This window comes from Chloracidobacterium validum, from assembly GCF_018304825.1.
Classification (GTDB): Bacteria; Acidobacteriota; Blastocatellia; order Chloracidobacteriales; family Chloracidobacteriaceae; genus Chloracidobacterium; species Chloracidobacterium validum.
On sequence record NZ_CP072648.1, the window covers coordinates 684217 to 741887 of the forward strand.

Consider the following 57671-nt stretch of genomic DNA (forward strand, 5'->3'; position numbering starts at 1 on the left):
GGTTCAAAAATGACGGTCTCCCGCTTCGTCGCCGGGTCGTAGTAGATCAGCAGCCGGTCTTCGGCGTAGTTGAACGGTGCTTCATCACGTGTCACCACACCTGCCGCATTCGCTTGATAAGCGGTGAGACCATACCCTAACCAAAGTCCACCGATGCCAATGACCACAATGGCCAGGATTCGCCAAACAAACGAGAGATTGCTCATGATTTCGTTCCGACTGAAGACCACCGCGCAATTTGATAAAGCCCAATCCCCAGAAGAAGGAAGACGGCCACGGCCCACAGGTCGGCGAACGCGCCACGTTCGATTGCCGGCCAATGCTCGGCGATGTTGAGCTTGGCCAGCGCGTCTCCGGCAACGACGGTCAAGGCAGCCAAAAGGAGTCCACCAATCGAGCCGCCGGCAATCAACCCGGAGCTGAACAAGACACCACTCCCGGCTTCCGCCTCGGCCTCTGAGGCTGCGCCACCGGTTCGGCGGTCAACCAACCAACGGATGAATCCCCCGGCAAAAATCGCGGCGGAGGTTGAAAATGGCAAATACAGCCCGACGGCAAAGGGCAACGCCGCCACCCCGCACAACTCCATCGTGATTGAAATGAACATTCCTAAAAGGACCAAGCCCCACGGCAGCTTTTGGGTCAAGATACCGTCAATGATGAGCTTCATCAGACTGGCCTTTGGAGCCGAATAGGGCAGGTCGCGTTTGTCAAGCCGGTAGTGGGCTTGGCCGGCGCCGTCCACGAGGTACGAGACAACCAGCCCGTCAGGTTGGGTGACCTTCACAACTTGGTAGGGCTGATCGTCAAGCCCGCGCAACGTTTCACCGGTCGCTGCCCCCGCGACAGGCCCCTGGGTCTCGACGAGCTTTTGCGTCTCGACGCCGCCGACGCCGGGATCAATCACGAACCGTATCTGTCCGGCGTCGTTGATCAGGTAACGCCCCGGCAACAGCCCAGCAATCGGTTCGGTGACGTTGTGAACCCGATAGGTCTGGCCAGCCAGCGTGATCGTTCGATTTTCCGTCGTGGATGCCGTGTAGCCCGGCGCTTCCTTGGGGAAGTAGATGGTGTTGGAATCGTTGAGAAACGATAGGACCCAACCAATCGCCAGCGCCGATGTCGTGACCCCGATGACGAGTCCGATTTGCTGTCGTTGGGGTGTTGCTCCCACCAGGAAACCGGTTTTCAGGTCCTGTGAGGTTGCTCCGCCAATCGCGGCCGCGATGCACACCACCGCGCCGACCGACAACGCCACGACCCGCGCCTCGATGCCAACCTTGCCGATGACGAGAAAAATCAGGCACGTGAGCAAAATCGTGGCGACGGTCATGCCCGAAATCGGGTTGGACGACGAACCAATTTCACCGGTGATGCGCGATGACACCGTAACGAAGAAAAAACCAAACGCAATGATCATCCCCGCTGCCAGCACGCTAAACCCCAGTTCGGCCGCCGTGAAGTAAATGACGGCGCTGAGGATGATCCATAGCAGCCCAGCGCCACCCAGCACGAGGTTCATCGGCAAGTCGCGTTCGGTTCGCGCAACGGTCGTCTCTCCGGCTGCCTTGAAGCCTCCGACGCCAGCGCGGAAGGCTGCCAAAATCATCGGCAGTGAACGGATCAAGCTGATGACACCACCAGTCGCTACGGCCCCGGCCCCGATGTAAAGCACAAAGTTGGTCCGCACCTCGCTTGGCGTCATGCCGTTGATGAGCTTGGTCGCCGGAAACAGGGGTTCGGTGAGTCCGCTGCCAAAAAAGACAATCGTGGGGATGATGACCAAGTACGACATGGCCCCGCCGGCCAGCATGATCCCGGCCACGCGCGGCCCGATGATATAACCCACCCCCATCAATTCCGGGGAAACTTCGGCGCTGACGGTCGCGCCCGGCAGTACCTTGCCCAGCGCTTTTTCGGGGTACTCTTTCCACAGGTGCAGCCCCGACATCAGGAACTTGTACAGCAACGCCAGCCCAAAGCCACCAAAGACGAGCTTGGCCTGGCTGCCGCCTTTTTCACCCACAATGAGCACTTCGGCGCAGGCCGTGCCCTCCGGGTACGTCAACTTGCCGTGTTCCTTGACGATGAGCGCCCGTCGCAACGGAATCATCAGGAGCACGCCGAGCCAGCCGCCAGTGAGTGCCGTGAGCGTGGTGCGCGACAGATCGAGCGAGTAGCCCATCAGAAGCAGCGCCGGCACGGTAAAGACAACACCCGCCGCGACCGATTCCCCGGCCGAGCCAACTGTTTGCGTCATGTTGTTTTCAAGAATGGAACTTTTGCCCAGCGCCCGGAAAATCGTGATAGATAGCACGGCAATTGGAATCGAAGCCGAAACTGTCAGTCCGACCTTGAGCGCCAGATAAACTGACGAAGCCCCAAAGATGATACCTAGGATGACACCAACCAGCACACTGCGAAGCGTAAATTCCGGCAGGATGGCTTCACTGGTGACGAAGGGTTTGAAGGTTGTCTCCGTCGTCGTGTTTGTTGACACATCGAGTCGCGCTGCCATGAGCGAATGGTTGCTCCCTTTGGGATGATTAAGTCTTCTTGCGCTGAAACGCTTCACCCGGCAGCCAGTCGGGCATCGCTGGGTCGTCAGCGATGGTGGCCACAATCAGTAAAGCAAACTGGGCGTGTTGAGCTGCGCCCTGAAAGTCCCAGTCATCTTGAATGACATCCGTCGGTTGGTGATAGTCGCGCCGCACATACGTGTCGAACCGCTGTTTACCCCAGCCTTCGGGCTTGCCTTCAACCTCGACGCCAAAGTTGAGCGAAAGGCAGGGCACGCCGGCCTTGGCAAAGCAAAAGTGATCCGAACGGAAAAAAGACCCGTTTTGCGGGAAGGGATCGGGCTTCATCACCAAGCCTTCGAGTTTGGCCAAGGCGTCAATCGTTTTGCCCAGCGTCGAGCGTTCGGCTCCAAGCGGGACGAAATCGCGCGTGCGCCCAAAGACGTTGACTTCATCGAGGTTGATATTGGCGGCGGTCTTTTCGAGCGGAATGAGCGGACGTTCGCAGTAATACTGTGCTCCGAGCAAGCCTTGCTCTTCGGCGGTGACGGCCAGAAACAACACCGACCGCCGTGGACGCCACGGCGATTTGGCCAGCGCTTCCGCCATGGCCAGCAGCGCCGCGACGCCCGAAGCGTTATCCAACGCGCCGTGATAAATGAGCTTTTGTCCGGTCGGGGCGTCTTCCTTGACGCCAAAGTGGTCGTAGTGGGCTGTGACCACGACGCATTCATCGCGGAGCTGGGGATCGCGTCCCGGTAACCAGCCGACGACATTGGGGGATTCGAGCGTGGAAACCTCGCTTTTCAGGTCGAGCGAAAGCGTGACATCGAGCGATACCGGACGAAAATCACGCCGCTCGGCTTGTTCGATGAGCATCGCCAGGTTCTTGCCGGTGAGTTTGGCGACGCGAACCGCCGCGTCGTCGGTAATCCACGATTTGAGCGCCACGACTGGTGGTGAATTGGCATCCCGAACCAACTCTGACCGCACCCCGGTGTTTGAGCTTTGCACCACCTGCCACGGATAGGTCGCGCTTTCGGTGGTGTGAATGAGCAGCACCCCCCGCGCGCCCTGGCGGGCCGCCTCCTCGTACTTGTACGTCCACCGCCCATAGTAGGTCAGCGTCCGCCCCTGAAAAATGTTTGGGTTGCGCAGTCCGGGATCGTTGACGAGCAGCATGACGATTTTGCCGCGCACATCCACGTCCTTGTAGTCATTCCAATCATATTCCGGCGCGACAATGCCATAACCGGCAAAGATCACCGGAACATCGTCGAGTTTGACTTCCGGGACGCACTCGCCGGATTGCGCCGTGAATTCCGAACCGTAGGCCAACTGGACGGCTTGTCCCTGGTTGGTCCGTAACGTCATCACGGTCGGTTGGGCGCGCAAGTTCGTGATCGGGACGTTTTGAAAATACGAGCCGTGACGTGGTTCCAGCCCGTAGGCTTGAAATTGGGTAGCAATGTACTTGGCCGCCAGCAGTCCACCACGCGCGCCGGGTGCGCGTCCCTCGAACAGGTCATCGGAAAGGAGTTCGGTATGGGCGCGAAGGGCAGCCGGTTGAATCCGGGCGAGCGCGGCCCGTAGCTCATCCGAGACCGCGACTTGTGGGTTGGCAGCCTGTGCGCCAATCTGGATGACCAACCAGAGCAGCCACCAGCCCACAACGCCCAAACGAAGCGTTCTCATCACTGCGTTGACCTCATAGAAACCAAAAGCTTTGTGCGATTTGACGAATGGTACTGTGTGGCGTCATTCTCATCGCGCCACCGTTGGATTTCAACCGCGAAAAACACGCGCTACACTAAAAAGCCCTATCGTTTGGCACTTATTCTTATTTGTTATGGGATTGCGCTGGTTTTTCTGGAGACGCGATGCAGCCTGGTGATGCCCTTGGACCCTATACGCTGGTTCGCTTGCTGGGGCGTGGCGCATTTGGTCAGGTCTGGCTCGCGGAGCGGCGGACGGCGCTGGCCGTGACCCGGGTTGCCCTCAAGACGCCGCTCACGGATGACGTCGATCTTGATGCCATTCGCAAAGAGGCCGCCGTGTGGGCCCAGGCCAGTGGGCATCCGAACGTGCTGCCCATCATCGAGGCTGACATCTACGATGGGCGGGTGGTCATCGTGAGCGAATATGCCCCGGATGGCTCGCTGGTGGATTGGTTGGCGCGCAAGGGCGGCGTTGTGACGCTACCCGAAGCTGCCCGCATGCTGGATGGTATTTTGGCGGGGTTGGAGCACCTCCATGCCCGCCAGATCGTGCACCGTGACCTCAAGCCGGCCAATGTGCTGTTGCAAGGTGAAACCCCACGCCTGGCCGATTTTGGCATCGCCCGCGTCATTCGCGTGACTTCGCACACCGGACTCATTGCCGGTACGCCATCATACATGCCACCCGAAGCTTTTGATGGCGTGCGAACCGAGTCGGGCGACCTCTGGGCCGCCGGCGTGCTTTTCCAACAACTCCTCACCGGGGGACTCCCCTTTCCACAAACCGACTTGACGGCATTGATGGCGGCGATTGTCGCCCGCGAACCGGTCCCGCTGCCACCGGCGTTCCCGTCAGCCGTACACCGTTTTCTGGCAACTGCCCTGTGTAAAGACCCTCGCCAGCGATTTGCCTCAGCGACCATCATGCGCCAGGCGCTGGCCCGGCTGACCACGCACCCAGCGTCGGTTGCGCCGCCGGAACGGGTTGCGCCGGCGACTGTGCTGCACCGCCCGGCCACGGATGGCCAAGCTGTGGTTTCCACGTCCGCGCCGACGGCACTTCAGCCGCCGGCGAGCGTCCCTCCCGTTGGCATGGCGTTCGCGCCAACGGCGGATACCCTGCCATTGCCGCCAGCCCAAGCCGTTGATCACCCGCCATCTGAAGCGCGGGGCACCGGTGGTTGGTGGTGGGTCGCGGCTGGTATCGCCGTGACCCTGGTGCTTGGCGCGACGTTGTTTTTGGCGCTGCTCATCTATTTTCAAGGCGCGGCATCACGGCCCCCGTCCACCGGGACATCGCCGGTCGCTCCGGTCGGCAAGCCATCCGACCCGCCACTGCCGCAATCGCCGCCCGCATCTTCTGAGGTGCCGGATGCCCCGTCAGACCTGCCGGTGTCGCGCGCGCCCGGTTCAGAGGGCATCTACGTGATTGGTTTTTCAGCGAAAACGCCGGGAGCGGCCGAAGCCAAGCGAGCTGACTATGCCAAGGCCGGCCTTCAGCCCTTTGTCGTGAAGACAGATGAATGGACAAACTTTGAGCCGGGTTTTTACATCGTGGCCCTGGGGATTTACGGCACTGAGGCCGAAGCCCAGTCCGCGGTCGCTGTCATTCGTCAAAAAGGCATCAGCGTCTATACCAAGGCGTCGGGCCCGCCGCGCCAACCAGAAGATGGAACCGCCACGCCTGAAGACCTGCCCGGTGATTTTCCTGAAGCTTCCCTTCGTGACCTCACCACCGAGGACTTGGCTGACCTGACCCTCGATGAGTTGCGTCTGATGCGGAGCGAAATCCTGGCCCGCCATGGCTATCGCTTTGCCGAACCTGAACTTGCCGAGCATTTCCAGGCGCAGCCATGGTACCGTCCCACAAGCGATGATGTGGATGCCAAGCTGACGCCGGTTGAACGCCGCAACATCGAGCGTATTCGGCGCGCCGAAAAAAATGCCGAACGCGCCCCGCAGGACTAAGCAAGCCGGACTGAAGGAAACGACAGCGTGGCTGGCTTATTGAGCTACGCGGCACAACCGGCTATCGTCAGATGCCCCACCTGCGCAAGGCTGGTTATGTGGCGAGCGGCGTCCGTCCTGCGTATGGCCTGCACCAACTGCTGTTGAGCGAGGTGTTCTTGCCGTGGATAAAGAAATCACTGCTCTTGAAAAAGCACTTGAACGCATCTGGGAGATTGCCCGTGGATTCGGACTTGATCCGTTTCCTGTGAACTTTGAGATCGTTCCGGCAACGGTGATGTATGAAATTGGCTCCTATGCACTGCCGGGGCGTTTCTCCCACTGGACGTTCGGCAAGGCCTATCACCGGATGAAAACCATGTATGACTTTGGGCTGTCGCGCATTTACGAAGTCGTCATCAATACCAATCCGGCCTATGGGTTCTTGCTCGAAACCAACTCGCCGTTGCAGAACAAGTTGGTTATGGCGCATGTGCTCGGTCACGTGGATTTCTTCAAAAACAACGCCTACTTTGCCCACACCAACCGCCGGATGGTGGATGAAGTCAACCTGCATGCCGCGCGTATCGAGGAATACGAGTTCAAGTATGGGCGCAAGACCGTCGAGGCGTTTCTCGATGCGGTGCTCTCGATAGAGGAGCACATTGACCCGAACTTTCTCATCCGCAAGGAGCGTGACTTGCCGCCGCCGGAGAAGAAGGCGAAAACCGGCAAAGAAAATCCGTTTGAAGACATTTTGCGGCTGGGTGAGCCGTCGTCGAGCGCATCGGCTGAATCACCGAAACGTCAGCCTGGTGATCCGGTGTACCCGGAAAAGGACTTGGTGTGGTTCATTGCGACCTACTCGCCAACGCTCGAAGCCTGGCAGCGCGACGTGATGACGATGATTCACGCTGAAATGCTCTACTTCGTACCCCAGATGCAGACCAAAATCATGAACGAGGGCTGGGCGAGTTACTGGCACTCGCGCATCATGCGTGAACTGTGTGACGGGACGGACGAGTTCGTTGAATTTGCCGAACTGCACGCTTCGGTTGTCTCGCCGCACAAAGGGCAACTCAATCCATACTATCTGGGCTACAAAATCTTTGAAGACATTGAGCAGCGCTGGGATCACCCAACGGCGGAAGAACGCGAAATCTATGGGCGCACTGGCGGACAGGGGCGCGAAAAAATTTTTGAAGTCCGGGAAGTGGATAACGATGTGTCCTTCCTGCGCAACTATCTAACCGAGGCGCTGGTCGAGGAACTGGACCTTTATGTTTATGAGCTTGTGGACGACGAAGAGTGGACCATCACCGAAAAGCGTTGGGAGCGCGTCCGAAACCAGCTTGTGACCAACATGACCAACTTTGGCTTTCCCTACATCGAGGTGACGGATGGCGATTACAACCGCAACCGCGAGTTGTATCTGACCCATCGCTTTGACGGCGCGGAGCTGGATTTGAAGTACGCGCGCAAGGTGCTGGAATACGTTTACAGCCTGTGGGGACGGCCGGTACACCTTGAAACGCGCGCGGATAATGAATCGCTCGTCCTGCACTATGATGGAAGCAGCCACAGTGAAGACTAGGGCGCGACCGGTGCCCGCGCGCGGCAAAGCCACGTCCACAGGCAGGAATGCCTATGTTACTTTTGCCCGATGCCCACGCGCGGCACAAACCACGACTTCAGGTTACGTATCAGGAGGACAACACCGTGCGCGGTGAATACCAGACGCTTCGCATGCTTGCCCTGGAAGGCAAGATTACCGAGGAAATGATCGCTGTTGCCGAGGATGAGCGGCTCGACCCGGAATATATCCGGCAGGGGCTGGCGGACGGCACGATGGTGATTCCAAAAAACATCCGCCACAACTTTCGTCCAATCGGCATCGGCAAGGGACTGCGCACCAAGGTCAATGCCAACATTGGGGCGTCGGGCTATCACCAGTTGGTTGAGGAAGAACTCATCAAGCTCCATACCGCAGTGCAGTATGGGGCAGATAGCGTCATGGACCTTTCAACCGGCACGGACCTGGACCTCATCCGTGAGACACTCATTCAAGAAAGCCCGCTCATGCTCGGCACCGTGCCAATCTATCAGGTTGCCTCGGAGGGTTCGATTCTGAAGATGGACCCGGAAGCGCTCTTTGCCGTCATTGAAAAGCAAGCCCAGCAGGGCGTGGACTATATGACCGTCCACTGCGGGGTGACGAAGGAGACGGTCAAGAAATTACGCAACCACCAACGTATCGAAGGCATTGTCAGTCGGGGCGGCGCGCTGTTGGCGGCGTACATCGAGGCGACCGGCAATGAAAATCCGCTTTACGAACAGTTTGACCGTTTGTGCGACATCTTTGCGCGGTATGATGTGACGTTTTCGCTGGGCGACGGCCTGCGTCCTGGCGCGACGGGCGATGCCAGCGACCGCGGCCAGTTAGCCGAACTGCTTGTGCTGGGCGAACTCGTCGCCCGCGCCCGTGAAAAGGGTTGTCAGGTGATGGTGGAGGGGCCTGGACACGTCCCACTCGATCAGATCGTGGCCAACGTTCAGCTCCAGAAGCGGGTCTGTGACGGCGCGCCGTTTTACGTGCTTGGCCCGCTGACCTGTGATGTCGCGCCAGGCTATGACCATATTACGGGCGCAATTGGCGGAGCGATTGCCGCCGGTGCCGGGACGGACATGCTGTGCTACGTGACGCCGGCCGAACACCTGCGGCTGCCGGATCGTCAGGATGTCATCGAAGGCGTCATCGCCACCCGCATTGCCGCCCACTCTGGCGACTTGGTGAAGGGCGTCAAAGGCGCAAAGGCCTGGAACGACCAGATGTCGCGTTACCGGAAGCAGCTCGATTGGGATGGCATGTTCCGCTTGGCGATGGACCCGGAAAAAGCGCGCCGCTACAAGGAAGAATCGGAAGCCGCCAACGCCAAGGTCTGCTCGATGTGCGGTAGCTTGTGCTCAATCAACATAGACAACGCGGCTATCGAGAAATTTTCCAGGGAAAAACCGGACACATCAGAGAAGGTTCTCGCGGCGCGTCCGGCGGTTGCGGCCGTTGCCGGAGACTGAATTGTGGAGCGAGACGGCAGGCTTGGTTTCGGAGGAACAAGCGAGTGGTAGCGCTTCCCAGTCAAGCCTGGACCGGCTCGTTTTCAAGTTTGTTTTTGGAGAAAAGGCGCTTGACAGGCAGTGACTTGCCGCCTACTCTGAGCGTTCCCCGACGACGGGTGCGGTCACGGGCGGTTAGCTCAGTGGTAGAGCATCGGTCTTACAAACCGGGGGTCACTGGTTCGAGCCCAGTACCGCCCACCACGTCGTATCGCGGACAGGCGCGTAAGACGTGAGCGTTTGGGGAGTTATGGTTTGCGGAGTTGTAGCTCAGTTGGTTAGAGCGCCGGCCTGTCACGTCGGAGGTCGCGGGTTCGAGCCCCGTCAGCTCCGCCACATGTTTTCAGGGGAAAAGCCGTTCTTCAGTTCGGGAGAGCGGCTTTTTCGCTTCTAACTGTTTGATCAGGCTGTTCCATGCCGCTCAGTCACGTTGACGAAGCTGGTCGTCTTGCGATGGTGGATGTCAGCGCCAAGCCGCCGACTGACCGAACCGCTACGGCTTCGGGAATCGTCCATATGCAGCCAGCCACCATTGCTGCCATCCGCGCCCGGACGACACCAAAAGGTGATCCCCTCGAGACGGCCCGCTTGGCTGGCATTCTGGCCGCCAAGCAGACCGACCGGCTGATTCCGCTCTGTCATACCCTGCCACTCGCGCACGTCAACGTTGAGCTGGCGCTTGAGACTGACCACATCGCCATCACGGCCACCGCGCGCGCTCACGCCAGCACTGGGGTCGAAATGGAGGCGCTGACGGCGGTCAGTGTCGCCGCGCTGACGCTCTTTGACATGTGCAAGGCGGTTGACCGTACGATGCGGATTACAGACATTCAAGTGCAGTCGAAAACCGGTGGAAAATCAGATTGGAACGCACCGCCCAACGAGGCCTGAGCCATGCCGGTCAAAAAGCGTAACCTGGCCAATCCACACTTGCCCCAGCTCGAAGCGGCCCTTGCCAACGTTTATGGCTGGGCCGCGAATATGTCGTTGCGGACGGCGCTGCAAGCGGTTGTCACCGATAAGTCGCGGCGCTTGCTGTTCGATGAGATGACCTACTGCCGCGTCGCGGCACAGTCGCCGGGTGAGCTGCACTCCGTTGCCGAAGAAATCGCGCTTGGCGAAACCAGCTTTTTCCGCGAACCTGAGCAGTTTCGTGCGCTGTGGCGAATGGCGCTTCCCGATCTCATTGAAAAACGCGCTGGCGTGAAGCGCCTGCGGCTGTGGAGTGCCGGTTGCTCGACTGGGGAAGAGCCGTTCTCACTTGCCATGATCTTGGAAGACTTGTTAGGCGACGCGGCCGACTGGCGGATTGAAATTCTGGCCGTGGACTTGCGTAGCAAGGCGCTTCTACAAGCCAGCCAGGGACGGTATCATCCGCTCCAGATGCGCAATCTCGATCCGACCTTGCGTGAACGGTTTTTCCACGGTGTTTACGCGCCAGACGCTCCGCCCGGTGAGCTTGACCGGCGGCTGCGGCGCAACATTCGCCTCCGCCACGCCAATCTCTACGATCCGCACCTGTGGCAACATCTACCGGGTCCGTTTGATGTCATTGTGTGCAGCAATGTGCTCACACACATGCACTACACCGCGATTCAGCAGACGACGGCCCGGATTCAGCAGGCGCTCTTGCCCGGCGGCTATTTGCTTGTGGGGAGTACCGAGGCCGGACTGGTCAGCCAACCGCGCCTCCGGGCTGTACAAACCTTGCCGAGCGGATTTTTCCAGCGTTGCGCATAAGGGGCGGGTAGCGCATCGCCCCGTGATCGCGCTACAAACGTTGGGCATGATGAATCGTCGGCATTTTTTGTACTTATGCTGTTTAGCGTCAGGACTCTGGCTTGACGCGCCCGCGCAGCGTCGTCGCCCCAGCACGCCGCCCGTGCTGGGGCGGGCCAACTCGGCGCAACGGGCCTTTGCGCGGCTACTCCAGCTTGAAGACCAGCGATATTACCAGGAGGAAGCGTTCATAGACTTTCTTGGTTCCGCCAACGCGCGGGTGCGGCGGCGGGCCTGCTTGGCGCTGGGGCGGATTGGCGATAGCCAAGCCTATCGCCTGTTGCTGGAGCGGCTCTACGATGATGGCAACGCTCGTGTGCGGAGCGCCGCTGCCTTTGCCCTGGGTGAACTCGAAATCACCGAACCGCTGGAAGACCTGCGACGCACGCTCCTGCGCGAAGCTGAAGTGCGGCCGGTGCGGGGACGCTGCGCCGAAGCGTTGGGTAAAATTGTTGCCGCCAATGCCAAAACACTCGATGCCGACACCGTCCAGAACATGCTCGCCGCCGTGCTGGCGGCTCTTCCGCAACCGACCGAAGCCATCCCGGCTGACAGCGAACTGGAAACGTTCACGGGGCTGTGCCTGACGGCCGTAATGCGGATGCGCCAGGCGACCAGCCTGCCAACGCTCGTCAAGCAGTTGGCGTCGCCAAATGCGGCCATTCGCTTCCACGCGGCAAATGCGCTGGCACGGCTAAGCGATTTGCCTGAAGCTCAGCCGGCGCTCACCGGTGTGAGTGAGAAGCTGTTGCTTCACTTTCAAGCCGAGGAAACATCGGTTGTCCAGGCCGCGCTGGCGCGAACGCTGGGCCTGTTGGGAGACGCTGAAGCCACCCGCGCCTTGCTGAACCAATTGGTTTCGGAAGACGCTACCGTTCGGATTGCCGTTATCCGGGGGCTGGCCGCCACGCGCGTTCCAGAGGAAGTCATCCCCCCGCTTGTGAAGCAGTTGGAAGCCGACCTGTCCGCTTATGTCGCCGTTGCCGAGCCTGACCGTCCGACGTGGTCAGGTCTCCCCCAGCTACTTACCTTAGCGGAAACGCTTGGCCGCTTGAAGGCGACGGCCGCTCAGTCGCAACTGGAGCGTTTGCGGACGTTGCCAACTGGGCGACTGGGCGCAAACCCGGAGGTTGAAGTCGCGCTGGCCCGGCTTGGCGCCGACGCCTTCTTCGGATCCGATGTGGAGTTCCCTTTGCTCCCGCCAGGTGATGATTGGCGCGCGCAGGCAAACTACTTTGCCGGTTTATCGGTTCTACCCTTAGATGAGCCACGCCGTCGCCATATCCTGGAGCAGTTTTTGGCGCAGGGTGATTTGGACGGCCGGGCACGGACGGCATTACTGGCAGCCGTGCCGAAAACGGTTGCGTGGGTTGCCGTTTGGGAAGCCGAGTTACGGCATCCAGATGTCATGGTGAGGTCGGCGGCCGCGACGGCGTTGAGCGCCTTGCCAGCCAAGGACACAACCCGTCAGGCGCTGATTGCCGCCTATGCCGCTGCCAAGGATGACCCACAGAATGACGCTAAGCTGGCCGTGTTGGGCGCGTTGGCCCAGGACACCCACCCGGCTGCCCAGGATTGCCTAGAAGCCGCATTGCGTGATGCCGACTGGCTCGTACGCAAGCAGGTTGGTGAGGCACTGATTCGTCGGCTCACCTCTGCATCGGACGAAGAAGCCTATCAGTCGCAAGTGGAGGCGATTCGTCGCCGAATCGGGATTTGCCGCGTGAACCGCGCCGAGGCGTTTTACGGCCGGCTCATCCGCCAGTACGCGCGCCATCCCCGCGCCATCGTCACGACAACCAAAGGCGATCTGACGCTAGAGCTGTTTTCCGAAGACGCTCCGCTGACGGTTGAAAACTTCATCACGCTTGCCGAGCGTGGTTTTTTCAATGGGCTGACATTTCATCGGGTTGTGCCAAATTTTGTTGTCCAAGGTGGCGATCCACGAGGTGATGGCGATGGCGGACCAGGCTATCAAATCCGCTGTGAGATCAACGAACGTCCATACCTTCGAGGTAGCGTTGGCATGGCCCTTTCGGGGAAGGACACCGGGGGCAGCCAGTGGTTTATCTGCCACCTCCCACAGCCACACTTGGACGGTGGCTATACCTGCTTCGCCCAAGTGGTTGAGGGCTTGGAGACACTTGACCGGCTTGTGCGTCAGGATCGGATCCTGGAAATCCGCGTTGTGTAGCGAGCACACCCATCCAGAAGCCACGATGCACGGGCTAGCCGAGGAGAACCGCCCTGGCTGGCGGGTGCAGGCGCTGGAATAGAACTCAACGTGAAGCGGTGTGTGGAGCCGACTGCCGGACTTGAACCGGCGACCTACTGATTACGAATCAGTCGCTCTACCGACTGAGCTAAGTCGGCCCATTCGAGATGACAAGCAACGATGGTAGCACGCTTGTCAAGTCACTGATGACAGACTCATGAGCCTTGGTCAATCGGGCGGGCGTTGCACAGTGGGTTTTTGGCCTTTACACTGCACTACCGCAGGGCTAGCGAAACCTGGGCCACGGAGGGCAACGGCATGGAGACGAAGCCAACCATTGAAACGGTATTGGAACGGATGGCTGAACAGACGGCGATACTACAAGCCCTAGCAGCGGAAGTCGCCGGACTGAAGACGGAAGTTGCCGGACTGAAGACGGAAGTCGCCGGACTGAAGACTTGGGTTCAGGAACTTGATACCCGTGCTCGGCGGATCGAAAACCGCGTCAACGTCCTTGGCCAAGACGTGCTTGACGTGCGCGCTTACCTCCAGCGGATCGACATGAGGCTCGACACTGAAGTCGCCAGCATCAAAGTTGCCGGGTAGCCACACCAGGCATCACTTTCTGGCGCGGACCCGACGCACTTCCTCCGGCGTTGGGGGATCGATATTCCACGTCGCCAGAACCTTTCCGTTGCGCAGCAACACCAGCCGGGGCGTATCGCCATCCGCGAGCAGGCGCTTGAAGTCGTCCTTGGAAATTTCACCTAACTCAAACTTGGCGCTAAACCGCTGGACAAAAAACTTGCGGCGCCAATCTTCATTCGAGCAAAGCGCCACGAAGGTTGGAAAATCCTTCAGTCCGACATAGGCATTGAGCTTAGGAACGCTCTCCTGGCAGTGGGTACACTCGGTGTCGATCAGGGCCACGAGCCGCTCGCCGGCTGCCACACTGATCGTCGTTCCAGAGACTTTGACACTCGACCAGTTGTCTCCGCCCAGCGGAAAACCAAACGCCAGCGGCGTCAACAACCCAACCGCTGCGCATAACGCAACGACCACCCCGCGCCAGCGGGTTCGCTCGGCGTGGGGTGGTGTATTCGACCGCCAGACAAGCCATCCGGCGACCAGCGTTACAGTCAACATCACCATATCCTCCACGATGGCTTCCTTGGGGCTGCGTTTGAACTGCGACCCAAAGCAGCCACAATCTTCAACTGGAATCCCGGCCACGACGACCCAACCCAAAGCTCCGAGAAATACCAGCGTTAGCAACCCGGCCCCAATCAGCGCCCACCGCAGACGATAGCCAATGATGAGCGCACCGCCGAGTGTGCACTCCACCACGAGCAGTCCCCAGGCCGTTACCGTTTGAAGCCGTCCACTGGGTACGAGTTGGAAGCTGGCAACTTGCCGCGCGAAGTCAAAGGGCTCAAGTGCCTTGGTGACACCAGCAAAAAGCCAGACAACGCCAAGCAGCACAGCTAGGAACCAGCCGACATAGGCGCGGCGGGGCAGCGTCGTGGCGGTAGCCAGCGGCGATTGGGTAGTTGGGTGAGTTTGTTCGTCAGTCATGAGCGAATTTGAAAGCGATGGCCAGGTTGTGCGCGGTCGCCAGTTGGGTTGTTGGTCGTGCGCGGCGGTATGACACGCTTAACCACAAAGGTGTGGGTCGGCTTGTCACCGGGGAGCGGCAACTGCGTTTGATCGCAGGGAAACAAGGTCGGGTTGGCATAGAACCAGTCAGCGGCCTTGTAGTTGGCAATGCTGTGGGGATCGATCAGTTGTGGGTCAAACTGAAACAACCGCGCCAGCTTGATCACGAATGAAGCCAGCCCTTCGCGGAAATCCCACTGTCCGATGCAAATTTTCCCGTCTGGCCACACGTGGGGATGAAAGATTGGTGTCATGCCATGCATCATCACTGTCGGTTTCTCAAAGGGGTGATTCGGTGACAGGAGGATCCGAATCTGGTGCTCGTCGCGGGTTGTGTTGGGTCCGATATAGCTGCGTACCCGAAAAGTCACAATGTAATCCGTCGCCGGAAAATCATTGTTTTGCCAATGAACGTATTCACCCCGAATGGTGCGCATCTCCTCGTAGTCGGCCGCAAGTCGGGCGCGACGAACATCATCAGGCGTCGCCATGAGAACCGTCATCCCCCATTCCCCTGGAATCCTAGCATTAGTAAAGTAAGGCTGATTGTAGCCCGGACTGGGTCAATCAAAAAATCAATAGCGACGACCCCCCAGTCTGCGCTGCGTGCATTATGGAAAGTCCCATCGTTTTTCAAGGTTCAGAAAAAGCGCAACGTATCCAAGCGATGTTTGCTGGTATTGCGCCGACATACGACCAGCTCAATCACTGGCTATCACTCAACATTGATAAACGCTGGCGACGCGCGGCCGTTCAAGAAGTTGCCGATGCCTTGGCTCGTCCTGGCGCACAAGCTCTCGATGTATGTTGTGGCACAGCCGACTTGGCTATCGAGCTTGGTCGGCTCGTGCCAACCGTTGGGGTGGACTTCTGCCAACCCATGCTCAAGCGTGGGATGGAAAAAGTCCGCCAGAGTGGTCATCCGGTGACGTTGCTGGCAGGTGATGCGCTGGCACTCCCCTTTGCCGATGCAAGTTTTGACGCCGTTACGGTTGCTTTTGGCATCCGTAACGTCGTGGACTTAGACGGTGCGCTAGCCGAAATGCACCGTGTTCTGAAGCCAGGTGGCAAGGTGGCTATTCTAGAGTTCTCCCACCCGGTTGTTCCGGGCCTCAAACAGTTGTTCGGATTGTACTTCACCCAGATTTTGCCACGCATTGGCAATGCCATCTCAGGGTCGGGCTATGCGTACTCATACTTGCCGGAGTCGGTGCAGCACTTTCCAAGTCAGTCCGCGCTGGCTGCGCATATGAGACAGGCTGGCTTTGAGAATGTACGGTGGCGCAATTTGTCCGGTGGGATTGCGGCGTTGCACACTGGGCTGAAACCAGTGGTTGCCTGTTCGTAGGCCTGTTCGTAGTCCGACCTGGTTGCCACGTTGCGTCAAATCCATTGTCTTTGCCGGTGTCCCTCTTGGTGAGAGATTGAGTTGCTACAGCCGATGAGATGCACGTAGGTTGGGGATACAGGGTCAACCAACATTCGGATTCCCCAGGCGGCAGCGGTGAAAAACGCAGTCAATCAAATACTCAACTTTGCTCTGTATAGCCTTTTCTGCCTGATGGTCGGAACAGGCTGTATTTTAGAGTTTCGGCTACCTCCGCGGAGTGGAGGTCGGCAGGTTTTGGGCTTGAGCCGCCATGAGTGGTCAGATATCCATGCCTGGATTTCATTTGGTTTTATACTCCTAATCATTGTTCACCTGATTGTTCATAGAGTGTGGTTGGTAAAAATTGCCTCGTCTAATCAGACCTGGCGCTTATGGGTGGGTTTATCCTTTGGTCTGTTCATGATTTTGTTTCTTTTGCTCTATCCAGTGACGGGTTCACCGTAAGGATACTAGGTGGCGCTCACCTGGGCATTATCTGTCTTTTGATCGTTGGGTTGAAAAGGTTGGTTATTTGCCATCTGTTCACCTAGCATACTTGTGCGCGGCAATTGCCAGTGCTGGCGGATGGCTTGCTCCCCAGCCGGGACGTGGATTGTAACGTTGCGGAAATCAGCTGAAATTCAGTGAGCCTGGGAGATGATGGATGGCAGCTTTACAAAAACCGATTTCGGGTGACTACACCATCGAGGAATATCTGGCACTCGAAGCGGCTTCCGACCGGCGGCATGAATTCTGGTACGGCGAAATTTTCGCCCTGTCAGGCGGTACCCGCGCCCACGCGCGTATCGGAACCAATGTCGTGGGCGAGTGCTATCGCCAGCTTCTGGACAAGGAATATCGCCCGATTTCGGAAAACGGGGCGGTCAAGAACACGCTCGCGCCGCGGCCCGACTGGCCATTGTTTGTTTATCCTGATGCGACAGTGGTGTGCGACGAGCCAGTGTATGAGTCGATCAAGGGCATTGATGTACTGGTCAACCCGACGCTGGTCGTCGAGGTGATTTCACCGACCAGCGCGGTTCGGGACATAGGCGACAAATTCACCATCTACACGTCAAATCCCGCGATTCGGCATTACCTTTTGATTGAAAGCGAGACGGTTCGGGTAACGCACTGGTTTCGTAACGACTCTGGAACGTAGTCAAAGAAGTTCAGGCTGACCAGGACGACGTCATCCAGATTGAGCGTCCGCCGCTGGCACTTTCGCTTCGCCGGTGGTATGCCTGAAGGTTTTTCCTTTGTTGGGTGACTTTGTATGCGTCAAACCATGGATCAAGTCGTTGAAGCGGACTGAGGCTTGCCCCCGACCCAAGGCGCACCTGCCACGCCCTCACGGGCGTGGCGAAAAGCTTCGTCCTGGCGCGCGGAGAATGTCAGTTCTTCTATCCATGTATCCAGGAGCCTTATTCAGACACGCTTGAGAAAAACCTAGCGGAGCTAAACGTCTCTGGTCGGTTAATGCCGGAAATGGCGCATGCCGGTTAGCACCAATGCCATGCCGTGCTCGTCAGCGGCTGCAATAACCTCCTCGTCCCGAATCGAACCGCCTGGCTGAATCACAGCCCGAACCCCATGCCGCGCCGCTTCATCCAACCCATCCCGGAAGGGAAAAAACGCATCGGATGCAACGACTGCCCCGGCCAGTGGTAATGTGGCTTTCAGGGCGCCCAGTTTGACGGCATCTACCCGGCTCATCTGGCCTGCCCCAACCCCGATGAGTTGGCCCTGCCGGGCGTACACAATCGCGTTTGACTTGACGTGCTTGCAGACTGTCCAAGCAAATGTCAGATCACGCCACTCATCCTCTGAAGGCGACCGCCGGGTGACAACCCGCATCTCGGCTGGCGACGCCAGCCGAGTATCCGCCGATTGCAGCAGGAATCCCCCGGAGATCGTTCGCAGGTTGATGCCGTCTCCCTTGTGCGCGGCCACCACCAGCAATCGCAAGTTCTTCTTGGCGGCAAGTACCTTTTGCGCCGCATCGTCAAAGCCAGGCGCAATGACGACTTCCAAGAAAATTTCTGAAAGCTCCGTTGCCGTCCCCGCGTCAACGGGCTGATTGAAGGCCACGATACCACCAAAGGCGGCTGTCGGATCGGTTGCCCGCGCCAAGCGAAACGCCTCGAGCGGAACCGCCGCCAATCCCACGCCACACGGGTTGGTGTGCTTGACAATGACGCATGCCGCAGCTTCTCGAAACTCACAGGCAAGCCCCCACGCTGCGTCGGCGTCAAGCAGATTGTTGAACGAAAGCTCTTTGCCTTGTAGCTGGCGGGCCGCTGCCACGCCATCGGTCGCGCCTTCGTCCGTAACGTACAAAGCTGCCGCCTGGTGCGGATTTTCACCGTACCGCAGCGGCTGTCGGCGCGTCAGCGTCAGGGAAAGACGTGGGGGGAATGGTTCACTTGGCTGGGTGACGATGCGCCCAGTGGTTTGTTCAAAGTCCGTGCGGTTGGCGAAAAAGTCAGCAATCATGGCGTCGTAGCGCGCCGTATGCGCAAAGGCCTTGCAAGCCAGGCGGTAACGGGTGTCAGCCGTGATCCCGCCGGCGTTGTTGAGTTCAGCCAGGATCAAGTCGTAATCTGCCGGGTCCGTGACCACGGCGACGTGCTGAAAGTTTTTAGCCGCTGCGCGAATGAGGGATGGCCCGCCAATGTCGATGTTTTCAATGGCCTCCTCGATGGTCACGTCCGGGCGGGCAATGGCGTCGGCGAACGGGTAAAGATTCACCACGACCAGATCAAAACAGTCGAGGTCGTGCAGGGCGAGTTGTTGTAGGTGTTCCGGCAGGTCACGCCGCGCCAAAATGCCAGCATGAATGCGTGGGTGGAGGGTTTTGACCCGCCCATCGAGCATTTCCGGGAATCCTGTCACCGAAGCGACATCGCGGACAGCAAGTCCAGCGGCGGTCAATGCCTGTGCCGTACCGCCGGTTGAAACGAGTTCAACTTGGTGGGACTGAAGCACACGGGCAAAATCAATGAGTCCAGTTTTATTGGAAACGCTCAACAAAGCGCGGGAAAGCGAAGTCGTCGTCATAGAAGTTCAAATGTCAGGCTCGTCACAGGTGGGGACTGGCATCGCCAGGGACGTCGCCAGAGATAATCACCAGGAACGGAAGCAAAGCTTCTGACTGGGAAGGGGAGATACGATAGCAAAATCCGCCCCCTCTTGTCTTTCGCCTAGTATTCGACATAAAAGCTTGACATCCGCCACCAAGGACTGGCTTGCGCATGTTCATTTCAATTGTCGAACTCCACGACAGCATCCCGCTCTGGTTTTGGGCCATTTGGTTTTTTATTTTGGGGAGCTGCATCGGGAGCTTTCTCAATGTCGTAATTTACCGCCTGCCACGCGGTGGTTCAGTCAACACCCCGGCACGCTCCTATTGTCCGAGCTGCAACACAACGATTGCGTGGTATGACAACCTTCCGCTGGTTAGCTTCCTGGCGCTGGGAGGGCGGTGTCGGTCCTGTGGTGTGCGGATTTCCTGGCAGTACCCGTTGGTTGAGTTAGCAACCGGACTGCTGTTTGTGGGGGCGCTGCTTTATTTCGGACTAACGTTGCAATGTGTGCTCAACTGCGCTTTTGGGGCAGCGCTCGTGGCATTGATTGTGACCGACTTCAACGAGCAGATTCTCCCAGACGCCATTACCTTGCCCGGCACCGCACTGGCCATAGCTGCCCGGATGGTTGACCACAATTTGGTTGGCCTCCCCTGGATGAACTTATTTTTTGAAGGACTGGTTGGGCGTCCGCTCCCAATGACCGGACTGACCGGCTCACTGATCAACGTCACGCTCGGGATGGCAATTGGTGCAGGTACCCTGTGGGTGCTGGGCGTCGGTTATTTCCGATTGCGGGCATTTCCCATTCGTACCTTAGAAGATTTGACAGATTTTCTTAAGAGGCGCTGTGTGGTCGGCACGCTGGCCCGGTTGAAAGTGCGACGGGCAAATGGGAAACGCGGCGCTGTGTATATTCTTGGGGGCGACTTCAGCACGCTCTCCCCAGAAGAACTGGCCGAGGCCGAATTTGCCTCGTCGGATACCGGCTCACCCGAACTGAGCATGACAGCGCTCGATGGCGTTCAGGTTGAGGTCGGCGAGCGGGGGGTTCGGATTACCAGCCTGCCCGATGACCTAGAAAGCACCGTTGATGGTCGCCTCGAAGCCGGTGATACCATCGTGTCTGGCAACCTGGAAGGCATGGGATTGGGCGACGTAAAAATGATGCTGTTTGTCGGCGCTTTTCTGGGCGGTGGCATGACCTTCTTTGTGCTCCTTGTGGCTTCACTCATGGGCGTTCTCGTGGCCCTGCCGCGCCTGGTGGCGCGCGGACAAGCCGCGCTTCAATATGCCATGCCCTTTGGTGTTATGCTGGGCATCGCTTCCCTAGTGGCGCTCTTTTTCGGAGAAAAAGGGCTGACGGCCTACCTTGATTTTATTTCCAGTTTGATCAGCTAGCTTGGCTCACCGCTATGATTGATGCACCAACCCTTCAGGCTGCCATTGCTGATTCGCACCAGTGCTTAGCTACGGCTTTCCGCGAACGCTTTCCCGAATGGACGTTGCCGCCCCTAGACCTGCCATCCGCGCCACCACGGCGTCAGTGGCAAGTTGTCAACGACTATTGGCTATCCCGCAAGCAAGGGGTTCTGGCGCTCAAGCTCAAAGAACTCGGCACGCTGCCGCCCGAACTGCGTCCAGTCCGGGGCGCTGCGCTCAACGCCTTCAAAGCGGAAGTTGATACTGCGCTGACCGGCCTCGAACAGCAGCTTCAGGCGTATGAGGCGGCCGAAACGATCCGCCGTGAGGCAGTGGATGTCACGTTGCCAGGGTTGGCGCGGCGGCCGGGACGGGCCCATCCACTAACCCAGATTCGGGAGCGTATCGAGGACATTTTTGTGGCTATGGGCTATGCCGTCGAGGATGGCCCAGAAGTGGATACTGTTTTTTACAACTTTGATGCGCTCAACATTCCGCCGGACCATCCGGCGCGTGAGATGACCGATACGTTCTACATCAACGAGGAGCTGGCCCTTCGGTCGCAAACCTCAAATGTCCAAATTCACGCCATGCAGCGCCGCCGACCGCCGCTGCGCGTGATTGCGCCAGGGCGTGTCTTTCGGCGCGATGAGCCGGATGCAACCCATAATCCAATGTTTTTTCAGGTTGAAGGTCTGAATGTCGGTCGTGGTATCACCATGGCGGACCTCAAAGGCACGCTCCAAGTATTTTTGACCAAGCTCTTTGAGCGTCCGGTGACACTGCGCTTTCGTCCCAGTTATTTTCCCTTTGTCGAGCCGGGCGCGGAAACCGATTTTCAGTGCATTTTCTGTGGCGGGACAGGCTGTCGGGTATGCAAGCATACCGGATGGATTGAGTTAGGTGGTTCGGGGATGGTTCATCCCAATGTCCTACGGGCATGCCAGATTGACCCGGCCGAATTTTCCGGTTTTGCCTTTGGCTTTGGCATAGACCGGATGGCCGCACTGCTTTACGGCATTGATGACATCCGGCTGTATTTTGAAAACGACCTGCGGTTTTTGAGTCAGTTTTAGTATCAAGTCAGGCGCTTGGCGCGGGGAGTCAAACGATGTTGCTGCGTGTGTTCGCATTCCTTGCGCTGTTTGCAAGTGTCGGTTTCGCTGCCCAAGCGCAAGTTGTTGACCGGGCCGCGCTGCGGGACTGGCAGGGACGTTACCCACACCACGAAGTCAAAGGTCCCCGCGGACGAAAGCAAACAGTGAGCTTTTTCAAGCTGCCAGCCGTTCGCGGCCCGCTCGCTGATTTGCTTGGGCCGCCCTTTCTCGATGGCGTTGAGGAAGGTGACTACCTTGAAGAAAAAATTGAGCTAATAGGCGACTACTTGGTGATTCGGCTCTACCCTAACTTGCGCCGGATCGAGGACGAACGGAATCTCATCATTATTGTTCCGCTTGGCAATCCAGGCTTGCACGCTGTGTACTATCAGCAAGAACCGACCCCTGATGGACAGCTCAGTATCCAGACCGATTGGAAGCATAGCGCTGGTACATCGCTGGACGACCTGCCAAAGTCGCTCAAGGTCGCGCTGGCAACCATGATGGGTTTTCCCTGAGCACGGTCTGTCAGCTATCTTTCTGCCCACTTGCCTTGAGACGTTCGGCCAGATAGGCCTGAATTTCATCCAGTGGCAGGTCCTTCAACACCTTGAGCCGTTCCTCGACGGGCAGTCCCTTGAGCCGTTCCTCGACGGGCAGCCCCTTGAGGCGTTCCTCGACGGGCAGCCCCTTGAGGCGTTCCTCGACGGGCAGTCCCTTGAGCCGTTCCTCGACAGGCAGCCCCTTGAGCCGTTCCTCGACGGGCAGTCCCTTGAGCCGTTCCTCGGCCGGAATATCTTCCAACAATCCTTCGTCCAGAATGCCTTTCAAAAGCAAATGTCGTGGGAGCTTCCGAATAAACTCCGGCATCGTTTCCTCTACGAAGTCTTCAATGGTGTATGGCATCGCCAAGCCCTCCAGTCGGTAGTAAGCAAACAACCGGTCAAGAACCGAACTTGTATCTGCGCGTTTCGGCTGAAAATTCCACGCCGCCTGGCGCACCTTGGCCTCAACGCCGCTAAATATCCCCCACAGCCGATTGGCGGGTGTGTCCCGAATCTCACTCAGCACGATGACCCGCATCCCCAACGTTCCTAAGCTGATATGGTAAACACCCGGACGGTCGGCATCAATCCGCTGGAGTTTCACTTGATGGTTGAGCTTTTCAGGAAACCGCGTGCAGATAGCGTAAAGTGACAGCGCCGCTTTAGGCAGCCATTCGCCGGTTGATGACATCTGCTTCCGGTAGTTTACCGTGTGGCCGATGAATTCCTCGATGGCATCTTCGTCGAGTGCCTCGCGTAAGGATTTATAGGTGATCAGGTTGTGGTCGGCGAGGTTGTCAAGTCCGTCGGGAAGGTCTTGCTGGATGTCACCTGGACCTTTGCGGATGACCACGACATCGAGCAATTGCTGGCGGAGTGACAGGTCTTTCTCCAGCTCAACGGTGAAGGGAAGATCAGAAAAAAAGTCCGCTAGCGCAACACCAAAGAGCCGATGCCAGTTGAGATTGCCCATGACACTTTGAAGTCCACAGAGGATGACGATGCTGTGGCAGGATATACCAACTTTTTTTCAGCCATCTCTGAAAACGTGGCGTAAGACGCGGAGATGTTCCCAATAAGCGTCACTGGGCAAACAAGAAAAGAGCTTAGAAAAAACGCTCCAGCGCTTCTGCACTGGGGCGCGCTTGCTGGACGCGCTTATGCTAACCGAACGCATCATCTGTGACCCGCACCACCCTGATCCAGTGGCTTTGATGAAGGCCGCTGACTTGTTGCGCGCCGGTCAGTTGGTTGCTTTCCCAACTGAAACAGTGTATGGGCTTGGCGCGCTGGCGTTTGATGAGACGGCGGTGGCGCGGGTGTTTGCCGCCAAAGGACGCCCACCGAACAACCCCCTCATTGTGCACATTGCCGAGCGAAGCTGGATAGAACGGGTTGCTGTTGACATCCCACCCGTGGCGTATCGGCTGATGGATGTCTTCTTTCCAGGCCCACTCACACTCATCTTGCACAAGCAAGCGCGTGTGCCCCCCAACGTCACCGGCGGTGGGGCGACAGTTGGGGTTCGCTTGCCAGCCCACCCCTTAGCCCAGTCCCTCATCCGGGCAGTTGGCGCGCCGTTGGCCGCGCCAAGCGCCAACCGCTTCACCGAAGTGTCGCCAACGACGGCCGACCATGTGCTCAAGAGTCTGGGCGGTCGGATTGCCGCCGTGCTCGATGGCGGACCTTGCGCCGTTGGCATCGAGTCGGCCGTACTCGATGTTACGACCACGCCGCCAACGCTCTGGCGGGCTGGTGTTTTGGCGCAATCCACGTTGGAGGCGTCTGCTGGGGAACCTTTTCAGTCTCCACCGCATACAGCGACTGCGCCTAGTCCGGGACAGTTCCCGCGCCATTACGCTCCCCGCGCGCGTGTTGAGTTGCAGCCGTTTGGCGACATCAAAGGCATTGAAAAGCGGTTGGCCTTCTGGTCCGCGCGGGGACGGCGACTAGGTGCGGTTGTTCTCTCGGAGGTTGATGTTCCCCCCGACGTAACGCAGATCCGCCTACCGAGCGTGGTGGCTGCCTACGCCCAGCAACTTTACGCGGCCTTGCACGCACTCGATGGGCAGCTTGTGGATATCATCGTCATCGAGCAGGTCCCAGCCACTGCTGAGTGGGATGGCGTGCGTGACCGTCTCATCCGCGCTGCCCATGAGCCACTACCCTCATAGCCTTGCTTCAATGGCTTCGTAACTTCCACGAGCAGACCACGGCGGGTAATGGTACTATTGCCGGTGAATCAATCTTTTGTGCGCCGGCTTTTGTCGCCTGCATGGACATTTTTCACGATTGGCAAGCGCCTGGCATCCAAACGCCCTCGGTTCTGACCATGGGGGTGTTTGATGGGTTGCATCTGGGACACCAAACAATTATTCGCCGTGTGGTGGAGCGGGCGGCCGCGCTTGAATGTGCCTCAACGGTTGTTACGTTTGACCCACACCCACGCGCTGTACTCTACCCGGATGCCGCGCCACCGCTGCTTCAGACCCTGGGCCAGCGACTCGAAGCCCTCAAGATTCTGGGAGTCCGGCAAACACTCGTTCTGCATTTCGACCAGGACTTGGCAGCGCTGACGGCTGCCGAATTTGCCGAGCGCCTGCTTTTCAAGGCGCTGGGGGCGCGGGAAATCCATCTGGGTGAAAATTTTGTCTTCGGCCGAGGACGCCAGGGCAACATTGCTACCCTCCGCTGCCTTGGCGTGGACTACGGCTGCGCGGCATACGAAGTTGAGTCTGTTGTCCTGCGCGGCCGGCGCGTCAGCTCAACGCGCCTGCGTGAAGCCATTCAATCTGGCCAGATTAACTTGGCGCGGCGCATGCTCAGTCGCCCCTATGGCGTCGAAGGCGAAGTCGTTGCCGGCCGCCGTTTGGGGCGGACGCTCGATTTCCCAACGGCGAATATCGCCGTCATCAATCGAGTGCTGCCGGCCGATGGCGTCTATGTGACCGCAACGCTCATTCGCGGAGTGTGGCGGCGTAGCGTTACCAACATTGGTGTCCGTCCAACCGTGAGTGGTGACCGGATGCGCGTGGTAGAAACCCACATTCTGGATTTCAGCGGCGAACTCTACGGCACCTCCCTCCGCACCCGCTTCCTGCACCGCCTGCGACCGGAACAGAAGTTTGCCAGCCTGGATGACCTCCGCGCCCAAATCGGACGCGATGTCGCCCGCGCCCGCCGCTACTTCCGACATCCCGGCGTACGGCGCTCGCTGGCCGTCGAGTGACAGAGCCAAGTGACAGAACTGGGCTGGCTATCGCTTCGACAGCACGAACTGGTCGAGGCGATCAACCATCCATCCGTTGCCCACACGCCGGAGCGTTATCAATCCGGTGCCAGACTGTTCTTCCTTGGTGGCCGAAACGACGGTCACGTTGACATCGAGCAGGACGCGCTGTGCGTCAAGCCGTTCCATGCGTGTGGCTTGGGTGGTCCAGGCGTCGGGCTTGGAAACGACGATACCCAAGACGAATTTTGCCGTATCTGGCCGAATGAAGCAGGTTTCCAGTGCCTTGGACGTTCCCGCGCGAATGGCCTTGTCCATGGTCGCAAGAAACGCGCGGATGTCCTCCTCCGGTGGCCGTGACTGCCCGGCGGCTACTTCGCTGCTCAGTAGTCCACGGCGTGCCTGTTCATCGAGCGTTGGGCCAGCCTCCATGTCAAACGCTGCTTTGTAGGCCATCCGTGCTTGGTCATAGGCCTGGCGGGTCATGGCCAGTTCACCCTCGACAAGCAGCGCCACTGCCAGCGGATAGCGGGAAGGCGGGTTGGCCTGGCGAATGGCTGTGATTTCTGCCATAGCCGCCTCACCCTTGCCCTGAAAAGCCAGAATTCGAGCCAGATAGGCGCGGGCCAGAGCAAAGCCCGGTTCACGGGCAATGGCCGCGCGCAACAGGCTTTCGGCTTCGGCCTGGCGTTGGGCCTCGGTCTCATTGGTTTTCAGCCGGCGTGTCAGTGTGGCTTCTGCATCCAGAACCAACCCAAAGGCATAGCGCTGTTCGGGCCGGGCGTCGTTATCGAACTGTTTGGAGTTGCGGTCGTAGCCAAAGCGTACCTGTGGGTAAACTTTTTCCGGGTCTAGCTCCACGCTGACAATGGTTGCCGAGGTTTCAAAGGTGGCGGTGGCATAGCCTTTGGAGGGCAGATCCACGGTAGTCGTCAGTTTTTCCCCCTTGTCGGTCACGGCGACGACCGGCAGCCGGGCGTCACCCGTGCCAAGGTTGCGCAGCGCGCAGCTCCAGCCCGGGCCATCCTCGCGTTTGACAGGAACACCAATCACGAAATCCGGTTCGCTGAGTTCCTCGAACCACTGTTTGAAAAAGTTGGCGCGGCGCTCGTCTGGCGGATCGCCAACGAGGCGGCTGCGCAACATGTCGTAGGTTGCCACACCGCTGGCGTCCAGGACGATGGACTTGACGGCAGCCAGCAACGTATCGCGTCCCACGAGGCGTTCTAGGAGCCGGAAGACAAGCGCGCCTTTGGTTGGCAGGCTGGCATAGTAGTCGGGCAAGGCCGGGTGTTGCAGGGTCAGAATCGGGTCAATGCCACGCTCAAAGCCTTGCTGTGAAACCCGAATGCCCGCCAACCTTCCATGGGCGAAGCTCCGCCGTAACCAGAAATCGCGCTCGGCAGCGGCTCCGTATTGCTGTTGAAGGTACTGTGCTGTGAGGTAGGCTGGCAGGGCATCGGCCAGCACGCCCCACCCACGCCCCCGCAGGCGGGTCTGTCCACCGAGCCAAGTCTGCGCAACATTAGCCGTCAGCCATTCGACAGTTTCAGCATCCAGTGTCGGACGTCGCAGGGTTGCCGCTTCGAGCACCACCACGCCTGGCGCGCTATAGCGTATGGCGCGGTCGGTATCGAAGTCCCGCCCCCGTAGCTCCGGGCTGCGGCGGTCGGCAACGACCCGCCGGGGAGTGGTCAACACCTGGAACTCACGCACCGGAACGGCTCCCCAGAGTGACTGGTAAAAGCCCAGAATCCGCGCAACCTCTTCGGCGAGGCGCTGGGCTTGTCGGGAACTTTCTTCCGGGAGTCCCCGCGTGCCATGGACGTTGACAACTGTTGGCTCACCACTGGCCGGCGTGAAGCGGCGCGTGACCGGTGGCGCCAAGGGCTGTACGAGTAGCCACGGTTCGCCGGCCAGTGATGAGGTGAAACTGATACTCCCGCCGGCTTCCTGTCGCGTGCCACTGGACCAGACTTCGCCATCGGTCGGCTTCGTAACGGTCAAGACGTATGGGGCGGTGTCGGGTCCATGGCTACTTTGGGGCAGATGGATGAAGGGCGTCCACCCGGCTTCCGGCAAAAGCAGGCTGTCGCCGGGCGTAAGGGCAGCGTAGTTGGTGCTTTCCCGGTACGTCAGTGTGTACACCAGTTTGGCCGTGACGTTTTTGCCCGGCCCAAGTGGTGGGGAGAGTTCCGCCACGTACGTGGCAATCGCGGTGTCACCCCCTGGTTGTTTCTTCTCATCCGTCGGCATGGGGCGGTCATTGACTGTAAAGGAGGTCACTTGGGCCGCTTTGGTGAGCCGCAAGGTGAGCGTCCGTGCTTCGGCTTGCTTGGCGATGTTGGTAAGTTCGAGGGTCGCCGTGACATCGGCGCTGTAATCCGCCGGCCGAAGCGTGACGTTGACGGTGGAACGAATGATTCCAAAGTCGGCGAACTCCTGAGCCTGGGCCACGCCAGTCGCCAGCCACAACCAGAACAGTCCGCCAAGCCAGTGCCAGGTAAAGCCTTGAAGTCGTTTCATCAGAGATTGAACTTAGGTGATTTAGCAGGTAGAAGATTTGGTCGCCGTGCGACACAGTGGCTAGACGCCGTTAGGCAAACCTACTATGGTTGCCTGCGTTTCTCCCACCTTTTCTTGCGCTGAATGACTGACCTGATGCCAGTCCCCGGTAGTGCAATGAGGTGGTTTTCCCGCAAGTTTTCCTGGGGTTTGCCGCCATGGCTTGGTTTAGACGTAAACGCAACATCACCGATGAAACACCACCGGCTGACCGCAAGGTTCGGACTGAAGGTCTTTTTGTCAAGTGCCCGGCCTGTGGCACGACGCACTTCAAAAAAGACCTTGAAGCCAACCTAAACGTCTGCCCAAACTGCGGCCACCACATGAAGTGGCCGACGCGACAGCGCCTGGCCCATCTTTTTGATGATGGGCAATACACAACCTTTGACGACAACATTGTTTCGACCGACATTCTGGAGTTTTTTGATACCAAGTCCTACGCCGACCGGATTGTTCAAGCGCGGAAGAGCACGGGTTTCAACGATGCGATTGTCTGCGCTGAAGGAAATCTCGGAGGACGACCCCTGATTGGCTGCGTCATGGTGATGGAGTTCATCGGTGGGAGCATGGGGTCAGTGGTTGGCGAAAAAGTCACCCGCGCCATTGAGCGGGCAATTGCTAAACAGCGACCGCTCGTCATCGTTTCCGCTTCCGGCGGCGCGCGCATGATGGAAGGCACGTATAGCCTGATGCAACTTGCTAAAATCTGCGGCGCGTTAGCCCGTTTGGATGCTGCCCGCGTGCCTTATATTTCCGTACTGACCGATCCAACGACGGGTGGCGTCACGGCCAGTTTTGCCATGCTTGGCGACATCAATATCGCCGAACCGGGTGCGCTCATCGGTTTTGCCGGACCGCGCGTCATCGAGCAAACCATCCGCCAGAAGCTTCCCGTCGGATTTCAACGTTCGGAGTTTCTTCTGGAGCACGGCATGCTTGACGCCGTCGTGGACCGCCGCGACCTGCGGAAGTTCCTCATCGATGCACTGGCTTTCATGGCGCACTGATTCAACCAAGCTGCCGCGTCACAATGCTGACAAGGCCCGGTCTTCAAGGCAAAATCTCATTGGGAGAGTTTGGAATGCTGTCTTGTTTCTCAAGTCAACGGTTGACGCTCGTCCTGGTCGGTTTGGCGCTTGCCACAACGAGTTTCTTCGTCCGGCCGGTGCCGGGCGTTGTTATTTTGGATAGTGCCTGGCGTAAACACGGGGGCAACGCCGACAACAAGCCGGCCGGCTTCGCCAAGCATATTGCGCTCGCTAATCAACCGCAGTTTCGCGCAACCATCCAACTGGTTGGTGAAAGTGCTGGCGCGTCTGGAACCTGGATTGGTAACGACGCCAAACATGGTTACGTCCTGACGGCGGGCCACAACTTCACCAAGGGTGGCAATGCCACTGAGTATGCGTACGTTGCTACGGATGGCACGACCTACAAGGGGGTTGAGCTTATCGTTCATCCGGCGTGGAATGGCGACAACAACACCCGCACGGGCTATGACTTTGCCATTGTCGTCTTAGATCGCCCAGTCAGAGGTGTTGGGCAACCGGCGCTGCTTTACGCTGGCTCAGATGAGATGGATCGGCTTTGTACCATTGTCGGTTATGGCATGCGCGGTACTGGTTCCTCAGGCGAACAGGCCGACTACTACGACGACGACAACCCCAAAGCTGCTGCGCAGAACCTGATTGAAAATGTAACTGAAGCGGTCAAACCGCTGCCCAGCGATGAAGACGGCGGCAACTACCTTGGGATAGACTTCGATAAAGAAGACGGAAGCGCCAAGAACACCTACGGCGACCCGACGCCGGTGAATGAGTATGAGGGCGCGTTGGGTTCAGGCGATAGCGGTGGTTCCTGCTGGATGGAGTACGATAGGCAGTGGTGCGTTATCGGCGTCAATGCCAATGGTGACACTTCGACATACGGCGCAGTGTCGTATTTTGCTCGTGTCTCCGGAGAGGTAGCGTGGATCAAGTCGGTCTTTCCGGGCGCAAAGTTTATTGGTAACTAAGTCTCGTGACTGACAGTCCCAGGCTCAAGCGTGAATTTTGAAGCATCGGTCGGGTATTTGTATTCATTAGGCAATGAGGTCACGACCATGAAGCTTGGTCTTGACGCAGTTGCCACCCTATTGGATGCGCTCGGCCGTCCAGACCGCGCGTTCAGCGCCATCCACGTTGCTGGAACCAATGGCAAAGGCTCAACCTGCGCATTTCTGGCCAGCATTCTGCGCAGAGCCGGCTTGCAAGTTGGGCTATATACCTCACCGCACTTAATCAGCCTCACCGAGCGTATTCGGTTCAACGACCGAGATATTGCTGAAGGCGACTTTGCGCGTGTCATGACGCATGTTCGTGACGCGGTTGAAGCCTTACTGAAGCAGGGCCGCTTGCTCGCTCGACCAACCTTCTTCGAGCATCTGACAGCAGCAGCATTTTGTTATTTTGCGGAACGGTCGCCGGATGTGGTTGTGGTCGAAGTTGGGCTTGGTGGCCGACTTGACGCAACCAATGTGCTCGTCCCGGCTGCCTCAGTTATCAGCTCCATCGGAGATGACCACCGCGAGTGGCTTGGCCCGACGCTGACGCACATTGCCCGTGAAAAAGCAGGCATCATCAAGCCTGGTGTACCGGTGTACATTGCCGACACGCAGCCTGAAGAAGCCCGCCAAGCGCTTGCCCAAGCGGCCCTCGAAAGGCAATGCGAACCAAGGTGGGTCGAGCCGCTCGACATCATTTGTTATGACACAACTGGTCGCCCTGTGGTCTGCCTTGACAGTCAGACGTCACGAACCTATGGGCGAGAATGTCGTCTGGCGTTGCATGGCCGTCACCAGTCTCAGAATGCCGCGTTGGCAACTCGTGTGGCGCAGGATTACCTGCGGGTGCTCGATATGAGCGATGGCGCGGTCGAAGAAGCTGTATGTTCCGGGCTTGAACAGACCCACTGGCCAGGCCGCTTGCAATGGATAGACGGAAATCCACCGATCCTGCTGGATGGCGCGCATAATCCAGAAGGTGTACAGGCATTGGCCGACTTCCTTGAAACGACTTGCCGGCGGCGACCGGTCACCACTGTTTTTGCTGCTATGCGTGATAAGCCGGTGATCGAGTTGCTGTCTCCGTTGGCGACCATCGCCGAGCGGTTGATTGTGACGGAAGTGACCGGACAATCACGCGCGATGCCATGCGACAGCCTGGAAGTCATTGCCCTCGGGTATTGGCTTCCGTCGAATGTGATCCAGTCCCCAGATGTCGCTACGGCGCTGAGGCTGGCGCGCGCGTCAACCCCCCCGGATGGTCTGATTGTCGTGTATGGGTCAATCTACTTGATTGGCGAAGTCCTGAGCTTACTTCAGTGCCAAGGCGCATAACGCATGCCATGACGCAAACCTTCTTTGTGACCGGAACCGATACGGGCGTTGGCAAAACGGCAGTGACCTGCGCATTGGTACGGTCTCTGACGGCTGCCGGGTATCGCGCGCGCGCCATCAAACCGATTGAAACTGGTTGCGCCGTGAGCGCTGACGGTGAACTGCTTCCGGCTGACGCGTTAGCGCATCGGGCCGCCTCTGGTCTTGCCGAGCTGCCGCTCGAGCGGTTTATCCGCTACCGGCTGCGTGAGCCGCTGGCGCCGGCGGTTGCGGCCGAGCGCGCCGGTGTTGACCTTGACATTAGCACTTGCCTGGAGCTGATACGTACGGCCCAAACTGAAACGGATATTCTTTTGGTCGAGGGGGCCGGAGGATTGCTGGTTCCCTTCACGGGAACAGCGCGGAACGGTTATCAAACCGTGGCCGATGTTATTGAGACGCTTGGCGTTCCCGTTTTAGTTGTGGCGCGGGCGCGGCTGGGAACGCTCAACCACGTCCTGCTGACGTGGGAGGAGCTGCGGCGGCGGAACCTGGTTTGCGCCGGGGTGATCCTCAATGATGTTGATGCGGAAGCCGGTTTGGAGCGTGAGGATAACGCGCGCGTGCTGCGCACATTTGGCGTCCCGGTGCTGGCTGAATTACCATACACCGCGCACCTCGAATCGCACCTTGCTGATGTCGTGCGCTGCATTACCGGATCTCCCCGCCGTGAACGGAGCTAAACGATCATGACCGAGGCGCGCACGCTCTATCCGCCAATTGAACCCTATATGACTGGCATGTTACCGGTTTCGGCGCTGCACACGCTTTACTACGAAGTGAGTGGCAATCCGCAGGGGAAGCCCGTTGTGTTCCTGCATGGCGGGCCGGGTGGCGGCACATCGCCTGACCACCGGCGCTATTTTGACCCGGAACGCTATCGCATCGTGCTGTTTGACCAGCGTGGAGCCGGTAAAAGCACGCCTTACGCCTGCCTCGAAGAAAACACGACCTGGGATTTGGTGGCTGACATCGAGCAGCTACGCCAGCACCTAGACGTGGAGAAATGGGTAGTGTTTGGCGGTTCCTGGGGCAGCACGCTCGCGCTCGCGTATGCGGAGACGCATCCAGATCGGGTGCGCGGGCTGGTGCTGCGTGGGATTTTTCTATGCCGGAAAAAGGAAATTGATTGGTTTTACCAGGAGGGTGCCAACGCCTTGTTTCCCGATGCCTGGGAACCGTATGTCACCTTGATTCCACCCGATGAGCGCCATGATCTGGTTGCTGCCTATTACCGCCGACTGACGAGTGACGATGAGGAACTGCGCCACGCGGCAGCCCGGGCCTGGAGTGTTTGGGAAGGCAGCACATCCAAACTGCTGCCTGACCCAGAACTCGTCAAGGATTTTGACGAGCGCTCACTGGCCATTGCGCGCATCGAGTGTCATTACTTCATCAACCGCATCTTTATGGAATCCGAGCACTACTTGATTGAACATGTGCACCGGATTCGCCACATTCCGACCGTCATCGTGCAGGGGCGGTACGATGTGGTGTGCCCGATGATGACGGCCTGGGACCTCCACAAGGCTTTTCCTGAAGCTGATTTTCAGATTATTGCCAATGCCGGACACTCGGCGTCCGAGCCGGGCACGACTGCCGCACTCGTAGCGGCGACGGATCGCTTCGCTTTGCTGCCTGACTAGTCACTCGCAGCCTGGACTGCCTATGGCCGGACGGCGTCTTTCCAGATGGGGCAGGGTTTGGCTGGCCGGGCTGTGGTGGCTGGCCCTACCGTTCACTGTCACCGAAAGCCATGGCTGTTCTTTAGCTGCCCATGCCACCTTGCCGGTCACGTTGCGGATGGGTGTGTTCACGCTTTTTCAGCCCCGGTTCGTCTGGCTTCGCGCCCATGACCGACCGGCTGCACTTCAGCTTACAGGACAGACATTTCGCCTCTCGCCACAGATGACCTGCCGCATCGAGCATACCGCGTCGGGACTGGTGATTTGGCAGGGGAACCAACTGATGGCCGCTAGCGATCGCTTGACGGTTGCGGCCGCGGACGTGACCTTGGAGGTGGTTGGTCGGAAAACGCGCGTGCAGCGCCAGTTTCAGGGTACGCTCGCCATCACGGCGCTCGAAAAATGCCTTCAACTGGTTGTGACCCAGCCGGTTGACGCGGTTGTGGCGGCGGTGGTGAGCGCGGAGTTGCCACCCGACGCGCCGCTTGAAGCCAGCAAGGCGCTGGCAATCGTGGTTCGCAGCTATGTGGCGCATCAGGTCGGACGGCATGCCGGCGAAGGCTTCGATCTTTGTGACTCAACCCATTGCCAACTGTTTCTGGGCGACCAGTGGATTCGCCAGGAAGCCGGTGGCAAGACCGGCGGGAAGCTTTCGGTAGTGGCGCAAAAGGTGGCCGCCGATACGGCCGGGGAGGTTCTCCAAAACGTGGACGCCACCATCTATTCAGCCTATTTCGCGGCCTGTTGTGGCGGGCGGACAACCTCCCCGGACGTGGCTTTCGGCGCCGGACTTGACCAGTCCGGCGTCGCGTGTCGCTGGTGCAAGGCATCACGGTTTTTTACCTGGACGCGCCAAGTTGACCGCCGACGCCTCGCCAGAGCCTTGCTTGCCGAAACATCCGTGACCGACGACATCCGAATTGAAGTTGCCAACCGCACGGCGGATGGCTTTGTTGCAAGCTTGGCCGTCACCATCGGGTCGCGGCAAATAGTTGTGCCGAACCACCGGTTTCGCCACCTTGTCGGACAACAGTTAGGTTGGAACCTCGTGCTTTCGAGTCGGTATGTCATTGAACCGCGCGGAGACGCGCTGGTTTTACGTGGTCACGGTTTTGGCCACCACGTTGGGCTTTGTCTGGATGGGTCCCTCGCCCAGGCGCGGGCTGGACGCACCCACCAAGACATCCTGAGGTACTACTTTCCACAAGCTACTGTCGGGCCGTGCCGAGTGGGACGTTAGGCAACTTGGCTAGGACTGCTCGCTCCGTGCTTTGAGGCCTGAGACTTCTGTCCTCAGCAGGTTTTCGGTCAGGTCTTTGAGAAACCGCCCGATGAGCCATCCGAGCCAGCCTTCGACACGGAAGCTCACTTCGGCGCGAGCGCCGCCCTCCGGTCTCGGCACGACGAGATGATCGGCCGTGACCGTGAAGCCGGTCGAACGAGTTGCCCAGGTGAAACGCCGGCGCGGTTCCCAGTAGGTCATGCGCCAGACGACCGGTTGTGCGCTCATCCGCTGGATGGAGACGCTTGACCCAACCCCAACTGGGGCCATATCAAGCCGCTTGACATGCTGTATGGTGGGCGTCCACTCAGGCCAGCGTTCAAAGTCAGTCCAAACTTGCCAAACACGCCGTGGTTCCGCTGCGATGTCAACTGCCACCGTGAATGCTGGCATCGGTTATAACCCTTCGTTGCCCCAGATGACCAAGCCGTGCTTCAGTCCGCGAGCTTGCGGAGTGCGTCGAGTAGTTCGCCCCGACTACGCTTGAAAATTGGTATGGTTTCAACGTGGCGATAGCGAATCACACCCTGCTTGTCAATGATGAACACGGCACGGTTCGCAACCGGAAGCAATCCGCCTAGCATCAGAACGCCATAGGCTTTGCACAGTTGGCGCTCTGGGTCCTCGAGCAAGGGAAACGGAAACGCAAACTTTTCGGCGAACTTCTGGTGCGCTGCTAGGTCGTTGGTGCTGACGCCCAAGATGACCGCATCGAGTTCCTGGAATTCACTCCAGCCGTCCCGGTAATCGCACAACTGGGCCGTGCACGTTGGCGTGTCATCACCTGGATAAAACACCAGCACGACATGGCGCTTACCCCGAAACTGGGACAGGGAATAGGTCTTGCCGTCGTTGGCGGTAAGCGAGAAATCCGGTGCTGTATCTCCCACATTGGGCATGGTCGGTTTTCCTGTGCGGCGCGCTGGTGGCTGGCGCGCGCTCGAATCGAAGATCAGTTTCCATTCGCGACGAAATCATGTTCCAGGTTCATGGCTTCCCACTCGCCGCGGTGCGCTTCCCAGAAGGGTTGCGCGTCGTCAAAGACCTTGACGTGATTGAGTAGCGTGCCACGCGCGAAGAGGCCTTCGCCCATTTCGACGATTCGGTGGTCATGCGAGGCGCTTGGGTCAATCAACGCGGTTTGTTCGCGCAGCGCGGACTGGAGCGCCACCCGGTCAGCCGAACTCGCCAGTGGTCGCGCTACCGGATATGCGCCCTTAGGCGCTTGCTTGATGGCCGCAAAGCTCACGCCGGCGTAGCCGGGCACGTCCAGCGCAATATCGTTGAGCAGCGCGCTGGACGAGCCTTTGGCGTTGACATCGAGCCGCATGGCCTTGGCCAGTGCCTGAATGATCAGCCAGTCTGGGCGACCGCTTCCACCACGTTCAACCACCCGCGCCACGCGCTGCACCTGACCGACATGGTTGGTGAACGTGCCGTCTTGCTCGGCATAGCTCGTGGCCGGAAACACCACCTTCGCCAGCTTGGCCGTTTCCGTCAGGAAAAGTTCGCTCACAATCAGACATTCGAGCTTGGCTAGCGCCGCGCGCCAGTGGTGGCCGAGATTCGTGATTGGGTCGGCCCCGGCCAGGTAAGCCGCGCGAATGGTGCCGCCAAAATCGGACATGAGCGTGGTAGCATTGACGGCAAGCCCCATGTCAAAAGCTCCGGCCGCGTTGTTGTCGTCGGCCAGCGCCAGGAGGTGAACCGTGGCGTCAGGGCGCGTCAGCGCGCGAATCTGCGCCACAGCCCGTAACGTTGCCCCGCGCACCTCGGGTCCGGCGATGACAACCAACCGCTCAGCGGTCATTATCGCTTCATGCAGCGCGCGCAAGTCGTGGCTGGCAACGCCGGCCAGCGCCGCCATAGCTTCCAGACTGGTTTCCTCAAAGAGCGCGCGCACAACGGCGCTTTCACCGTCGGGACGAACATGCAGGAAGACATCGGCTTGTCGCCGCGCAATTTTGGTGGCCCGCTGGTTGACCACCAGGATGCGCGCCCCATGCTTGCGCTTGGCGTAGCGCATGGCAAATCCCGTCAGCGGGCTGTGCTCGGTAGGATCGCCACCAAGTTGGACGATGGTAGTAGCTTGCTTGATATCGTCATGCGTTGCCAGCGGCGCGGAGAGGTGTGCGTAGAACTCACCCAGTTCGACGTTACGAAAGTGAGCCAAGTGCGGTGTGTCGAGGGCGCGTCCAAATCGCGCCAAGGCAAAGTTGGCTTCGTTCGTCAGTCGTGGTGAGCCAACCACCGCTACGGCACGGCCGCCATGCTTGGCGTGAAGATCGCCTAACAGCCGGGCCGCCGTAGCGAGCGCATCGTCCCAGCTCACGGGCTTCAAGTCGTCGCCCTGGCGAACGAGCGGTTGGGTGAGGCGCGCCGGATTTGAGATGTACGCGCTACCGTAGCGCCCTTTGACACACAGGAATTCGCCGTTGATACCGGTCAGGTCTTTCGAGGCCGCCCGGACGTAGGTCTGACCACGAACGCCGAGTTCAAGCTGGCAGCCGTCGGCGCAAAATGAGCAGGTGGTTTGCTGTTCGCGCATATCCCACGGGCGCGACTTGAAGCGTGAATCCACCGAGAGCAGCGCCCCGACCGGGCAAACCTCGACGCAGTTGCCACACTGCTCGCAGTGCAGGTCTTGCCCGTAAAAGCCAATCACTTCTTTTGTTCCGCGGAAGACCTTGGTGAGAGCGTGCACGTCCATCCAGTCTTCACACACGCGCACGCAGCGGTAGCACTTCACGCACCGTTGCTCATCATAAGCAATGAAAGGGGAGAGGCGGCGCTCGTCCTTGGCGTTTTTGGCAACTTCATAGCCGGCGTACAGCGCTCCATGCTGGAACGCCATATCCTGAAGTTCGCACTGACCACCCTTGTCGCACACCGGACAGTCAAGCGGGTGATTGCCCAGAATGAAGTCAAGCATCCCTTTGCGCGCTTCGATGACCTCATCCGAGCTGGCTGTGACCACCATGCCATCCGTGATGGTGACTGTGCAGGCCGTGGCCAGCTTCGGAATCTTCTCGACGCGCACCAGGCACATCCGGCAGGCCGCTTGCGACGTGAGGTCGGGGTAGTAGCAAAAGTTCGGAATGTCAATGCCCTGTGAAGCACAAAACTCCAGCAGCAGCATGCCCTTTGGGGCCTGGTAGGTCTTACCGTCGATCGTGAGCGTGACAAGTTCCATCGTGGGACAGTTGAGAAATCAGACGAGCGGAGTTTTGAGCACACAAAGTGTGGGTTATAGTACCGTCGCATTTTCAGAGCTGACAAGCTGGCTTGCCTCCCACAAGCCGTGAACTCCATTCATTCCAGAGCTTGGTTTCAAGTCTTGCCCGGTGCGTGCACCCCAGACCAACACAAATCAGTCAACCTGCATCAATGGCTACAGTCATAGTAGCTACTGCGGCATTGGCTTACGCAAGATGACTGACTAGATCTCTTACTAGAGAGGAAAGGAATCCCGATCATGAAACGTTGCTTTACTCAAAGCATTGCCACCAGTCTTGGCCTCATCGCGCTCTTTGGAGCCGCGTGGCCGGTGCTTCCCGCTCGTCAGTCGGCGCTCGGCGGGGTCGTTTTCGCTCAACGCTTTCGGGACGTCATTGTGCCCACCGGAACCATTTTGCGGGTCCAAATGGACCGCACCATTTCGTCGCGCACGGCGCGCGTCGGCGATACCTTCACGGCCACCGTTTTTGAGCCAGTCATCGTGGACGGCCGCACGGTAATTCCACAGGGCACACAGGTTCAGGGCCGCGTAACCCAAGTGCAACCTGCCGAGCGGCGCGGACGCTCCGGGTCCATTGCCGTGGACTTCGATCGCATCATTTTTGCCAATGGCGTATCGCGCGACATCCGTGCCTCGCTCACCAGCCTTGATCCCAATGAGCGCGAGCAAATTGATAGTGAGGGGCGCGCACGTGGCGGCAGTTCGACCAAGCGCAACGTTATCTTTGTTGGTGGCGGCGCGGGTGCTGGCGCGGCCATCGGCGCGATTGCTGGTGGCGGCAAAGGCGCGGCCATTGGCGCTGGCATTGGCGCTGCGGCTGGGGTTCTCGGTGCGTTGCTTTCCAAGGGACAAGAAGCCCAGGTGAAGAGTGGGTATCGCTTTGGCGTCGAACTCGACCAATCGCTGCGCGTGCCAAGTGACGTGGATAGTGGAGGTGTCGGTGGCAGCAGTGGAGGCACTGGCGGCGGCTTGGATGACTATGGCTACGATGCGGCACGGGGGGAATACACGGCCTCTGACATCGTCCGGCGGGCGCAAACCGAACTACGACGGCAGGGTTTCTACACCGGCGACATCACGGGTAACTTGGGGCAGCTTACCCGTCAGGCAATCGGCGAGTTTCAGCGTCAACAGGGACTTTCTGTTACACGCCGTCTCGACCGTGAAACGGCGCGCGCGTTGGGCCTGCTCTTCGGCAGTGGAAATACGACCGGACCGAATGATCCAAACGAAGACTTTGGCTTTGGATATGACCCGAATGCCGGCGAATACACGGCCAGTGAGATTGTGCGTCGGGCGCAGACGGAGTTGCGGCGGGAGCGGCTTTACAATGGACGTATCTCCGGCCGCCTCGACGCCGAGACCCGCGACGCCATCCAGCGTTTTCAGGAAGAACGCGGCCTCCCAACAACCGGCCGCCTCGACCGGGAAACCGCTTTAGCAATGGGTGTGGTGTACTAGCGCCCATCCCCATGCCCAAACAATCGGCGCCGGGAGCCTGGCGCGAATGCCAGGCTCCCGGCGTTTGCTTGGCTTGGGTTTCAAAGCTCAGGTTTCAAGTGAAGCGGCGGACGGTGCGGTGACCAAGGAAGCGCCGGATTTCATCCACGGCGGTGTTGAGCAATCCCTCGCGGTTCAAGAGCGACTTGACATACTGCGGCGCAAGCGCCTCCTGCATCGGCTCAAAGCCGTGTTCGATAAGGCTCCAGCCGGGCCGCAACTTGGACGCCATGCCCTCCAGCAGCGATAGGCTGCGAAAAACATAGACGAGTTCAGGTGGCAGGTTCAGCCCCAGCTCGCGAGCCGTCCGCTCAATTGCCAGACCAACGCCGAGCATCCGGCTCTGGGCATTCAGCCCGCGTTGGTGAAGCTGGATGATTTCCTCGATGAAAGCGTGGATGCGGCGGCGATTCGTGCCTTCCGAGACAATACCGGTTTCATAGAGGCCGTCCACGAGGCGCTCCCGGTCGCCGCGCAGTCCGGCGACAACCGAATCAAGGATGATGGCCCGTGTCTCGCGCGATAGACGGCAGACCATGCCGTAATCAAGCAAAATCAACTGCCCCCCATCGCCAACGAGAATGTTCCCAGGGTGTGGGTCGGCGTGATACACGCCAGCCACGAAAATCATTTCGGCATAAAGCTTCACCAAGCGCGCAATCAGGTCGTCAAAGTCAAAACCGGCTGCTCGGAGGCGTTCAACATCAGTGAACTTCACGCCTGGGCAGTATTCCATGACGATGACTTGGGAACCCGAGACCTCTGGGTAGATGAGCGGCACGGTCACGTCTTCCCGCCGGGCCAACACCCGCGCCAGGGTTTCGAGGTTTTCCATTTCATTGGTCAAGTCCAGTTCCTGCGCCATGCCCTTTGAGCCTTCCGCAATCGCGGTTGACAGCATGCGCGTCAACGAGTTGGAAAACCGCTGATCGAGTTGCCGCATGACAAAACCAGCGATCTTGAGATCAATGGCCATTTGCGCCGGGATGTCGGGCCGGACAAACTTGACGGCAACATCCTGCCCCTGCCAAACCGCATAGTGAACCTGTGCCAGCGAGGCCGCTGCCAGTGCCTGGTCGTCAAAGCGGTCAAACACGGCTTCAAGGCGCGTTCCGTAAATCGCTTCGAGCGTCCGGCGGGCTTCCCGGCCGGGGAGTGGCGTAATGCCATCCTGGAGTTTGGCAATTTCTTCGATATAGACCGCTGGCACGAGGTCAGGGCGGGTGCTGACGAGTTGCCCCAGCTTAATGAAGGCCGTGCCCAGCGTTTCGATATGCTGCTTGATAGTCTGCGCCCGCTGCCGGTGGATTTGCTCCGAAACGTGACGCGGTGCGCCAAATGCTAGATACCGCCGCTGGTCGCGTACGAACGCTAGCGTGGTCGGGAGTGCCAGCCGCAGCATGGCGGTTGCCCGCCGGGCAAGATGCACCTGCTGAACAAGGGACGCAAATCGGGATGAAGGACGATGTGACATGGCAAAAACGTAGCATCAACAGTCAAGCGAGCTATTTCTATCGTCCATCACCAACCGCCAAAGCGAAAGTCATATCTTCAAGTGGCCGTCCCATTGCCTGGCAACGTTCAAATTGGAGTCGTGGGTAAGAGGCGGTAATGTAGTCATCGCGCGCCAGTCCAAGCTGCTGAATCAGGCGCTCAATGGCTGCTTGGTCGCCTTCGAGTTCAACAAAGCATCCAATCGGGGTCTCGTCAAACATGGCCCATAGGTCAAGACCGGTTGAGTGGCGGAGCCGATAGATTGTGCGGAACTTCTGGTAACGAAAGGTTTTTTCAAAACCTAGCTTCTTGAATAACTGGATGAGCGTGTGACCATCGGAGACGGTTAATTCAAGCTCCTCACGAACCTTGACGCCACTTGCCGGGGTTTCGACTGGTTTACCTTTATGCGTCACCGTCGCGCCATCCAGGTCATCCCGAAGACGAACCCGCAGCGCCTGACGTGTGTTGAAGAGCGACCGGGTAGGCGTGTCAAAGAGCCAGTTGTCCTCGAAGTGGCGCGGTGTGGTGAGTTCCAGCGTAAACCCGGCCGCTGTCAGTCGTTGCTGGAGCGCATCGAGCGTCGGGCCAGCCAACTTAATTTCAGCTTCGATCTGCGATGGCATGGATACGTTCCAGCAGTCGTTGAAGATAGCTCTTGAAGTTCCGCTCAGAAAACAGCATTGGTAGTTAGGGCAAACCTAGCGATCGCCTCGATTATCGTCAAAATTATCGCTAAGCGGTTGCCGAAACCCATTTCGACGTTAGAAAGTATAAGTTGCAACCAGGAAAACTCAATCTTGCGTGATAGCTCTCATCTACCATCCGCAAAAGTCACGTTTGCGGGCCTTGCCGTCTATTTCCGCCAGTCGTTTCGATTGAGGTGATTACCAGCGATGTCGGAGCCAATCCAGAACCAACTTGAAGCACCGCCTATACCGCCGTTTGATGGAGAGGTCGTCAAATTTGAAAGCGAAACATACGCTTTTGTCCATCCAGCTCAGTGGGAAGTGATTCACCTGAGAGGCTTCAAGTATGGTGCACGGAGCACTGATGGTATGGCTGCGCTTTTCCGGTTTGTTGCCGACTACTTACCAGACGTTTCTGAAGAGGGGACGCTGGCATCGGCGCTGAATGACCTGCTGGATGAGCTGCCACCAAGCATTCGCGGGGACAAGTTCACAACCGGATTGTACACCGGCCTTACCGCGCAACTGGAAGCGGTGTGGCAAGGCATCCCGTACCTGTTTTGGGGAGTCGTGATTACTCGCACCGGTTCGTCTCCGGCAACGCTTTCGCGCGGGCTTCTGATGGTTGCCGTTCCGGTCGCGGCGCTCGATGTCGGAGAGAGCGTCGCCCGATTCATACTCGACAGCTTTGCCGTTGCTGGGCAGTCGGTCACTGACGCCCGGATTTCCATGAGTCAAATCGAAGCCGTTGAGTTTGACCCGAGTAGCTTGGTTGAGACCCGTCGCCTAGCCGAGGAAACCAATATCTCGACCCTGGAAGACCTGCCAGCCCACCCACCAGAGCGAGAGCGACTACCAGATTGGAAGATTGCGGTCAGCACCCTGACGATAAGTGACGGAGGCTACGGCGACGGGCCGCTGTCGGTTGCCAAGTTTTTGCGTCCAAACGGAATTACCTGTGACCCGCAGGGCAATCTCTATGTTGCCGACTTCGGTGGCCATCGCATTCGGCAAATCTCGGTGGACGGCATGGTGCGCACCTTGGCCGGCAACGGTCGCGCCGGCAACCGGGATGACCTCGGACTGCTGGCTGAGTTCAATGGGCCACGCGGAGTCGCCTATGCGTCGGGTTATCTTTATGTCGCCGATCTCAATAACGCCTGTATTCGTCGGGTGACACTGGATGGTGCCGTGACGACGTTGGCCGGCGACGGCGTTGAAGGGACGCGCGATGGCGTCGGCAAGCAGGCGCGCTTCAAATCGCCGCGCGCTATCGCGGTGGACGCGCTTGGCACGGTGTATGTGGCGGATGATGCGCGGATTCGCTGTATTTCCCCGAATGGCATGGTGACAACCCGGGCTGGTAGCGAACCAGGTTGTCTGGACGGCCCGGCCGCCACAGCGCAGTTCGATACCCTGAGTGGGTTGGCGCTTGACCGGGTCGGCAACCTCTACCTCGCCGATGCCGGCAACCGCCGCCTGCGTAAACTAAGCCGGGACGGCCAAGTAACGACCTTGCCGGTCGGCCCGGATGCCCAAACGGATACACCGATTTTGCACCCCGTGGCGGTTTGCGTCGGCCCGGATGGCACGCTGTATGTACTCGATGTTGCTGACTTCTCACTCAAGGCTGTATTGCCTGGAGGCCAAGTCGTACGGATCGCCGGTGACCAGCAAGGAAACAGTGATGGCGATGAAAAAACAGCCAAGTTCTGGATGCCGACGGCGCTCGCGCACTTCAATGATCGGTTGTATGTCACCGACCGTGAGCAGCATGCCATCCGACTGGTTCGACTGTACCACGGCGCTTCGCCACTCAATGTGGCGCTGGAGGGTCCTACCGAACAGTTTGGTGCGCCGCCGGCACCCGAAGACAGCAAGCAGACTAAGCCTTCCGTCGCGGTGATCGTTCCTCAGCCAGGCACGGTGGTTCCACATGGCGTTCCACCCTTCGCCGCGCAAGCCGGATTAACGACAACCGATCTCGATGATTTGGTTGTCGAGGTTGTGACAGGGAGGGCGGCTGGGTTGGTGGATGGCGTTGGCGCCGTCGCTCAACTCAACCATCCCGTCGGCTTGGCCCTTGACGCCGAGGGGGTACTCTACATTGCCGATCACTTCAACCATGCCATTCGCAAGCTCACTCCCGATGGCTATCTACAGACGGTGGCTGGCGGTCACCAGCGCGGGTTTCGGGACGGACGCGGCAATGAAGCCGAATTCAACGGGCCACTCGGCATTGCCGTCGGGCGACAGGGTGAAGTCTATGTGGCCGACCATCTCAACGCCCGCGTCCGCGTCGTGACACCAGATGGCGAGGTGCGAACCCTTGCCGGAACGGGCGTACCCACAATCGAAGACGGCCCGGTGACCGCTGCCAGCTTTGAAGGACCCAAAGGCCTTGCCGTGGATATGCATGGCATCGTGTATGTTACGGATGGGGTTGTGGTTCGCGTGATAACGCCGGATGGGCAAGTACAAACCCTTGCCGGACAAGCGCGTGGTTTTCGGGACGGTATCGGCGCGCGGGCAATGTTTGGCTGGGTGTATGCCATTACACTCGATGTGTCCGGGCGGTGCTATGTCACGGATGCCGCCAACCATGCCATCCGCTGTGTTTTTCCAGATGGCACGGTAAAAACCGTGTTTGGCGGCGGCCAAGAGCGCCAGTTGAACTTTCCAAACGGATTATCCGCGGATGTGTTTGGCAACCTCTACGTGGCCGATACCAATCACCATCGCGTCCTGCGTTTGACCCCAACTGGGACAGATACCTACACGGCGGCGCTGATTTGTGGCCAGCGCCGTGGCCGCCAGACTGGACCCGCACGCGAGGCTGAACTCGATGCTCCACGCGGAATCGTTGTGGGTTTTCACCATGACCTTTACGTTGCGGATTCCAATGCAAACCGCATTCTACGGGTTCGATCAGTTCGACTGGAGTCTCCCCCTTCGCCCAGCCACTGGCAGGCAGCTCCGTTGTCTGCGGCTCCGTTGTCTGTTGCTGCGGACGCCCAGACTCCGGAGGGGGCACTGAGTGAAGCTGAAACTGTCAGCGAATCGCTGTCCTCACTTGCATTATCTTCCCGACCAAGTTCGGCGCCGGCTGACGTAGCGGCCTTTACGAAAGAGACAGAGCATGGCGCCGCAGCCCAGCCGTCCGAGCTATCCAGCACGCCGCCCCTGAGCATGCCACCCAGCCAACCAGTTTTAGTCCAACCTAGTTTGGTTTCACCGGCAACCCCGCCCGCCTCACACCCGCGGCATGCCGCCGCCACAATACTTGGGTGGGGCGTCGAGCTGTCGGGCAACAATCTCATTCGGACCGAGCCAGATGGGTCCCTGTTGCTTGATACGACCTACAGCGCGGAAAACAGTGCTTTCTTTTACTTGCCGTGGGATGTCACCGCCGAGCAGAAGGTCGTTATTGAAGTCAGGATGCAGCTTGTGGCTTACGTCGGTGAGCGCGATGCCACTGGTTGCGCCATCTGGTTTGAAAATGACCGTCACGCTGATGCGCTGTTGATTCAGCCAGAGGGCATCCGGTTGCTGCGTGTGCCGACATTGGCCTATGCGTGCAATCCCTGCGCCGGCATCAACACCTATACCATCGTGCTGCACGGGGCTGATCTCCGCATTGGCTTCAACGGGGTGGCACGGATTCACGGCGATGGCAAGTTTTGGTCGCGCCCGGCTGCCCGCGATGGTCGTCCGCTTCGGCGATGGCTCGCTTTCGGGGATGGTTCCTCATCCGCCGGCAGCATTTCACGGTGGCAGCGGGTCACGTATCAGGTCATCCCACCAGATTCGGATACGTTGCCGTTATAAGTTGGAACTTAGATTTGAAAACCGTTTTCGATTTAGAGTAGTCTAGCGCCAGGTTTTCTTGGCAAGGAGCTAGGCCGTGATACTCAGTCGAAGCAAGCGCAAAGACAAGTGCTGTAAAAAGTTCAAAAAGTGCGGCAAGCATTGTAAGGGTTGCCCACGACTGTAGTCTCAGCGTTGACACTGCAACCTTACCAAGCACAAAGCCAGTTGTTTGGTGCTGTGTGCTTCAGCTCGCCTTCGGTTCATGGCCCTAAGAAGCAGTTAAGCACAAGAGCGTGTCGTTCAGCAAAAAACCGGGCGCGGGAAGTCTCCACGCCCGGTGATGGTTTTGCCGGCTCCGAGCGGACCGATTAGAACCGTACCTTCAGGCTGAACTGCATGATCCGCGGTCCGCCAATAGTATTGGTGATGGTTCCAAAGTCACCCGGATCCTGTAGGTCATTGCCTGGCAACGCAAAGTTCACGTTGTTGAAGGCATTGAAAATATCCCACCGGAACTCAATCCCGACGCGCTCTGTGATCGAGGTGTTCTTTGCCAGGCTGAAGTCCACCCGCTTCTGAAACGCGCCGCGCAAGATGTTTCGACCTAGGTTGCCGTGATCACCAAGTGGTGAGGCCAGTGCTGCCGGGTTGAAGAACTGCGCAGTTGGTTCAGGTCCCCGTCGCCGCAGGTCGCTAATCGTTGCGCCAGGCGCGAGATTTGGACGTCCAAAGCCCGGTCGGAACAAACCGCCCGAACCCAGGCGCAGGCTGGTAAAGTTCGCGCCGTTCGTACCTACGGCCGAGATTTCAGGCTCACCGGAGAAAATGCTGAAGGGCGCTCCCGATTGAACCTGGATGAAGGTTGAAAATGCCCACCCTTTGACAAAGCGGTTGGTCAAACCAAAGGTTGGGAAATCGTACACGGCCGTCGCACTGAAGCGATGTGTCCGGTCAAAATCAGATGGACCACGGTTGGCGCGAAGGTTACGGGGATTGCCCGAAGCCACGAAGCCAACGTTAGGCGTATCCGGGCGGGCGTTCCCGGCCGTGCTGCCGGGGTCGGCGGAGATGTCGTCAATGGACTTCGACCACGTGTAGGCCGCAAAGTAGCTCAACCCACCATAAGACTCGTTGAAGTTGAAACGCTGCTGCGTTGACAACTGGAGTGAATGATAAATAGAGCTTGCCGAAGATGTGAGCAACACCGCTTCGGGGATGTTCAGCCCAAGGTAGAATCCACGGGCCTCAAAAGGCAGGACTGAGCCAGCCGTGTTGGCAACGTTGAGGTCCATGGTGCGCCGGGGGTCACCAACCGGAAATGCCACGTTCGGAAACCCAAACGCCCGTCCCATGCCACGTTGGCGGGCCGTTGCGCCCGGATTGAGTGGCCCGTTGGGGCTACCGGCCGCGACATAGGCCTGGTTGAACCGCTCATAAATCAAGTCCGGTGTGCTGGGGTCATTGAGGTCAAAAACGGGATTGAGGATGAGCGCCTGAAGCAGCTTCGTGCCCTTCGTGCCAATGTAGCGGGCTTCCACGATCCAGTCCCGGCGCAGCTCGTACTGCACGCCCAAGTTCCACTGTTGGATATAAGGCGTTCGCAGCCGGCGGTCAACCGCGCGAAACTCAAAAGTTTCTGCAACATTGCCGAGGAATGGTTGGCCGGTTGCCGGGTCAATCGGATTGAGTGAGCCATCCGCCTGCCGAGTTACGCCCGTGCCATCCCGAATGGTATAGGTTCCGGTTGCGCCGGCTGTCCGCACTACGCGCAAGCCAGGAATGCCCTGGGCTGGAAGACCAGTGAGGAACTGGAAGAAGGGGCGGTTCGGGTCCTGCTGCGAAAAGGCAGTCGTGAACGGCACGTTGCCGGCCGGAGCCGTCACTTCGATTTCCCGTAGGAAAGGATAGTTGCTGAACACCGTATTGATGAACGCCGCCGACGGACGGTCATAGAAAAACCCGTAGCCACCGCGGACGACAAACTTCCCATCGTTGAAGGGCGTCCAGGCAAAGCCAACCCGCGGCGCGAAGTTGTTTCGGTCATCGTTGATGGTGCTGCGGCTGTTGGCCCGCACCGAACGGTCAATCGAGGTGTCAATGGCCGCGAAGCCAGTTGGCTTGGCATTCGACGGCACGACGAAGCCGGTGATGATGTTATTGGGGTCGGTGACCAAGTCTGGGTAAAAGTTCCCGAACCGCCCGCGTTTTTCACTTGGCGTCCCGAAGTATTCATACCGGACACCATAGTTGAGCGTGAAGTTATTCGTAATGCGCCAGTCGGCGGCCGCAAACAGGCTTACGTCAAAGAAACGGAAGTTCTTTTGCGTGAAGCCATACTGCGTGTCGGCTTCCGTGACGCGCCCGGCGAGAAACTGGGTGAAGTTTTCAAGCTTTTCAAACTCCAGCCCCTGTTCTTCTGGCAAGTCAGTGTCAAAGAAATGACGTTTGTACTCACCCCCAAACCGGAAGGTCTGATCGCCTTTGACCCAGGTCAGCGTGTTGAAGAGCGAGTAGGTGTTCTGGAGGCGCTTGTTGAACGCATCGTTCGGACCATTGATGGAGAAGTTACTGGCGCGTGTCACGATGCGGGGAAGACGAAAAGAGTTCGTTCCTGAGTCAAAAATTGAGGCTGGGTTGAAAGCCTGTGGGCTGGTTGCGTTGAAGGTGCGGGCAACTTCGTCTGGCTGGACAAGCAACGGTGTGTCCAACGCGCGTGAATTGCGCAACCGGAAGTAGCCAAACCGAAACTCGTTGATGAGGGTTGGCGAGAAGGTGTGCACGTCTGAAATCGCCACCGAGTAGTTTTGGTCAGCGCGGCGAATGGTCGCCGGTGAGGCAAGGTTTGTCGGCGAGGTGAACGGATCGAAGCCCGGGAAGTCGGCAAAGAAAAAGACCCCGCTTAGGCGGTTATTGCCGGCAATTTGCCAGTCTAGGCGTGAGTTGACTTGATCCTGGGTGAAATTTGCCGGTTGTACGATCCGCTCCTGGAGCATTGGATTGCCGCGTGTGCCGCCGGCTGACCCGGTATTGACATTTCGGGTCGTTCCCGTGGCGCTATTGGTAAAGGTGACGGTGACGTTGTTTCCAGTGACGTTGGTGGGCAGCCCAGGCAGCCCCGTCCCGCTATCCGTCCCGATCAGCCGCGCGTTTGGTCCGGGAGTAGGAATGAGAAACCCGCCGGTAACTGGATTGCGGCGATTGAGCAAGTTGAGCGCCACCGGACTAATTTCAGACGGGAGCAGGTTCAAACCAGGATTGAGCTGGTTGACCGCCGCGGCAATCCGCGCCGCCGACCGGTCACTGCCAATGATCTGGAGAAACTGCGGCAAGACGGTAAGACTGCTGGCCGTAGGCACAAACGCTGTGCTGGCCTGGGTTCGCTGATAACCGCCAAAGAAGAACAACCGGTCTTTCAGGACGGGGCCGCCAATCGTGAAGCCGCCTTCGTTCCGCCGGGCGCGCGGACGGTCAATCCCATCGCGGTTGAAGAAGAAGTCATTGGCGTTGAAGATTTCGTTTTGCAGATAATGATAGGCGGCGCCGTGAAACTCATTGGTTCCGCTCTTGGTGACAAGCTGAAAGTTCCCACCGCCGGAGCGCCCGGTTGAGGCATCATAAAGGCTGGTCTGGAGCTTGACTTCGGAGAGGGTTTCCGGCGCGGGCGAAATGTTGCCATCGAGTGAGCCTTCGTTGCTCGTGATGTTGGTAGCGTCAATCCCGTTGAACTGCAAGCTGGTGCTGGTCGTGCGCGTCCCGTTGACGGCCGGTGAGACGTTGCCATTGCCGTTGACCGACACCGGTGGCAAATCGGCGGCCACGCCGGCTTCGGTTGAAAGCAGGTGCGTGAAACTGCGCGTTGACGTTGGAACCTTGGTGAGCTGTTCCGCATTGATCTGGCGGAAGGTCGCCGCCGTCGTCGTCACGACTTGCAGCGGCACGTCCTCCGTGATGGTGATGGTTTCGGTGACAGCACCGGTTTCAAGCTTGACATCAACCGTCCGTGGCACGGCGGCTTCGACCTCAACCCCCTTGCGGTCAAGCTCCTTGAAGCCATCCCGGCGATAGCTGATTTGATAAATCCCAGTTGGAAGCACCGGCACGAGCCACCGACCGTTGTTGTCGGTTTGTACGGTGCGCTCGACCCCGGCATCTGATTTAACCGTGACGGTGACGCCCGGTAGCGCCGCGCCGCTCGGGTCCTGCACGACGCCGCCAAGACTGCCGGTCGCCCCAACCTGGGCCGACGCACTGGAAAACGCGCCGAGCGCTAGGGCGACCGTCCAGATGACGGCGCACAGCATACGAGTCAGGTATTGCCTGAACATAAGTCCATCCTCCTCAGGGCCACGAGGGCCGTTGAAACACAAGTCCGCCTTGTGGTGGCGGTGACGATTTGCGACTGAGGAAGACGCTAAATAGGGGACGTAACATTCTTCTAAACAACAATGTTACGTCGTGTTTCGAGAGTGTAACCTCCCTGTAAAGTGCCAGGTGATACCTCTGCGTCCAGTTGATGCCAAGCAAAAAATGCCCGCCGGCTGTGCCGGGGATGGCACTTGGCTCCGTTGCCTGGATTGGCCGTTACTGTGGTGTCGTGAGCAGGAGGCGTTGCACGGCCTGCGCGTCAGGGTCGTTGGGACTGAGGTCAAGGGCCTGCCGAATGTGAGCTGCGGCCCGCGCGCGCTCTCCCTGCGTCAGCAGAATGCGACCAAGCAAGACATGCGCCGCCGTAAGCTTGGGATTCCAAAAGACGGCTGCCTTGAGCGCATTGACGGCGGCCGGCAAATCCCCGCGTCGTTCGTGAACACGCCCCAGCAGGAAGTGGGCATCACTGTAATCCGGTGCGATTTGAATGACTTGAGCCAACTTCTCAGCGGCAAGGTCAGACTGATTTTCAAGAAAGGCCGTCTGCGCTTCACGCATCAGCGATTCGACGCGCTGGAGTGCCGACACGCCAAGAAAGGCTTGCTGGCGACTTTGTTCTTCGCCGCGCGCGAAACGGTGAAAGGCTTCGCGGTTGAAGCGGGTCTTGACGTAGGGCAGCCACGGGGGCTTGCCGCTGGTTTCCCACTTGGCGAAATCCGGCGCATAGCGCTTGGCGGCATCCAGAGCTGCGGCGGCCTCATCGGCACGCCCGACCTTGGCGTAGCTCTTGGCCAAGACGTACCAGGCACGTCCCTCTGTTGCCGTTCGCTTGGTCAAGGTCTCCAGTGGCGCGATGGCTTCTGTCGGACGGCCGTCGCGCCAAAGTGCATAGCCATAGTTGAAAAGCGCTTCGTCGTCGAGTGGGACGGTATCGGAGGCCAGCTTGGTCAAGCGCGCAGCTTCAGCAAAGTTGTTTTTCTGCATCTGCGCGACACCGGCGTTGACATAGGTCTCAAAAAGTGGCATCGGCCCAAGAAGGGCAGTGTGTGTTTTGATAGCGGCGTCGGTCTGATTGGAGAGGATTTGGCAGACGCCCAAGTAGAAGCTGGCTTCGAGTCCACGGGGATCAGTCGGGCGAACCCGTTCAAGCCAAGTTAGAGCTTCGCCGTGGCGTCCAGCCCGGTAGTGGGTCAGCCCAAGTTCAAAATATGCCTGTGGAAAGGTCAATTGCGCGTTGCGCGTCGCATCTTCAATGGCTCGGATGAGCAGCCGCGTTCGATCAGCGCCATCTTCAGTAACCAAGGCTTTGACATAAATTTCATAGGCGCTGGGCGCGGTACGGGTCGCCCGCGCAATGATTCGGTCACGCGAAAACGGGAGTGCCGGGTTCCGTTGGTAGAGCAACTCCCACGCCAGCTTGCCCTGGACAACCTGGAGATCGGCCAACGGAGCGCTGAGGACATGCTCGCTGCCAAGGAGCTTACCTTCGCGCAGGGAAATCATCTGTGCCCGGACGGTCAACGTGCTGTCCTTGCCGTCGCCGGTCACCGCGTATGTGCCGCGCACCAGAAGGTCAGCGCCAACGGCTTCGCCCAGCTTGATTTCGGTGGCGCGGGTCAGCAGAGCAGTACGTGACAACCCAAGTTTCTCATACGCCAGGTGGCATTCATCGAGCGGAACAGCAATCAGTCCCGGCGAGTCGAGTAACTCCGCTAGGGCAACCGTAAAGCTCTCCCGAATCCAGTTATGCTCAGGTCGCGCTGTTGTATGTTCGAAGGGAAGGGTCAGGACAACGTCCGTCGCCATCGCCGGACGGTCCAGTAACCCAGCGACAAGCCACATTCCGACCAGGAATACCCCGGCCATCACCTGCCAACCCGACTGCCTACCTGTTTGCCAAGTCATCCCACTCACTCCTGACTTGATGCGACGTCTGTGCAAACGCCGAGATCAAGGCTCAAGTTCAAAACCTAGCAAAGCGCCTTACGAAGCCAAAGTCGTACCCCCCGCAATCCAATGTTTGGTTCATCCGTTTGGTTCATCGGGAGGGCAGACCCTGTACCAGGTCAATCCAGGAAAATTAATCTTGACAATGAGTGACTAAGATTTTTATATTAGCCTCGGACTAAGAAAGATGGCTGGTTCCCCCAGTAACGAGGTTTGCCATGCGACACGATCAGTTTACCCTCCGCGCCCAAGAAGCCATTGCCGCCGCTGTGACCATGACCCAGGAGCGGCAGCACCCCCAGGTTGAACCCGAACACCTCCTGGTCGCCCTGCTTGAACAAAGCGACGGTATCGCCAAGCCCATGCTGGAAAAGATTGGCGCGCCGGTGCCACGCATCCTCAAAGAAACCCAGGACGCACTCGGCAAGCTGGCGCAAGTAACCGGTGGTGAGCGTTACTTCTCCGGCCGGGTCTCCACGCTGTTTGTCAATGCGCGCAAAGAGGCTGACAAGCTTCAGGATGCCTATGTGAGCACGGAGCATTTGCTCCTGGCTTTGGCTGAAGACAAGGAAAGTCAGGCTGGTCGGATTCTCCGGCAGCAGGGGGTTACACGTGACGCTATTTTGAAAGTCATCAAGGAGCTACGCGGTAACGAGCGAATCGTTGACCAGGACCCGGAGTCAAAGTACCAGTCACTTCAGAAGTATGGGCGCGACCTCACCGAACTGGCGCGAGCGGGCAAGCTCGATCCAGTCATCGGCCGTGACGACGAAATTCGTCGGGTCATTCAGGTCCTGTCCCGCCGAACCAAGAACAACCCGGTTCTGATTGGTGAGCCAGGCGTTGGTAAGACGGCCATCGTTGAAGGCCTGGCCATGCGGATTGTGTCGGGGGATGTGCCGGAATCACTCAAAAACAAGCGGCTGATGACGCTCGACTTAGGTTCGATGCTGGCCGGTGCCAAGTACCGCGGTGAGTTTGAGGATCGCCTCAAGGCAGTGCTCAAAGAAGTTGTGCGCTCCAACGGCGAAATCATTCTGTTCATTGATGAACTGCACACGCTGGTTGGGGCCGGTGCCAGCGAGGGCGCACTTGACGCCTCGAACATGCTCAAACCGGCACTGGCGCGGGGTGAGTTGCACTGTGTTGGGGCGACAACGCTCAACGAGTACAAGAAGCACATCGAGAAGGATGCCGCCCTAGAGCGGCGCTTCCAGCCCGTGTATGTACCCGAACCAACGGTGGAAGACACGATTGCCATTTTGCGCGGACTGAAGGAACGCTATGAGGTTCACCATGGTGTCCGCATCAAGGACGCCGCGATTGTGGCGGCAGCCACCCTGTCGAATCGTTACATTGCCGACCGCTTTCTGCCGGACAAGGCCATTGACCTGATTGATGAGGCCGCGTCCCGGTTGCGGATTGAGATTGACAGCCTGCCGACTGAGATTGACGAAATTGAGCGCGACATCATGCAGCGCGAAATTGAACGCCAGGCACTCCAGCGGGAAGATGATCCGGCATCCCGTGAGCGGCGGGCCAAGATTGAACAAGAGGTTGCCGAGTTACGCGAACGGAGCGCCGCGCTCAAAGCCCGGTGGACCAATGAGAAAGAAATCATCGAGTCCATTCGTGCAGACAAAGAAACGCTCGAAACTCTCAAACTCGAAGCTGAACGCTATGAACGCACTGGTGACTACGCCAAGGTGGCTGAAATTCGCTATGGCTCAATGAATGAGGTGCGACAACGCATCGAAGCCAACCGTGCCAAGCTCGTTAGCCTGCAATCAGCCGGCGCGATGCTCAAGGAAGAAGTGGATGAAGCCGACATTGCTGCGGTCATTGCCAAGTGGACCGGGATCCCGGTTGCCAAGATGCTCGAAAGCGAAGTGCAGAAGCTCGTCCACATGGAAGAACGGATGGGGCAGCGGGTGATTGGGCAAGCCGATGCGCTCCGCGCCGTCGCCAATGCGGTACGGCGGGCGCGTGCCGGACTTCAGGACCCAAACCGTCCGATTGGCTCCTTTATCTTCCTCGGGCCAACCGGCGTTGGCAAAACGGAAACGGCCCGTGCCCTGGCGGAGTTTCTCTTCGATGATGAACAAGCCATGGTTCGGCTCGATATGTCGGAGTATATGGAAAAACATACCGTCGCCCGGCTCATCGGGGCCCCTCCCGGCTACGTGGGCTACGACGAAGGTGGGCAGTTGACCGAGGCGATCCGTCGCCGGCCCTACTCCGTCATCCTGCTGGACGAAATCGAAAAAGCTCACCCAGATGTCTTCAACGTACTGCTCCAGGTCCTGGATGACGGACGCCTCACTGACGGCAAGGGCCGGACGGTGGATTTCAAAAACACGGTCATTATTATGACCTCAAACATTGGCAGCGGCGAAATTCTGGACTGGGGCGGTGATCCTGAGACCGACGCTGACGTGCGCCAGCGGGTGCTCACCTTACTGCGCAGCGTCTTCAAGCCGGAGTTCCTCAACCGTGTCGACGAAATCGTCATCTTCCACCCGCTCGGACGCCGGCAACTGCACCAGATTATCGGAACGCAACTGGAACGGCTGCGGGCGATGTTGGCCGAGCGGCAAATCAACCTGCACCTGACCGATGCGGCTAAGGACTTACTGGCCAGTGAAGGGTTTGACCCGGCCTATGGCGCGCGCCCACTCAAGCGCGCGATCCAAAACTTGCTTCAGAACCCACTGGCCCTGAAGTTGCTCGATGGTACGATCCTTGATGGGCAGACCATTCGAGTGGATGTCAACGAGACTGGTGAGGCATTTACCTTTACGCCTGAAGCAGTGGTCGAGGCCGTGGCGGAAACGGTCAATGCCTAGCCAACTGCCTGAACCTGTTGTTTTGCCTGTTGTTTTGGAGGTAATCAAGCCATGACACTGCAACGTTTTGATCCATTTCGTGAACTCATCACCCTGCAAAATCGGATGAACAGCCTCTTCAGCGAGGCCGGTTTGCTCCCGCGTTCAACGGCGCAAGATGAAGCAGCGGCGACTTGGTCGCCGGCGGTGGACATCTACGAAACCGAAAAGGAAATCGTCCTCAAGGCCGAGCTGCCCGATGTCAAGCAAGAAGATATCCGCGTGAGCGTGGATAACAACCGTCTCTCGGTAACTGGCGAGCGGAAGTTCGAGTCCGAGGTAAAACGTGAGAATTACCACCGCATTGAACGGTCTTATGGTAGTTTTGCGCGTACTTTCACCTTGCCGCCGACGGTTGACCAGGACGGCATTCGGGCGGAATACAAACAGGGCGTGCTGACGGTTTCACTCCCGAAGCGTGAAATGGCACAGGGTAAGAACATCAGCATTCAGGTTAGCTAACCGTATTCAAGTCAGCTAACCGTGTGGTTGGCGAAATTGTTCTCGCCTGAGCCTTCATCGGATGATGAACAAAGCCGTTTCCAGCTTTGTTCATCGTCCGACCGATTGAACCAAACTGTGATTGGACAAAACTTTCCCCGCTAAGGAGCTGGACATGAGCGATGAACCACGCGAAACAACCGACGCCACTGTGCCGGTTGTTCAGGTTACGGACAAGCGCCGGTTGTACATGGATACTGAGAACCCAGAATCGGCTTCCACCGCAGCCGTGGAGGGAGCTACTGGCTCGCTTGATTCGGACTCGCCCACGCTTGAGCAGCTTCAGATGCAACTTGAAGAGCGTGAAGCTCAACTCGCGCGCCTCCGGGCGCAGGTTGTCGAATTTGAGTCCAAAACCCAGGCGGAGCTGCGCGAAACGCGCCGCCGTCTGGAGCGTACCTTTGAGCAGCGGGTGGTGAGTGAACGTCTCGCGCTGATTGAGGATTGGTTAGCTGTGTTTGACAACCTAGATTTGATGGTGGCCGGTGCCGAGAAAGCCACCAAAGATGACCTTCTGACCGGAATTATGGCCATGCAGCGGCTTCTCAGCCAGGCGCTTCAGCGCCATAATATCGAGCGCATCGAGGCCGTTGGGCAACCTTTTGACCCACAGGTTCACGAAGCGGTCGAGACCACCACGGTGAGTTCGGAGCAGGATGGGCAGGTTGTCGCTCAGACTCGTCCGGGCTACCGTTTAGGCGAACAACTGATTCGGCCGGCCCTGGTTTGCGTTGGACGGGCTGAAACCTCGACGGCTGTGCTTTCAGAAACGGAAATTCCGGCATGACCTAGGTAAAGAACCATTCGACGTAACCAGCGTGTATGGTATTCTCGCTTCTGGCTTACCCACTCCCCGCCGGCAGGTACGTTGCGTCTCCACAGGCTCTCGTCGGTTGGATGCGCATCACATAAACGACCCATATCATCCTCACCGAGGCACGCTATGATTGACTTTGGCGATTTCGCAGACCGATTTTCAGAAAGCGGACAGCGCGTCATGCGCCGCGCCTATGAGGAATCGAAAAACCGCGAGCATAACTTTCTTGCGCCAGAACACATTTTCCTTGCCCTGACGGAAGTCGAGCGTCCGCTTCTCAATGAGATCATGCAGAGCCTTAATCTCGACCCGCAGGCCATTCGCAACGCGCTGGATGGTCGTCTAGCGATCCAACGTCAGTTTGTTGGCAAGCGGATGAAACTCCACGATGCCACACGTGACATTCTCAACAAAGCCATGCGTCGGGCGCGTCAGAATGGGCGACAGGCGATAGACTCAACTGACTTGCTCATTTCACTCTTTCAAGACGAGGACGGCGTAACGGTTTCCGTGCTTCGGCAGTTTGGGGCCGACCCGCAAGACGTCATCGAGCGGGTGGGTTCGCGGCTCAAGTCGCGCGAGGAGCGCGAGGCGCGCATCAGCCGGAAGTTTGAGTTGCCGCCTTACATCAAGCACTTCGGAACGAGCCTCAACAAGCTGGCGCGTGAAGGGAAGTTGCCACCGGTGATTGGTCGGGAGCGAGAAATCCAGCAGATGATTGAAATCCTCTGCCACCGCGAACGCGCCAACTCGCCTATTTTGATTGGCGAGCCGGGCGTTGGGAAAACGGCGGTCGTCGAGGGTCTCGCTCAACTCATTGAGCTGGAACCAGACCGTGTGCCGCGTCGCCTCCGTAATGCGCACATTGTCTCGATGCAGATTTCAAATGTCGTGGCCGGGACGATGCTACGCGGCATGTTTGAGGAGCGCATTCAAGGCGTCATCAACGAAGTCAAAGAGCGTGAAAACCTCATTCTGTTCATTGATGAGGTTCACACCATCGTTGGCGCTGGCTCGGCCATGGGGGCGGCGGCTGACGCAGCGAACATGTTCAAGTCGGCGCTTGGGCGCGGTGAACTACGCATCATCGGGGCCACGACCACGACTGAATATAAAGAATATATCGCCGAAGATGAGGCCCTTGCCCGCCGTTTTCGCCCAGTGGTCATTGCCGAGCCAAGCGTTGAGGACACACGCAAAATTCTGCATGGGGTTCGGCCACGCCTCGAACAGAACTACGCTGTGGAGATTTCTGACGAAGCCCTGGAAACGGCTTTGGAGATGGCCCCGCGCTATATTCGTAGCTTGCACATGCCGGACAAAGTCATCGGCTGGCTGGACACCGCGTCAGTCAAGGTGGAGATCAACCAACCCGATAACCCGCGGGTTCTGAAGCACCATGTGATTGATGTGATTGCCCAGGAGTCGCGTATCCCACACGACATGATCTTCCGCGAAACGACCGAACGCTTTGCCAACATGGAAGCCGAACTGGCCAAGCGGGTCATTGGGCAACGCGAAGCCGTCGAGAGTGTGGCGCGCCGCCTCCGGCTCAACAAGGGTCCGCTCAAAGAAAACTTCTACAAGCCAGACGGCGTGCTGTTGTTCCTCGGCCCGACCGGTGTCGGCAAGACTGAGCTGGCCAAGGCCGTGGCTGAGTTCATGTTCGGCGATGAGCAAAAGATGGTGCGGATTGACATGTCCGAGTACCAAGACGGCGTCGTTGCGGTCGAAAAGCTAATCGGCATGCCGCGCGGCATCGTTGGTTCAGAGCGCGGCGGC

42 protein-coding genes and 3 tRNA genes (2 of these 45 only partly in view) are annotated in these 57671 nt (G+C 58.6%); 29 read left to right on the plus strand and 16 right to left on the minus strand.

Features of this window, described 5'->3' with window-relative positions; translation table 11 throughout:
- The 3 genes in view from J8C06_RS02880 to J8C06_RS02890 are tightly spaced (at most 28 nt apart) and all read right to left on the minus strand, a layout consistent with a single transcriptional unit that may run on beyond the window.
- Positions 1-206 carry the beginning of a hypothetical protein gene (locus J8C06_RS02880; RefSeq protein ID WP_211429292.1) on the minus strand. It extends 982 nt beyond the left edge of the window, so 206 of the gene's 1188 nt are visible here — the first part of the coding sequence; the start codon lies at positions 204-206; the stop codon falls past the left edge of the window.
- Positions 203-2518 carry an OPT family oligopeptide transporter gene (locus J8C06_RS02885; protein WP_211429293.1) on the minus strand — a complete coding sequence of 772 codons (2316 nt, stop codon included), beginning with the start codon at positions 2516-2518 and terminating at the stop codon, positions 203-205. Before J8C06_RS02885 ends, J8C06_RS02880 begins: the two co-directional genes overlap by 4 nt.
- Positions 2519-2546: 28 nt before the next feature.
- The gene (locus tag J8C06_RS02890; protein WP_211429294.1) at positions 2547-4214 is read right to left on the minus strand and encodes a M20/M25/M40 family metallo-hydrolase; all 1668 of its coding nucleotides are present in this window, start codon (positions 4212-4214) and stop codon (positions 2547-2549) included.
- Positions 4215-4399: 185 nt separating this feature from the next.
- On the opposite strand from J8C06_RS02890, the gene J8C06_RS02895 reads away from it, so the two are divergent.
- The 8 genes from J8C06_RS02895 to J8C06_RS02930 all read left to right on the plus strand — a co-directional run bounded on the left by J8C06_RS02895 (position 4400) and on the right by J8C06_RS02930 (position 13271).
- On the plus strand, positions 4400-6205 hold the full coding sequence (locus J8C06_RS02895) for a protein kinase domain-containing protein (RefSeq protein WP_211429295.1): 1806 nt from the start codon (positions 4400-4402) through the stop codon (positions 6203-6205).
- 163 nt (positions 6206-6368) lie between these two features.
- On the plus strand, positions 6369-7778 hold the full coding sequence (locus J8C06_RS02900) for a SpoVR family protein (protein ID WP_211429296.1): 1410 nt from the start codon (positions 6369-6371) through the stop codon (positions 7776-7778).
- A gap of 53 nt (positions 7779-7831) precedes the next feature.
- On the plus strand, positions 7832-9259 hold the full coding sequence (gene thiC, locus J8C06_RS02905) for a phosphomethylpyrimidine synthase ThiC (protein ID WP_455423709.1): 1428 nt from the start codon (positions 7832-7834) through the stop codon (positions 9257-9259).
- A gap of 168 nt (positions 9260-9427) precedes the next feature.
- Positions 9428-9502 (plus strand) — tRNA-Val (locus J8C06_RS02910).
- Between the two features lie 55 nt (positions 9503-9557).
- Positions 9558-9634 (plus strand) — tRNA-Asp (locus tag J8C06_RS02915).
- Between the two features lie 78 nt (positions 9635-9712).
- Entirely contained in the window at positions 9713-10189 is a 477-nt protein-coding gene (gene moaC / locus J8C06_RS02920; protein ID WP_211429297.1) for a cyclic pyranopterin monophosphate synthase MoaC, read from the plus strand.
- A gap of 3 nt (positions 10190-10192) precedes the next feature.
- Entirely contained in the window at positions 10193-11038 is an 846-nt protein-coding gene (locus J8C06_RS02925; protein ID WP_211429298.1) for a CheR family methyltransferase, read from the plus strand.
- A gap of 46 nt (positions 11039-11084) precedes the next feature.
- A complete protein-coding gene (locus J8C06_RS02930; protein ID WP_211429299.1) occupies positions 11085-13271 on the plus strand; it encodes a peptidylprolyl isomerase in 2187 nt (728 codons plus the stop codon).
- Positions 13272-13374: 103 nt separating this feature from the next.
- Here J8C06_RS02930 and J8C06_RS02935 read toward each other — a convergent pair.
- A tRNA-Thr gene (locus J8C06_RS02935) sits at positions 13375-13450 on the minus strand.
- Positions 13451-13610: 160 nt separating this feature from the next.
- Between J8C06_RS02935 and J8C06_RS02940 the strand changes: the two genes are divergently transcribed.
- Complete coding sequence (locus J8C06_RS02940; protein ID WP_211429300.1) at positions 13611-13898, plus strand: hypothetical protein; 288 nt, start codon at positions 13611-13613, stop codon at positions 13896-13898.
- Positions 13899-13910: 12 nt separating this feature from the next.
- On the opposite strand, the gene J8C06_RS02945 is transcribed toward J8C06_RS02940, so the two are convergent.
- The gene (locus J8C06_RS02945) at positions 13911-14867 is read right to left on the minus strand and encodes a MauE/DoxX family redox-associated membrane protein (RefSeq protein ID WP_211429301.1); all 957 of its coding nucleotides are present in this window, start codon (positions 14865-14867) and stop codon (positions 13911-13913) included.
- Complete coding sequence (locus tag J8C06_RS02950; RefSeq protein WP_211429302.1) at positions 14864-15451, minus strand: ubiquitin-conjugating enzyme E2; 588 nt, start codon at positions 15449-15451, stop codon at positions 14864-14866. The genes J8C06_RS02945 and J8C06_RS02950 overlap by 4 nt, the downstream gene beginning before the upstream one ends.
- 110 nt (positions 15452-15561) lie before the next feature.
- On the opposite strand from J8C06_RS02950, the gene ubiE reads away from it, so the two are divergent.
- From ubiE to J8C06_RS02965, 3 genes are all read left to right on the plus strand, one after another.
- Positions 15562-16296 carry a bifunctional demethylmenaquinone methyltransferase/2-methoxy-6-polyprenyl-1,4-benzoquinol methylase UbiE gene (gene ubiE / locus J8C06_RS02955; protein WP_211429303.1) on the plus strand — a complete coding sequence of 245 codons (735 nt, stop codon included), beginning with the start codon at positions 15562-15564 and terminating at the stop codon, positions 16294-16296.
- Between the two features lie 156 nt (positions 16297-16452).
- Positions 16453-16782, plus strand: a complete 330-nt coding sequence (locus J8C06_RS15390) for a DUF4405 domain-containing protein (RefSeq protein ID WP_211429304.1) — start codon at positions 16453-16455, stop codon at positions 16780-16782.
- Positions 16783-16981: 199 nt separating this feature from the next.
- Positions 16982-17479 carry a Uma2 family endonuclease gene (locus tag J8C06_RS02965; RefSeq protein WP_211429305.1) on the plus strand — a complete coding sequence of 166 codons (498 nt, stop codon included), beginning with the start codon at positions 16982-16984 and terminating at the stop codon, positions 17477-17479.
- Between the two features lie 314 nt (positions 17480-17793).
- Here the strand turns inward: J8C06_RS02965 and purH are convergent, their stop codons facing one another.
- A complete protein-coding gene (gene purH / locus J8C06_RS02970; protein ID WP_211429306.1) occupies positions 17794-19377 on the minus strand; it encodes a bifunctional phosphoribosylaminoimidazolecarboxamide formyltransferase/IMP cyclohydrolase in 1584 nt (527 codons plus the stop codon).
- Between the two features lie 194 nt (positions 19378-19571).
- Between purH and J8C06_RS02975 the strand changes: the two genes are divergently transcribed.
- From J8C06_RS02975 to J8C06_RS02985, 3 genes are read left to right on the plus strand one after another with little or no spacing between them, the layout of a single operon-like run.
- Positions 19572-20804, plus strand: a complete 1233-nt coding sequence (locus J8C06_RS02975; RefSeq protein WP_211429307.1) for a prepilin peptidase — start codon at positions 19572-19574, stop codon at positions 20802-20804.
- A gap of 14 nt (positions 20805-20818) precedes the next feature.
- Positions 20819-21901 (plus strand): phenylalanine--tRNA ligase subunit alpha, encoded by a 1083-nt coding sequence (gene pheS / locus J8C06_RS02980; protein WP_211429308.1) that lies wholly within the window; start codon positions 20819-20821, stop codon positions 21899-21901.
- Between the two features lie 35 nt (positions 21902-21936).
- Positions 21937-22440 (plus strand): hypothetical protein, encoded by a 504-nt coding sequence (locus J8C06_RS02985; RefSeq protein ID WP_211429309.1) that lies wholly within the window; start codon positions 21937-21939, stop codon positions 22438-22440.
- 10 nt (positions 22441-22450) lie between these two features.
- Here J8C06_RS02985 and J8C06_RS02990 read toward each other — a convergent pair whose 3' ends face one another.
- Positions 22451-23440, minus strand: a complete 990-nt coding sequence (locus J8C06_RS02990; protein ID WP_211429310.1) for a hypothetical protein — start codon at positions 23438-23440, stop codon at positions 22451-22453.
- A 187-nt stretch (positions 23441-23627) separates the two neighbouring features.
- Here J8C06_RS02990 and J8C06_RS02995 point away from each other — a divergent pair, with 187 nt between their 5' ends.
- Positions 23628-24641 (plus strand): L-threonylcarbamoyladenylate synthase, encoded by a 1014-nt coding sequence (locus tag J8C06_RS02995; RefSeq protein WP_211429311.1) that lies wholly within the window; start codon positions 23628-23630, stop codon positions 24639-24641.
- Between the two features lie 101 nt (positions 24642-24742).
- Entirely contained in the window at positions 24743-25696 is a 954-nt protein-coding gene (locus tag J8C06_RS03000; RefSeq protein WP_211429312.1) for a bifunctional riboflavin kinase/FAD synthetase, read from the plus strand.
- A 27-nt stretch (positions 25697-25723) separates the two neighbouring features.
- On the opposite strand, the gene J8C06_RS03005 is transcribed toward J8C06_RS03000, so the two are convergent.
- Positions 25724-28222, minus strand: coding sequence for a tetratricopeptide repeat protein (locus tag J8C06_RS03005; protein ID WP_211429313.1), 2499 nt, complete (start codon positions 28220-28222; stop codon positions 25724-25726).
- 197 nt (positions 28223-28419) lie between these two features.
- Here J8C06_RS03005 and accD point away from each other — a divergent pair, with 197 nt between their 5' ends.
- The 6 genes from accD to J8C06_RS03035 all read left to right on the plus strand — a co-directional run bounded on the left by accD (position 28420) and on the right by J8C06_RS03035 (position 34601).
- Positions 28420-29268: an acetyl-CoA carboxylase, carboxyltransferase subunit beta gene (gene accD, locus J8C06_RS03010; RefSeq protein ID WP_211429314.1), complete on the plus strand. Its 849-nt coding sequence runs from the start codon at positions 28420-28422 to the stop codon at positions 29266-29268.
- A gap of 74 nt (positions 29269-29342) precedes the next feature.
- The gene (locus J8C06_RS03015) at positions 29343-30275 is read left to right on the plus strand and encodes a trypsin-like serine peptidase (protein WP_211429315.1); all 933 of its coding nucleotides are present in this window, start codon (positions 29343-29345) and stop codon (positions 30273-30275) included.
- Between the two features lie 87 nt (positions 30276-30362).
- A complete protein-coding gene (locus J8C06_RS03020) occupies positions 30363-31637 on the plus strand; it encodes a bifunctional folylpolyglutamate synthase/dihydrofolate synthase (RefSeq protein WP_211429316.1) in 1275 nt (424 codons plus the stop codon).
- An 8-nt stretch (positions 31638-31645) separates the two neighbouring features.
- Positions 31646-32359, plus strand: coding sequence for a dethiobiotin synthase (bioD, locus tag J8C06_RS03025; RefSeq protein ID WP_211429317.1), 714 nt, complete (start codon positions 31646-31648; stop codon positions 32357-32359).
- A gap of 6 nt (positions 32360-32365) precedes the next feature.
- On the plus strand, positions 32366-33322 hold the full coding sequence (gene pip / locus J8C06_RS03030) for a prolyl aminopeptidase (protein ID WP_211429318.1): 957 nt from the start codon (positions 32366-32368) through the stop codon (positions 33320-33322).
- Positions 33323-33344: 22 nt separating this feature from the next.
- On the plus strand, positions 33345-34601 hold the full coding sequence (locus J8C06_RS03035; protein WP_211429319.1) for a SpoIID/LytB domain-containing protein: 1257 nt from the start codon (positions 33345-33347) through the stop codon (positions 34599-34601).
- Positions 34602-34610: 9 nt separating this feature from the next.
- Here J8C06_RS03035 and J8C06_RS03040 read toward each other — a convergent pair whose 3' ends face one another.
- Genes J8C06_RS03040 through J8C06_RS03050 form a run of 3 tightly spaced genes read right to left on the minus strand, consistent with a single transcriptional unit; the run spans position 34611 to position 37836 of the window.
- On the minus strand, positions 34611-35036 hold the full coding sequence (locus J8C06_RS03040) for an SRPBCC family protein (protein ID WP_211429320.1): 426 nt from the start codon (positions 35034-35036) through the stop codon (positions 34611-34613).
- 41 nt (positions 35037-35077) lie between these two features.
- Positions 35078-35542, minus strand: a complete 465-nt coding sequence (locus J8C06_RS03045; protein WP_211429321.1) for a peroxiredoxin — start codon at positions 35540-35542, stop codon at positions 35078-35080.
- Between the two features lie 53 nt (positions 35543-35595).
- Positions 35596-37836: a molybdopterin-dependent oxidoreductase gene (locus J8C06_RS03050; RefSeq protein WP_211429322.1), complete on the minus strand. Its 2241-nt coding sequence runs from the start codon at positions 37834-37836 to the stop codon at positions 35596-35598.
- A 282-nt stretch (positions 37837-38118) separates the two neighbouring features.
- On the opposite strand from J8C06_RS03050, the gene J8C06_RS03055 reads away from it, so the two are divergent.
- Positions 38119-39342, plus strand: a complete 1224-nt coding sequence (locus tag J8C06_RS03055; protein WP_211429323.1) for a peptidoglycan-binding protein — start codon at positions 38119-38121, stop codon at positions 39340-39342.
- A 94-nt stretch (positions 39343-39436) separates the two neighbouring features.
- Here J8C06_RS03055 and J8C06_RS03060 read toward each other — a convergent pair whose 3' ends face one another.
- Together J8C06_RS03060 and cyaB are read right to left on the minus strand one after the other, a co-directional pair.
- The gene (locus J8C06_RS03060; RefSeq protein ID WP_211429324.1) at positions 39437-40855 is read right to left on the minus strand and encodes an ABC1 kinase family protein; all 1419 of its coding nucleotides are present in this window, start codon (positions 40853-40855) and stop codon (positions 39437-39439) included.
- A 37-nt stretch (positions 40856-40892) separates the two neighbouring features.
- Positions 40893-41501 (minus strand): class IV adenylate cyclase, encoded by a 609-nt coding sequence (cyaB, locus tag J8C06_RS03065; protein ID WP_211429325.1) that lies wholly within the window; start codon positions 41499-41501, stop codon positions 40893-40895.
- Between the two features lie 432 nt (positions 41502-41933).
- Here cyaB and J8C06_RS03070 point away from each other — a divergent pair, with 432 nt between their 5' ends.
- Positions 41934-45392 carry an NHL repeat-containing protein gene (locus J8C06_RS03070; RefSeq protein WP_211429326.1) on the plus strand — a complete coding sequence of 1153 codons (3459 nt, stop codon included), beginning with the start codon at positions 41934-41936 and terminating at the stop codon, positions 45390-45392.
- 350 nt (positions 45393-45742) lie between these two features.
- On the opposite strand, the gene J8C06_RS03075 is transcribed toward J8C06_RS03070, so the two are convergent.
- Together J8C06_RS03075 and J8C06_RS03080 are read right to left on the minus strand one after the other, a co-directional pair.
- On the minus strand, positions 45743-49699 hold the full coding sequence (locus J8C06_RS03075) for a carboxypeptidase-like regulatory domain-containing protein (RefSeq protein WP_211429327.1): 3957 nt from the start codon (positions 49697-49699) through the stop codon (positions 45743-45745).
- 256 nt (positions 49700-49955) lie between these two features.
- On the minus strand, positions 49956-51644 hold the full coding sequence (locus J8C06_RS03080) for a tetratricopeptide repeat protein (protein WP_211429328.1): 1689 nt from the start codon (positions 51642-51644) through the stop codon (positions 49956-49958).
- A gap of 260 nt (positions 51645-51904) precedes the next feature.
- Here J8C06_RS03080 and clpB point away from each other — a divergent pair, with 260 nt between their 5' ends.
- The 4 genes from clpB to J8C06_RS03100 all read left to right on the plus strand — a co-directional run.
- Positions 51905-54532 (plus strand): ATP-dependent chaperone ClpB, encoded by a 2628-nt coding sequence (gene clpB, locus J8C06_RS03085; protein WP_211429329.1) that lies wholly within the window; start codon positions 51905-51907, stop codon positions 54530-54532.
- A gap of 51 nt (positions 54533-54583) precedes the next feature.
- A complete protein-coding gene (locus J8C06_RS03090) occupies positions 54584-55033 on the plus strand; it encodes an Hsp20/alpha crystallin family protein (RefSeq protein ID WP_211429330.1) in 450 nt (149 codons plus the stop codon).
- Positions 55034-55187: 154 nt separating this feature from the next.
- Positions 55188-55859: a nucleotide exchange factor GrpE gene (locus J8C06_RS03095; protein WP_211429331.1), complete on the plus strand. Its 672-nt coding sequence runs from the start codon at positions 55188-55190 to the stop codon at positions 55857-55859.
- Positions 55860-56015: 156 nt separating this feature from the next.
- Positions 56016-57671: the 5' portion of an AAA family ATPase gene (locus J8C06_RS03100; protein WP_211429332.1), read on the plus strand. 642 nt of this gene lie beyond the right edge of the window; the window shows 1656 of its 2298 coding nt (coding positions 1-1656); the start codon lies at positions 56016-56018; its stop codon lies off the right edge, out of view.

Bases quoted from the DNA above. Each gene is read 5' to 3' on its own strand.
- J8C06_RS02885 (WP_211429293.1), bottom strand. From the start codon at position 2,518: ATGGCAGCGCGACTCGATGTGTCAACAAACACGACGACGGAGACAACC.
- clpB (WP_211429329.1), top strand. From the start codon at position 51,905: ATGCGACACGATCAGTTTACCCTCCGCGCCCAAGAAGCCATTGCCGCC.
- J8C06_RS02930 (WP_211429299.1), top strand. From the start codon at position 11,085: ATGATGAATCGTCGGCATTTTTTGTACTTATGCTGTTTAGCGTCAGGA.
- J8C06_RS03090 (WP_211429330.1), top strand. From the start codon at position 54,584: ATGACACTGCAACGTTTTGATCCATTTCGTGAACTCATCACCCTGCAA.
- pheS (WP_211429308.1), top strand. From the start codon at position 20,819: ATGATTGATGCACCAACCCTTCAGGCTGCCATTGCTGATTCGCACCAG.
- J8C06_RS02965 (WP_211429305.1), top strand. From the start codon at position 16,982: ATGGCAGCTTTACAAAAACCGATTTCGGGTGACTACACCATCGAGGAA.
- J8C06_RS03045 (WP_211429321.1), bottom strand. From the start codon at position 35,542: ATGCCCAATGTGGGAGATACAGCACCGGATTTCTCGCTTACCGCCAAC.
- J8C06_RS03015 (WP_211429315.1), top strand. From the start codon at position 29,343: ATGCTGTCTTGTTTCTCAAGTCAACGGTTGACGCTCGTCCTGGTCGGT.
- J8C06_RS03070 (WP_211429326.1), top strand. From the start codon at position 41,934: ATGGCTGCGCTTTTCCGGTTTGTTGCCGACTACTTACCAGACGTTTCT.
- J8C06_RS02945 (WP_211429301.1), bottom strand. From the start codon at position 14,867: ATGACTGACGAACAAACTCACCCAACTACCCAATCGCCGCTGGCTACC.
- J8C06_RS02990 (WP_211429310.1), bottom strand. From the start codon at position 23,440: ATGGGCAATCTCAACTGGCATCGGCTCTTTGGTGTTGCGCTAGCGGAC.
- J8C06_RS03060 (WP_211429324.1), bottom strand. From the start codon at position 40,855: ATGTCACATCGTCCTTCATCCCGATTTGCGTCCCTTGTTCAGCAGGTG.
- J8C06_RS02995 (WP_211429311.1), top strand. From the start codon at position 23,628: ATGCTAACCGAACGCATCATCTGTGACCCGCACCACCCTGATCCAGTG.
- J8C06_RS02925 (WP_211429298.1), top strand. From the start codon at position 10,193: ATGCCGGTCAAAAAGCGTAACCTGGCCAATCCACACTTGCCCCAGCTC.
- J8C06_RS02895 (WP_211429295.1), top strand. From the start codon at position 4,400: ATGCAGCCTGGTGATGCCCTTGGACCCTATACGCTGGTTCGCTTGCTG.
- J8C06_RS03080 (WP_211429328.1), bottom strand. From the start codon at position 51,644: ATGACTTGGCAAACAGGTAGGCAGTCGGGTTGGCAGGTGATGGCCGGG.
- J8C06_RS03020 (WP_211429316.1), top strand. From the start codon at position 30,363: ATGAAGCTTGGTCTTGACGCAGTTGCCACCCTATTGGATGCGCTCGGC.
- J8C06_RS03050 (WP_211429322.1), bottom strand. From the start codon at position 37,836: ATGGAACTTGTCACGCTCACGATCGACGGTAAGACCTACCAGGCCCCA.
- J8C06_RS03075 (WP_211429327.1), bottom strand. From the start codon at position 49,699: ATGTTCAGGCAATACCTGACTCGTATGCTGTGCGCCGTCATCTGGACG.
- J8C06_RS03095 (WP_211429331.1), top strand. From the start codon at position 55,188: ATGAGCGATGAACCACGCGAAACAACCGACGCCACTGTGCCGGTTGTT.
- moaC (WP_211429297.1), top strand. From the start codon at position 9,713: ATGCCGCTCAGTCACGTTGACGAAGCTGGTCGTCTTGCGATGGTGGAT.
- J8C06_RS02950 (WP_211429302.1), bottom strand. From the start codon at position 15,451: ATGACGGTTCTCATGGCGACGCCTGATGATGTTCGTCGCGCCCGACTT.
- J8C06_RS02890 (WP_211429294.1), bottom strand. From the start codon at position 4,214: ATGAGAACGCTTCGTTTGGGCGTTGTGGGCTGGTGGCTGCTCTGGTTG.
- accD (WP_211429314.1), top strand. From the start codon at position 28,420: ATGGCTTGGTTTAGACGTAAACGCAACATCACCGATGAAACACCACCG.
- J8C06_RS03055 (WP_211429323.1), top strand. From the start codon at position 38,119: ATGAAACGTTGCTTTACTCAAAGCATTGCCACCAGTCTTGGCCTCATC.
- cyaB (WP_211429325.1), bottom strand. From the start codon at position 41,501: ATGCCATCGCAGATCGAAGCTGAAATTAAGTTGGCTGGCCCGACGCTC.
- J8C06_RS02940 (WP_211429300.1), top strand. From the start codon at position 13,611: ATGGAGACGAAGCCAACCATTGAAACGGTATTGGAACGGATGGCTGAA.
- J8C06_RS02975 (WP_211429307.1), top strand. From the start codon at position 19,572: ATGTTCATTTCAATTGTCGAACTCCACGACAGCATCCCGCTCTGGTTT.
- thiC (WP_455423709.1), top strand. From the start codon at position 7,832: ATGTTACTTTTGCCCGATGCCCACGCGCGGCACAAACCACGACTTCAG.
- pip (WP_211429318.1), top strand. From the start codon at position 32,366: ATGACCGAGGCGCGCACGCTCTATCCGCCAATTGAACCCTATATGACT.
- purH (WP_211429306.1), bottom strand. From the start codon at position 19,377: ATGACGACGACTTCGCTTTCCCGCGCTTTGTTGAGCGTTTCCAATAAA.
- bioD (WP_211429317.1), top strand. From the start codon at position 31,646: ATGACGCAAACCTTCTTTGTGACCGGAACCGATACGGGCGTTGGCAAA.
- J8C06_RS03035 (WP_211429319.1), top strand. From the start codon at position 33,345: ATGGCCGGACGGCGTCTTTCCAGATGGGGCAGGGTTTGGCTGGCCGGG.
- ubiE (WP_211429303.1), top strand. From the start codon at position 15,562: ATGGAAAGTCCCATCGTTTTTCAAGGTTCAGAAAAAGCGCAACGTATC.
- J8C06_RS03005 (WP_211429313.1), bottom strand. From the start codon at position 28,222: ATGAAACGACTTCAAGGCTTTACCTGGCACTGGCTTGGCGGACTGTTC.
- J8C06_RS02985 (WP_211429309.1), top strand. From the start codon at position 21,937: ATGTTGCTGCGTGTGTTCGCATTCCTTGCGCTGTTTGCAAGTGTCGGT.
- J8C06_RS03000 (WP_211429312.1), top strand. From the start codon at position 24,743: ATGGACATTTTTCACGATTGGCAAGCGCCTGGCATCCAAACGCCCTCG.
- J8C06_RS03040 (WP_211429320.1), bottom strand. From the start codon at position 35,036: ATGCCAGCATTCACGGTGGCAGTTGACATCGCAGCGGAACCACGGCGT.